Source organism: Streptomyces sp. NPDC038213, from assembly GCF_055600495.1.
Map to the genome: position 1 here is coordinate 57219 of NZ_JBVJYM010000024.1, position 54754 is coordinate 111972.

Annotated in this window: 48 protein-coding genes, 7 tRNA genes and 1 pseudogene (2 of these 56 only partly in view); 19 read left to right on the top strand and 37 right to left on the bottom strand. The window is 74.3% G+C overall.

Going from position 1 to position 54754, the window contains the following annotated elements; translation table 11 throughout:
- Together ACZ7JZ_RS26640 and ACZ7JZ_RS26645 are read left to right on the top strand one after the other, a co-directional pair.
- Positions 1 to 2142, top strand: partial view of an elongation factor G-like protein EF-G2 gene (locus ACZ7JZ_RS26640; protein ID WP_470943486.1) — the 3' portion only. 66 nt of this gene lie to the left of the window's left edge; 2142 of the gene's 2208 nt are visible here — the last part of the coding sequence; its start codon lies beyond the left edge, outside the window; its stop codon occupies positions 2140 to 2142.
- Positions 2143 to 2320: 178 nt separating this feature from the next.
- Positions 2321 to 3976 (top strand): hypothetical protein, encoded by a 1656-nt coding sequence (locus tag ACZ7JZ_RS26645; protein WP_470943488.1) that lies wholly within the window; start codon positions 2321 to 2323, stop codon positions 3974 to 3976.
- A 50-nt stretch (positions 3977 to 4026) separates the two neighbouring features.
- Here ACZ7JZ_RS26645 and ACZ7JZ_RS26650 read toward each other — a convergent pair whose 3' ends face one another.
- The 4 genes from ACZ7JZ_RS26650 to ACZ7JZ_RS26665 form a co-directional block, all read right to left on the bottom strand.
- Positions 4027 to 4587, bottom strand: coding sequence for an HIT family protein (locus tag ACZ7JZ_RS26650; protein ID WP_470943489.1), 561 nt, complete (start codon positions 4585 to 4587; stop codon positions 4027 to 4029).
- 84 nt (positions 4588 to 4671) lie between these two features.
- Positions 4672 to 6648, bottom strand: coding sequence for a threonine--tRNA ligase (gene thrS / locus ACZ7JZ_RS26655; RefSeq protein WP_470943491.1), 1977 nt, complete (start codon positions 6646 to 6648; stop codon positions 4672 to 4674).
- Positions 6649 to 6739: 91 nt separating this feature from the next.
- The gene (locus tag ACZ7JZ_RS26660) at positions 6740 to 8032 is read right to left on the bottom strand and encodes a hypothetical protein (protein WP_470943493.1); all 1293 of its coding nucleotides are present in this window, start codon (positions 8030 to 8032) and stop codon (positions 6740 to 6742) included.
- Positions 8033 to 8055: 23 nt separating this feature from the next.
- Entirely contained in the window at positions 8056 to 8616 is a 561-nt protein-coding gene (locus ACZ7JZ_RS26665; RefSeq protein WP_470943495.1) for a DUF4365 domain-containing protein, read from the bottom strand.
- Positions 8617 to 8808: 192 nt separating this feature from the next.
- Here ACZ7JZ_RS26665 and ACZ7JZ_RS26670 point away from each other — a divergent pair, with 192 nt between their 5' ends.
- Positions 8809 to 9534 carry an exonuclease domain-containing protein gene (locus ACZ7JZ_RS26670; RefSeq protein WP_470943497.1) on the top strand — a complete coding sequence of 242 codons (726 nt, stop codon included), beginning with the start codon at positions 8809 to 8811 and terminating at the stop codon, positions 9532 to 9534.
- A 55-nt stretch (positions 9535 to 9589) separates the two neighbouring features.
- Here the strand turns inward: ACZ7JZ_RS26670 and ACZ7JZ_RS26675 are convergent.
- A tRNA-Val gene (locus tag ACZ7JZ_RS26675) sits at positions 9590 to 9661 on the bottom strand.
- Between the two features lie 38 nt (positions 9662 to 9699).
- The gene (locus tag ACZ7JZ_RS26680) at positions 9700 to 10158 is read right to left on the bottom strand and encodes an SRPBCC family protein (RefSeq protein ID WP_470943499.1); all 459 of its coding nucleotides are present in this window, start codon (positions 10156 to 10158) and stop codon (positions 9700 to 9702) included.
- 109 nt (positions 10159 to 10267) lie between these two features.
- On the opposite strand from ACZ7JZ_RS26680, the gene ACZ7JZ_RS26685 reads away from it, so the two are divergent.
- On the top strand, positions 10268 to 12817 hold the full coding sequence (locus tag ACZ7JZ_RS26685; protein ID WP_470943501.1) for an SCO7613 C-terminal domain-containing membrane protein: 2550 nt from the start codon (positions 10268 to 10270) through the stop codon (positions 12815 to 12817).
- A 68-nt stretch (positions 12818 to 12885) separates the two neighbouring features.
- Here ACZ7JZ_RS26685 and ACZ7JZ_RS26690 read toward each other — a convergent pair.
- Positions 12886 to 12957: transfer RNA gene (locus ACZ7JZ_RS26690), tRNA-Val, on the bottom strand.
- Between the two features lie 54 nt (positions 12958 to 13011).
- A complete protein-coding gene (locus tag ACZ7JZ_RS26695) occupies positions 13012 to 13482 on the bottom strand; it encodes a TIGR02611 family protein (protein ID WP_470943502.1) in 471 nt (156 codons plus the stop codon).
- 177 nt (positions 13483 to 13659) lie between these two features.
- On the opposite strand from ACZ7JZ_RS26695, the gene ACZ7JZ_RS26700 reads away from it, so the two are divergent.
- Both ACZ7JZ_RS26700 and ACZ7JZ_RS26705 read left to right on the top strand, forming a co-directional pair.
- The gene (locus tag ACZ7JZ_RS26700) at positions 13660 to 14073 is read left to right on the top strand and encodes an SsgA family sporulation/cell division regulator (protein WP_004002642.1); all 414 of its coding nucleotides are present in this window, start codon (positions 13660 to 13662) and stop codon (positions 14071 to 14073) included.
- A 196-nt stretch (positions 14074 to 14269) separates the two neighbouring features.
- Positions 14270 to 14827, top strand: a complete 558-nt coding sequence (locus tag ACZ7JZ_RS26705) for a CGNR zinc finger domain-containing protein (protein ID WP_470943504.1) — start codon at positions 14270 to 14272, stop codon at positions 14825 to 14827.
- A 50-nt stretch (positions 14828 to 14877) separates the two neighbouring features.
- Here the strand turns inward: ACZ7JZ_RS26705 and ACZ7JZ_RS26710 are convergent, their stop codons facing one another.
- Both ACZ7JZ_RS26710 and ACZ7JZ_RS26715 read right to left on the bottom strand, forming a co-directional pair.
- Positions 14878 to 15129 (bottom strand): hypothetical protein, encoded by a 252-nt coding sequence (locus ACZ7JZ_RS26710; protein ID WP_470943566.1) that lies wholly within the window; start codon positions 15127 to 15129, stop codon positions 14878 to 14880.
- 68 nt (positions 15130 to 15197) lie between these two features.
- Positions 15198 to 15671: a hypothetical protein gene (locus tag ACZ7JZ_RS26715; protein ID WP_470943505.1), complete on the bottom strand. Its 474-nt coding sequence runs from the start codon at positions 15669 to 15671 to the stop codon at positions 15198 to 15200.
- A gap of 219 nt (positions 15672 to 15890) precedes the next feature.
- Between ACZ7JZ_RS26715 and ACZ7JZ_RS26720 the strand changes: the two genes are divergently transcribed.
- Positions 15891 to 16409, top strand: a complete 519-nt coding sequence (locus ACZ7JZ_RS26720) for a DsbA family protein (protein WP_470943506.1) — start codon at positions 15891 to 15893, stop codon at positions 16407 to 16409.
- Positions 16410 to 16560: 151 nt separating this feature from the next.
- Here the strand turns inward: ACZ7JZ_RS26720 and ACZ7JZ_RS26725 are convergent, their stop codons facing one another.
- From ACZ7JZ_RS26725 to ACZ7JZ_RS26735, 3 genes are all read right to left on the bottom strand, one after another.
- Positions 16561 to 17400 carry a GNAT family N-acetyltransferase gene (locus ACZ7JZ_RS26725; RefSeq protein ID WP_470943508.1) on the bottom strand — a complete coding sequence of 280 codons (840 nt, stop codon included), beginning with the start codon at positions 17398 to 17400 and terminating at the stop codon, positions 16561 to 16563.
- A gap of 81 nt (positions 17401 to 17481) precedes the next feature.
- Complete coding sequence (locus tag ACZ7JZ_RS26730) at positions 17482 to 18303, bottom strand: aminotransferase class IV (RefSeq protein ID WP_470943510.1); 822 nt, start codon at positions 18301 to 18303, stop codon at positions 17482 to 17484.
- Positions 18300 to 19358 carry a chorismate-binding protein gene (locus tag ACZ7JZ_RS26735; RefSeq protein WP_470943511.1) on the bottom strand — a complete coding sequence of 353 codons (1059 nt, stop codon included), beginning with the start codon at positions 19356 to 19358 and terminating at the stop codon, positions 18300 to 18302. Before ACZ7JZ_RS26735 ends, ACZ7JZ_RS26730 begins: the two co-directional genes overlap by 4 nt.
- A gap of 178 nt (positions 19359 to 19536) precedes the next feature.
- Between ACZ7JZ_RS26735 and ACZ7JZ_RS26740 the strand changes: the two genes are divergently transcribed.
- The 5 genes from ACZ7JZ_RS26740 (at position 19537) to ACZ7JZ_RS26760 (ending at position 20001) form a co-directional block, all read left to right on the top strand.
- Positions 19537 to 19609: transfer RNA gene (locus ACZ7JZ_RS26740), tRNA-Gly, on the top strand.
- Positions 19610 to 19648: 39 nt separating this feature from the next.
- A tRNA-Cys gene (locus ACZ7JZ_RS26745) sits at positions 19649 to 19722 on the top strand.
- 1 nt (position 19723) lies between these two features.
- Positions 19724 to 19795 (top strand) — tRNA-Val (locus tag ACZ7JZ_RS26750).
- 19 nt (positions 19796 to 19814) lie between these two features.
- Positions 19815 to 19886, top strand: a tRNA-Val gene (locus ACZ7JZ_RS26755).
- Between the two features lie 43 nt (positions 19887 to 19929).
- Positions 19930 to 20001 (top strand) — tRNA-Val (locus ACZ7JZ_RS26760).
- A gap of 189 nt (positions 20002 to 20190) precedes the next feature.
- Here the strand turns inward: ACZ7JZ_RS26760 and ACZ7JZ_RS26765 are convergent.
- The 3 genes from ACZ7JZ_RS26765 to ACZ7JZ_RS26775 form a co-directional block, all read right to left on the bottom strand.
- Positions 20191 to 20466 carry a TFIIB-type zinc ribbon-containing protein gene (locus tag ACZ7JZ_RS26765; RefSeq protein WP_470943513.1) on the bottom strand — a complete coding sequence of 92 codons (276 nt, stop codon included), beginning with the start codon at positions 20464 to 20466 and terminating at the stop codon, positions 20191 to 20193.
- Positions 20467 to 20535: 69 nt separating this feature from the next.
- Positions 20536 to 21498, bottom strand: coding sequence for an aminoglycoside phosphotransferase family protein (locus ACZ7JZ_RS26770; protein ID WP_470943515.1), 963 nt, complete (start codon positions 21496 to 21498; stop codon positions 20536 to 20538).
- 345 nt (positions 21499 to 21843) lie between these two features.
- Positions 21844 to 22023 (bottom strand): hypothetical protein, encoded by a 180-nt coding sequence (locus ACZ7JZ_RS26775; protein ID WP_470943562.1) that lies wholly within the window; start codon positions 22021 to 22023, stop codon positions 21844 to 21846.
- Between the two features lie 625 nt (positions 22024 to 22648).
- Between ACZ7JZ_RS26775 and ACZ7JZ_RS26780 the strand changes: the two genes are divergently transcribed.
- Positions 22649 to 23944, top strand: coding sequence for a serine/threonine-protein kinase (locus ACZ7JZ_RS26780; RefSeq protein ID WP_470943563.1), 1296 nt, complete (start codon positions 22649 to 22651; stop codon positions 23942 to 23944).
- 97 nt (positions 23945 to 24041) lie between these two features.
- Here the strand turns inward: ACZ7JZ_RS26780 and ACZ7JZ_RS26785 are convergent, their stop codons facing one another.
- The 9 genes and pseudogenes from ACZ7JZ_RS26785 to ACZ7JZ_RS26825 all read right to left on the bottom strand — a co-directional run.
- On the bottom strand, positions 24042 to 24860 hold the full coding sequence (locus ACZ7JZ_RS26785; RefSeq protein ID WP_470943516.1) for a TrmH family RNA methyltransferase: 819 nt from the start codon (positions 24858 to 24860) through the stop codon (positions 24042 to 24044).
- 129 nt (positions 24861 to 24989) lie between these two features.
- The gene (cobA, locus tag ACZ7JZ_RS26790; RefSeq protein ID WP_470943517.1) at positions 24990 to 26219 is read right to left on the bottom strand and encodes a uroporphyrinogen-III C-methyltransferase; all 1230 of its coding nucleotides are present in this window, start codon (positions 26217 to 26219) and stop codon (positions 24990 to 24992) included.
- 1082 nt (positions 26220 to 27301) lie between these two features.
- Positions 27302 to 30535 (bottom strand): nicotinate-nucleotide--dimethylbenzimidazole phosphoribosyltransferase, encoded by a 3234-nt coding sequence (gene cobT / locus ACZ7JZ_RS26795; protein ID WP_470943519.1) that lies wholly within the window; start codon positions 30533 to 30535, stop codon positions 27302 to 27304.
- A 479-nt stretch (positions 30536 to 31014) separates the two neighbouring features.
- Positions 31015 to 32271: a precorrin-6y C5,15-methyltransferase (decarboxylating) subunit CbiE gene (gene cbiE, locus ACZ7JZ_RS26800; RefSeq protein ID WP_470943520.1), complete on the bottom strand. Its 1257-nt coding sequence runs from the start codon at positions 32269 to 32271 to the stop codon at positions 31015 to 31017.
- 169 nt (positions 32272 to 32440) lie between these two features.
- Positions 32441 to 33079: a GNAT family N-acetyltransferase gene (locus ACZ7JZ_RS26805; protein WP_470943522.1), complete on the bottom strand. Its 639-nt coding sequence runs from the start codon at positions 33077 to 33079 to the stop codon at positions 32441 to 32443.
- 171 nt (positions 33080 to 33250) lie between these two features.
- Positions 33251 to 34117, bottom strand: a complete 867-nt coding sequence (locus ACZ7JZ_RS26810) for a MetQ/NlpA family ABC transporter substrate-binding protein (RefSeq protein ID WP_470943524.1) — start codon at positions 34115 to 34117, stop codon at positions 33251 to 33253.
- A 123-nt stretch (positions 34118 to 34240) separates the two neighbouring features.
- Positions 34241 to 34909: a methionine ABC transporter permease gene (locus tag ACZ7JZ_RS26815; RefSeq protein WP_470943525.1), complete on the bottom strand. Its 669-nt coding sequence runs from the start codon at positions 34907 to 34909 to the stop codon at positions 34241 to 34243.
- Entirely contained in the window at positions 34906 to 36006 is a 1101-nt protein-coding gene (locus tag ACZ7JZ_RS26820; RefSeq protein ID WP_470943527.1) for a methionine ABC transporter ATP-binding protein, read from the bottom strand. The genes ACZ7JZ_RS26815 and ACZ7JZ_RS26820 overlap by 4 nt, the downstream gene beginning before the upstream one ends.
- Before the next feature lie 528 nt (positions 36007 to 36534).
- Positions 36535 to 36687: pseudogene (locus ACZ7JZ_RS26825) on the bottom strand (HAD family hydrolase); the annotation flags it as partial.
- Between the two features lie 68 nt (positions 36688 to 36755).
- On the opposite strand from ACZ7JZ_RS26825, the gene ACZ7JZ_RS26830 reads away from it, so the two are divergent.
- Both ACZ7JZ_RS26830 and ACZ7JZ_RS26835 read left to right on the top strand, forming a co-directional pair.
- Positions 36756 to 37124: a hypothetical protein gene (locus ACZ7JZ_RS26830; RefSeq protein ID WP_470943529.1), complete on the top strand. Its 369-nt coding sequence runs from the start codon at positions 36756 to 36758 to the stop codon at positions 37122 to 37124.
- On the top strand, positions 37117 to 37566 hold the full coding sequence (locus tag ACZ7JZ_RS26835) for a hypothetical protein (RefSeq protein ID WP_470943530.1): 450 nt from the start codon (positions 37117 to 37119) through the stop codon (positions 37564 to 37566). The genes ACZ7JZ_RS26830 and ACZ7JZ_RS26835 overlap by 8 nt, the downstream gene beginning before the upstream one ends.
- Before the next feature lie 40 nt (positions 37567 to 37606).
- Here ACZ7JZ_RS26835 and ACZ7JZ_RS26840 read toward each other — a convergent pair whose 3' ends face one another.
- The 3 genes from ACZ7JZ_RS26840 to ACZ7JZ_RS26850 form a co-directional block, all read right to left on the bottom strand.
- The gene (locus tag ACZ7JZ_RS26840) at positions 37607 to 38104 is read right to left on the bottom strand and encodes a GNAT family N-acetyltransferase (protein WP_470943532.1); all 498 of its coding nucleotides are present in this window, start codon (positions 38102 to 38104) and stop codon (positions 37607 to 37609) included.
- A 37-nt stretch (positions 38105 to 38141) separates the two neighbouring features.
- Positions 38142 to 38675 carry a sigma-70 family RNA polymerase sigma factor gene (locus ACZ7JZ_RS26845; RefSeq protein WP_470943533.1) on the bottom strand — a complete coding sequence of 178 codons (534 nt, stop codon included), beginning with the start codon at positions 38673 to 38675 and terminating at the stop codon, positions 38142 to 38144.
- Between the two features lie 126 nt (positions 38676 to 38801).
- Positions 38802 to 39977: a glycerophosphodiester phosphodiesterase gene (locus ACZ7JZ_RS26850; RefSeq protein ID WP_470943535.1), complete on the bottom strand. Its 1176-nt coding sequence runs from the start codon at positions 39975 to 39977 to the stop codon at positions 38802 to 38804.
- 293 nt (positions 39978 to 40270) lie between these two features.
- Here ACZ7JZ_RS26850 and ACZ7JZ_RS26855 point away from each other — a divergent pair, with 293 nt between their 5' ends.
- The gene (locus ACZ7JZ_RS26855; protein ID WP_470943565.1) at positions 40271 to 40903 is read left to right on the top strand and encodes a lysophospholipid acyltransferase family protein; all 633 of its coding nucleotides are present in this window, start codon (positions 40271 to 40273) and stop codon (positions 40901 to 40903) included.
- Between the two features lie 31 nt (positions 40904 to 40934).
- Here ACZ7JZ_RS26855 and ACZ7JZ_RS26860 read toward each other — a convergent pair whose 3' ends face one another.
- The 7 genes from ACZ7JZ_RS26860 to ACZ7JZ_RS26890 all read right to left on the bottom strand — a co-directional run bounded on the left by ACZ7JZ_RS26860 (position 40935) and on the right by ACZ7JZ_RS26890 (position 50014).
- On the bottom strand, positions 40935 to 42524 hold the full coding sequence (locus ACZ7JZ_RS26860) for a membrane-associated oxidoreductase (protein ID WP_470943537.1): 1590 nt from the start codon (positions 42522 to 42524) through the stop codon (positions 40935 to 40937).
- Positions 42525 to 42627: 103 nt separating this feature from the next.
- On the bottom strand, positions 42628 to 44172 hold the full coding sequence (locus ACZ7JZ_RS26865) for an MFS transporter (protein ID WP_470943539.1): 1545 nt from the start codon (positions 44170 to 44172) through the stop codon (positions 42628 to 42630).
- The gene (locus ACZ7JZ_RS26870; protein WP_470943540.1) at positions 44169 to 44720 is read right to left on the bottom strand and encodes a TetR/AcrR family transcriptional regulator; all 552 of its coding nucleotides are present in this window, start codon (positions 44718 to 44720) and stop codon (positions 44169 to 44171) included. Before ACZ7JZ_RS26870 ends, ACZ7JZ_RS26865 begins: the two co-directional genes overlap by 4 nt.
- Before the next feature lie 289 nt (positions 44721 to 45009).
- On the bottom strand, positions 45010 to 46338 hold the full coding sequence (locus ACZ7JZ_RS26875; protein ID WP_470943542.1) for an MFS transporter: 1329 nt from the start codon (positions 46336 to 46338) through the stop codon (positions 45010 to 45012).
- A complete protein-coding gene (locus ACZ7JZ_RS26880; RefSeq protein ID WP_470943543.1) occupies positions 46335 to 47066 on the bottom strand; it encodes an ArsR/SmtB family transcription factor in 732 nt (243 codons plus the stop codon). Before ACZ7JZ_RS26880 ends, ACZ7JZ_RS26875 begins: the two co-directional genes overlap by 4 nt.
- A gap of 157 nt (positions 47067 to 47223) precedes the next feature.
- Entirely contained in the window at positions 47224 to 48651 is a 1428-nt protein-coding gene (gene argH, locus ACZ7JZ_RS26885; protein ID WP_470943545.1) for an argininosuccinate lyase, read from the bottom strand.
- 169 nt (positions 48652 to 48820) lie between these two features.
- Positions 48821 to 50014 (bottom strand): argininosuccinate synthase, encoded by a 1194-nt coding sequence (locus tag ACZ7JZ_RS26890; protein WP_470943546.1) that lies wholly within the window; start codon positions 50012 to 50014, stop codon positions 48821 to 48823.
- A 189-nt stretch (positions 50015 to 50203) separates the two neighbouring features.
- Here ACZ7JZ_RS26890 and ACZ7JZ_RS26895 point away from each other — a divergent pair, with 189 nt between their 5' ends.
- The 3 genes from ACZ7JZ_RS26895 to ACZ7JZ_RS26905 all read left to right on the top strand — a co-directional run bounded on the left by ACZ7JZ_RS26895 (position 50204) and on the right by ACZ7JZ_RS26905 (position 53423).
- Positions 50204 to 51781, top strand: coding sequence for a HEAT repeat domain-containing protein (locus tag ACZ7JZ_RS26895; RefSeq protein ID WP_470943548.1), 1578 nt, complete (start codon positions 50204 to 50206; stop codon positions 51779 to 51781).
- A gap of 340 nt (positions 51782 to 52121) precedes the next feature.
- Positions 52122 to 52703 carry a pyridoxamine 5'-phosphate oxidase family protein gene (locus tag ACZ7JZ_RS26900; protein WP_470943550.1) on the top strand — a complete coding sequence of 194 codons (582 nt, stop codon included), beginning with the start codon at positions 52122 to 52124 and terminating at the stop codon, positions 52701 to 52703.
- A gap of 3 nt (positions 52704 to 52706) precedes the next feature.
- Positions 52707 to 53423, top strand: a complete 717-nt coding sequence (locus tag ACZ7JZ_RS26905) for a L,D-transpeptidase family protein (protein WP_470943552.1) — start codon at positions 52707 to 52709, stop codon at positions 53421 to 53423.
- Here the strand turns inward: ACZ7JZ_RS26905 and ACZ7JZ_RS26910 are convergent.
- Both ACZ7JZ_RS26910 and ACZ7JZ_RS26915 read right to left on the bottom strand, forming a co-directional pair.
- Positions 53417 to 54379, bottom strand: a complete 963-nt coding sequence (locus ACZ7JZ_RS26910; RefSeq protein WP_470943554.1) for a hypothetical protein — start codon at positions 54377 to 54379, stop codon at positions 53417 to 53419. The genes ACZ7JZ_RS26905 and ACZ7JZ_RS26910 overlap by 7 nt on opposite strands.
- Before the next feature lie 123 nt (positions 54380 to 54502).
- On the bottom strand, positions 54503 to 54754 hold the 3' portion of the coding sequence (locus ACZ7JZ_RS26915) for an arginine repressor (RefSeq protein ID WP_470943556.1). 285 nt of this gene lie beyond the right edge of the window; the window shows 252 of its 537 coding nt (coding positions 286-537); the start codon falls outside the window, past its right edge; its stop codon occupies positions 54503 to 54505.

Consider the following 54754-nt stretch of genomic DNA (forward strand, 5'->3'; position numbering starts at 1 on the left):
CGGCCCGCGGCCATCAGGAACGTGGTGCTGGTCGGCCACAGCGGTTCCGGCAAGACCACCCTGGCCGAGGCCCTCGCGCTGACGGCGGGGGCGGTCAACCGGGCCGGCCGGGTCGAGGACGGCGGCACCGTCTCGGACTACGACGAGATCGAGCACCGCCAGCAGCGCTCCGTACAGCTCTCCCTGATCCCCGTCGCCTGGGACGGGATCAAGATCAATATCCTGGACACCCCCGGATACGCCGACTTCGTCGGAGAACTCAGGGCCGGTCTGCGCGCAGCGGACGCGGCCCTTTTCGTGGTCTCGGCCGCCGACGGCGTGGACGGCGCCACGCGGATGGTCTGGGAGGAGTGCCAGGCCGTCGGGATGCCCCGCGCGATCGTCGTCACCCACCTGGAGGCCTCCCGGGCCGACTACACCCAGATGACGGCCGTCTGCGGGGAGGTCTTCGGCGCGGACGACCCCGACGCGGTCGTCCCCCTCTACCTGCCGCTGTACGGTCCGCCCGGCCCCGACGGGCACGCCCCCGTGACCGGCCTGCTCGGGCTGCTCTCGCAGCGGGTCTACGACTACGCCTCCGGCACCCGCGCCGAGCGCGCCCCCGACCCGGACGAGCTCGCCCTGATCTCCGGGGCCCGGGCCCGCCTCATCGAGGGGATCATCGCCGAGAGCGAGGACGAGGGCCTCATGGACCGCTACCTCGGCGGCGAGGACATCGACCTCGACACCCTCGTCGGCGATCTGGAGCGGGCCGTGGCCCGCGGCACCTTCCACCCGGTCCTGATGGCCGCCCCGGCCGCCGAGGGGGCCCGCCAGGGCCTCGGCACCGTCGAGCTCCTCGAACTGGTCACCGGCGGCTTCCCCACCCCCCTGGAACGCGCCCCCGTGGCCGTCACCACCCCCGGGGGCGCCGAGCGCCCGGCCGTGACCTGCGACCCGGGCGGGCCGCTCCTCGCCGAGGTGGTCAAGACCTCCTCGGACCCCTACGTGGGCCGGGTCTCCCTCGTCCGCGTGTTCTCGGGCACCCTGCGGCCCGACGCGACCGTGCACGTGAGCGGCCACGGCCTCGCCGACCGCGGGCACGAGGACCACGACGTGGACGAGCGCATCGGCGCCCTCACCGCCCCCTTCGGCAAACAGCAGCGCCCCCTGGGCGGGTGCATCGCCGGGGACCTCGCCTGCGTGGCGAAGCTCACCCGCGCGGAGACGGGAGACACCCTCTCCGCCAAGGAGGCGCCGCTGCTCATGGAGCCCTGGGACATGCCGGACCCGCTGCTGCCCCTCGCCATCGAGGCGCACAGCAAGGCCGACGAGGACAAGCTCTCCCAGGGCCTGGCCCGCCTGGTGGCCGAGGACCCGACCATGCGGCTGGAGCAGAACCCGCACACCCGCCAGGTCGTCCTGTGGTGCCTGGGCGAGGCGCACCGCGACGTGGCCCTGGAGCGCCTGCGCCACCGGTACGGCGTCCAGGTCGACGCCGTACCGCACCGGGTGAGCCTGCGCGAGACCTTCGGCGGGCGGGCCGCCGGCCGCGGGCGGCACGTGAAGCAGTCCGGCGGCCACGGGCAGTTCGCGATCTGCGAGATCGAGGTGGAGCCGCTGCCCGCCGGCAGCGGGATCGAGTTCGTCGACAAGGTCGTCGGCGGCGCGGTCCCCCGCCAGTTCATCCCCTCGGTGGAGAAGGGCGTGCGGGCGCAGGCGGCCCGCGGGCTGACCGCGGGCCATCCGCTGGTCGACGTGCGCATCACCCTCCTCGACGGCAAGTCCCACTCGGTGGACTCCTCCGACGCCGCCTTCCAGACCGCGGGCGCGCTCGCCCTGCGGGAGGCCGCCGCGCAGGCCCGGATCGAGCTCCTCGAACCGGTCGCCGAGCTGGCCGTGCTCGTGCCCGACGCGTACGTGGGCCCGGTCATGAGCGACCTGTCGGGGCGGCGCGGCCGGGTGGTCGGCACCGACCAGGCCGCCTCCGGCCGCACGCTGGTGCGCGCCGAGGTCCCGGAGACCGAGATCGACCGGTACGCCGTGGAGCTGCGGTCGGTGACCCACGGCACCGGCCGGTTCAGCCGTACGTACGCCCGACACGAGCCGATGCCCGCGCAGTTGGCCGACAAGGTGCGCGAACAGGCCGGAAAGGGTGCGTAGTTGATGTTCGGCTGACGTTCACTGGAGAGGGCCGCCCGCTCAACACGGCTGCTGCGGGCGGCATTTCCCCGTCCCCTGACGGGGGGTGCACATCCCGGATAGGCTTCGTCACGAAGTGTGCCGGGTGGGGCTACGGGGAACAGGCCGCAAGAGTCGGCGCGGGCGATGGGGGCAGGCGATGACGGACGTCGGATTCGATTTCGGTCCGGGGGCACAGGTGCCCCTGTCGGGGGCGGGCGGCCAGACCGCCGCGACCAACGCCCTCGCGTCCGCCGCCTACCGGGACAGCCCGGCCGAGGAGATCCTCAAGGCCGACAACGAATGGCACACCTCCGAGGTGAAGAAGGGCCGCATGTCCCTCTTCGCCCCCAACCTGGGCGAGGCCTTCTGCGCCGCCGTCGAGGCCCGGATGCTGGGCGCGGGCCGCAAGCCGCTGATCCAGTCCTTCGGCGCCGAGCCGCAGACCGTCGTGGAGCACTGCCTGGCCGCCTCCCGGCTGCGCAAGGTCCGCGACCGCCGGCTGCGGGTGATCACCCTGGTCTGCGGGGTGCTCTTCCTGCCCGGACTGCTGCTGTGGCTGGGCCTGTTCCAGCTCCGCAAGACCCTCTCCGGCTCTTCGGACAAGCGCGCCTCCTGGCTGGGCACGGTCCTGCTGGTGGGCGTCGGCATAGCGGTGGCCGCGCTGATGTTCCGGCTGCCTTTCACCGGTTTCTGGGGCCTGTACCTGCGTGGGATGGTCCTCGCCCCCGTGGTCGGCTGGCTGCTCGCCCGCCGGCTCTGCGAGCGCACGGCAGCCGACATGCGCGCCCGCTGGGACGGGCTGCTCTCCGGCGGCGGGGTCGGCGCCAAGATCCCCGAGGCCGTCCCCTCCAGCCCCAACGAGACCGCCGCCGAGGAGCTGCGCCAGCAGCTGGCCCGGCTGACCGCCGAGGACCGCAGCAACTCCGTCTTCTACGCCGGCCCCAAGGGCATCCTCGGCATGGGCACCCGCTGGGGCAGCTGGCAGCTCGCGGAGGAGCTCGTGCCCGCCGACCCCGGCCGGGACATCAACCCGTTCCGCAGCTGGGACGTCATCCGGGCCGTGGAGAAGCAGCTGACGGAGCTGAACCGCGGCCCCCTGCACACCGGCGGCTTCCCCACCCCCTCCGTCAAGCACTGGATCGTCTCCCCGGTCGGCGAGGGCGCCAAGGAGGTCGCCCGCCCAACGGGGGACGGGGTGCACGCGTACCAGATCACGGGGCAGGAGGTCACCCGGATCTGCAACGAGCAGCAGTTCAACGCCGGCAACCGGCACTACCTCGGCGTGCAGTTCGCCCTCTGGGACGGGCAGCTGGTCATCACCATGCTGGTCACCGTGACCGTCCTCTACCAGACCCTCCGGGTGGAGGTCACGGGCCATGCGCTGGGCCCCGTACACGGCCTCTTCACCACCAAGTCCGCGCCCAAGACCGAGACCGTCGCCAAGACCGTCCGCTTCTGGGAGACCGTCGAGAACACCCTCCCGCTGGTGGACACCAACGAGGTCGTACGGCTCATGGTCCGGGCCCCGCTGACCTGGTACCCGCCGCTGCTGCAGTACCTCGGCGGCAAGCTGGTCCTGCCCGAGCCCTTCGGGGTGCGGCACGTCTGGGCCGGACAGCCCTGGCGGCACCGCTTCATGGCGGACGACGCGCTGCGCGCCGCCACGCCCGTGCTGCGCGCGGTGCACACGGCCGCGATGCGGGTCCTGGCGGAGAACGGCGTGGACACCGAGCGCTTCAGCAACCGCTCGATGATCGTCAGCGGCATCGTCCAGGACGCGTCCCCGCGCAAGGCGGACCTGTACGACGCGTAGGACTCCGCCCAGTGGCGGACGGGCCGGCCGGACCGGCCCCGCCCGGCCCGTCAGCCGGTGGGCCAGGCCTCCGCGAGCATCTCGCGGGTGTCGGCGAGCAGCTGCGGCAGCACCCGCGTGTGCCCGACGACCGGCATGAAGTTGGAGTCCCCGCCCCACCGCGGCACCACGTGCTGGTGCAGGTGGGCGGCGATGCCGGCGCCGGCGGCCGTGCCCTGGTTGAGGCCGATGTTGAAGCCGTGCGCCCCGGAGGCCTTGCGCAGGGCGACCATGGCCCGCTTGGTGAGGTCGGCCAGCTCGGCGGTCTCGGGGCCGTCGAGCTCGGTGTAGTCGGCCACGTGCCGGTACGGGACGACCAGCAGGTGGCCGCCGTTGTACGGGTACAGGTTGAGCACGGCGAAGACGTGCCTGCCGCGGGCGACGACCAGCCCGTCCTGGTCCGACATCTCCGGGATCCCGCAGAACGGGCAGCCGTCGCCGGCCTCCGGGCCGGTGGGCTTGTTCTCCCCCTGGATGTACGCCATCCGGTGGGGGGTCCACAGGCGCTGGAACGCGTCCCGCGTCCCGACTCCGTTCTGCTGCTCCGGTTCAGTCGTCATGTGAAGCAGCATATGACCTCGTCGGCGGGCATGCGGAAGGCCCCTGGGAAGTGATCGCCTCCCAGGGGCCCGGCCCGCACTGCGGCGGGGAGCAGGTCAGACCTGCACGCGGCGCTCGACCACGTCGGCGAGCTTCGCCAGCGCGTCGGCGCGCGGGATGCCGTTCTCCTGCGAGCCGTCGCGGTAGCGGAAGGAGACGGTGCCCGCGGCCATGTCCTCGTCACCGACGATGACCATGAAGGGGACCTTCAGCTTCTGGTTGTTGCGGATCTTCTTCTGCATCCGGTCGGAGGAGGCGTCGACGTCGACCCGCAGGCCCTTCTTCTTCGCCTCGGCGGCGAACTCCTGGAGGTACTCGACGTGCGCGTCGCCGATCGGGATGCCGACGGCCTGCACGGGGGCCAGCCACGGGGGCATGGCGCCGGCGTAGTGCTCCAGCAGGACGGCGAAGAACCGCTCGATGGACCCGAACAGCGCGCGGTGGATCATGACGGGGCGCTGGCGGGAGCCGTCGGCCGAGGTGTACTCCAGGTCGAAGCGCTCGGGCAGGTTGAAGTCCAGCTGCACGGTGGACATCTGCCAGGTGCGGCCGATGGCGTCGCGGCACTGGACGGAGATCTTCGGGCCGTAGAAGGCCGCGCCGCCCGGGTCGGGGGTCAGCGGGAGGCCCTGCTTCTCGGCGACCTGCTGGAGGACGGCGGTGGCCTCCTCCCAGACCTCGTCCGAGCCGACGAACTTCTCCGGGTCCTTGGTGGACAGCTCCAGGTAGAAGTCGGTCAGGCCGTAGTCGCGCAGCAGGTTGAGCACGAAGGTGAGGGTGCGGTCGAGCTCCTCGGCCATCTGCTCGCGGGTGCAGTAGATGTGCGCGTCGTCCTGGGTGAAGCCGCGGGCCCGGGTGAGGCCGTGGACCACGCCGGACTTCTCGTACCGGTACACGGTGCCGAACTCGAACAGGCGCAGCGGCAGCTCGCGGTAGGAGCGCCCGCGGGCGTCGAAGATCAGGTTGTGCATCGGGCAGTTCATGGGCTTGAGGTAGTAGTCGGTACCACCGTCGAGCTGCATGGGGGGGTACATGCCCTCCGCGTACCAGTCCAGGTGGCCGCTCTTCTCGAAGAGGGCGCCCTTGGTGGCGTGCGGGGAGTAGACGAACTCGTAGCCTTCCTCCTCGTGCCGGCGGCGCGAGTAGTCCTCCATGACCCGGCGGATGATGCCGCCGCGGGGGTGGAAGACGGCGAGGCCGGAGCCGATCTCGTCCGGGACGGAGAAGAGGTCGAGCTCGTTGCCGAGCTTGCGGTGGTCGCGCTTCTCGGCCTCGGCGAGGAAGTCGAGGTGGGCCTTCAGCTCCTCCTTCGAGGGCCAGGCGGTGCCGTAGATGCGCTGGAGCATCGGGTTCTTCTCGCTGCCGCGCCAGTAGGCGGCGGCGTTGCGCATGAGCTTGAAGGCCGGGATGTTGCGGGTGGTGGGCAGGTGGGGACCGCGGCAGAGGTCCTTCCAGCACAGGTCGCCGGTCTTCGCGTCGAGGTTGTCGTAGATGGTCAGCTCGGCGCCGCCCACCTCGACGCTCGCCCCGTCGTCGGTGGAGGCCGAGCCCTTGATGCCGATGAGCTCCAGCTTGTACGGCTCGTCGGCGAGCTCCTCGCGGGCGGCCTCGTCGGTGACCACACGGCGGGAGAAGCGCTGGCCGCGCTTCTGGATCTCCTGCATCTTCTTCTCGATGACCTTGAGGTCCTCGGGAGTGAAGGGCTTGGCGACGTCGAAGTCGTAGTAGAAGCCGTCGCGGACCGGCGGGCCGATGCCGAGCTTGGCCTCGGGGAAGAGCTCCTGCACGGCCTGGGCCATCACGTGCGCGGTGGAGTGGCGCAGGATGTCGAGGCCGTCCGGGGAGGAGATCTCGACGGGCTCGACGGTCTCGCCGTCGCGGAGCACGTACTCGAGGTCCTTGAGCTCGCCGGCCACGCGGGCGGCGATCACGGTGCGCTCGCCGGGGAAGAGGTCCGCCGCAGTAGTGCCCGTGGTCACCACGCGCTCTTCCCGCTCGGAATCGCGTTGGATGATCACACGGACGTCTGACACCGGTCTCTCCTGACTCAGGGGTGCGGCAGCGGTCACTGCGCGCGCCTGAATCGTACCGAGCCCACCCCGCAGCCCGCGAAACGGTTAAGGATCACTCCGCTTCCGGGTCCCGGCCGCCCTCGGGTCCGCAGGCCTCCTCGAAGAAGTCGAGGTTCTCCTGGAGCGATTTGAGCAGCCGCTCCCGCTCCACCTCGTCGAGCCGTACGGGCGCCACGCCGCTGACCTCGGTCAGCCGCCGGAACCCGCCGTGCCGCTGGAGCCGGCCCGTGAGCCGGATCGGCAGCCCGACCAGGTGGGCGTGGCCCGCGATCGCGTAGGCCTCCTCGTCGAGGACGGTGCGGACGTACGGGACCTCGGCCCCGGCCAGCACCCGGACCCGTACGGTCCCCCCGCCGCGCGGCGCGGAGCGGCGCATCCGCACCACCGTGCCGGCGATGCGGACCGTGACGGCGGGTTCGAGGCGGGTGTAGCGGGCGGCGGCCTCGCGCAGGGCGGGCAGGTCCCCGGGGGAGAACGCGACGGGCTCGGGCCGGGCGGCGCAGCCGGCGGGGGCGCCGGCTGCGGGCGACCAGGCGAGGGCGACCCCGGCGCCCTCGGTGCCGCGGACCAGGGCGATCAGGGCCTCGGCGAGCTCGCGGCTGACCCCGGCGGGGACGGCGGCGTCGAAGGCCTCCATGCCGCCGGTGGCGCGCTGGTAGTCGACGGCCTCGCGGGCGGCGTGCAGGGCGTGGTGGAGGCGGGTGGCGGTGCCGCGGCCGCCGTCGAGGGGGACGAAGGCGGTGAGGCGGCGGCCGCCGGGGGCGGGGCCGACGAGGACCCCGTCGAGGGTGCGGGCGGCCTGGGCGCGGTGCCGGGCCCCGTGGTAGCCGGCCGGGGCGCGGTCGGCGAGGGCGGCGGCGAGGAGCAGGCGGCGGGCGGCGGCGCGCAGCTGCTCCTGGGCGGGCCAGGCGGATTCGGCGGGCAGGCCCTCGGGCAGGTCGCGCCACCAGCGGACCTCGTCGCTGGGGACGGTGAGCCCGTAGAGGATCTCGCGGGCGGAGGGCAGGGCGCTGCGGGAGAGGGCGGCGAGGGCCTCCTCCAGGAGGTCGGCGCTGTCGGGGAAGCCGGCGTCCTCGGGGACGAGGAGGCTGGTGCCGCCGGGTCCGGCCGCGGTGGTGCCGGGCGGGGTCCAGCGGCCGTAGCGTCCGGCGGCGCCGCCGCGGCGGCGCCAGCCGTGCCGGTGCAGGAGGGCGCCGAGGACGGCGGGGTCGGCGGCCGCGGGCGCCGGGGCGGGTCCGGCGGGGTCGGCGAACTGCGGGGGCAGGACCCCGGGGCGGAATCCGCGGTCCCCCTGGGGGCCGGGCAGGCCGCGGGGGCCGCCGCGGGGCTCGTGGGGCTGCTGCATGGGGATGTTCCCTCCGGCCGGCATCATGGCCTCCCTCCCGCCCCGACCCGCGCCATGATCGCGCACAGGGCCCGGTCGTCGAAGATCCTCGTGGTGGGGATCCGTACGGTGGTCCGCCGCCGGCCGGTCACGGGGTGTCCGGCCAGGTTGGTCCAGTAGCAGCAGTGGCGCAGGTCGAGCCGGTCCGGTCCGGCGAGCAGCCAGTCGGCGCGCTCGCGGGGGACGATCATCACGACGAGGATCTTGTGGACGGCGACGGGGGTGCGCGCCAGTTTCACCAGGTGGTCGTTGTCGAGGGTGAAGGGGAAGGTGGGCCCGGGCGGGCCGGGGGCGGTCTGGTAGGTGGCCTTGAGCTGCACCTTGATCGTGACCTCGTCGTCGACGGTGTGCTCGGGGGCCCCGTGGCTGACGTGCCAGTCGATGCCGTTGTCGGGGAAGGGCTGGGACAGGGAGCACCCGGCGGCGGCGGCGACCGCGTGCAGGTATCCCACCTGGAGGGTCTCCATGCAGGCGGTGGTGGCGAGTGTGCCGCGCAGCGGTTCGGTCCGCTCGGGCACGCCCTCTTCGGGCTGTACGAGCGCCATGGCTCCCCGTGGTCCTTCGGGCTCGTGGTGACGGGCGCTCAGCTGCGCTGGCCCCCAGGGGTGTTGTCTCCGCAGCGGACGGGCCGCAAACGGCGTACGGGGCAAACGGCACGGGTATCACGGTCTCGGGCGGGGCCGGCCTGATCGCCGGGCGGTTCGGCCTTCTGCCTTTCGGGGACGAGGAGTTCGGACATGACGCGCTGGTACGAGGGGCCGCTGGCCGCCTTTGACACGGAAACCACCGGAGTCGACGTCGAGGAGGACCGCATCGTGTCCGCCGCGATCGTCGTGCAGGAGTGCGCGGGCGGGCGGATCCGGTCCACCCGCTGGCTGGTCAATCCCGGGATCCCGGTGCCCGCCGGGGCCACGGAGGTGCACGGCCTGACCGACGAGCACCTCCAGCGGCACGGCCGCTGGCCGGCGCCGGTGGTCGAGGAGATAGCCCGGGCGCTCGGGGAGCAGGCCGCGGCGGGCCGGCCGGTGGTGGTGATGAACGCCCCGTTCGATCTGACGCTGCTGGACCGGGAGTTGCGGCGGCACCGGGCCTCGTCGCTGGCCCGGTACCTCGACAACAGGCCGCTGACGGTGCTGGATCCGCGGGTGCTGGACAAGCACCTGGACCGGTACCGCAAGGGCCGCCGCACGCTGACCGACCTGTGCGGGCAGTACGGGGTCGCGCTGGACGGGGCGCACGACGCGGCGGCGGACGCGGTGGCCTCGATGGAGGTGGTGCGGGCGGTGGGCCGGCGGTTCTCGGCGCGGCTGGAGCGGCTGAGCCCGGCCGAGCTGCACACCCTCCAGGCGGTGTGGCACGCGGCGCAGGCGCGCGGGCTCCAGGCGTGGTTCGCGCGCAACGGCTCGGAGGAGGCGGTGGATCCGCACTGGCCGGTGCGCCCGGAGCTGACCCAGGCGGCCTGAGGGGGTACGGGTACGAAAAAGCCGGTCCGTCAGCTGACGGACCGGCTTCTCCCGGTGGGCGATACTGGGATCGAACCAGTGACCCCTTCGGTGTGAACGAAGTGCTCTCCCGCTGAGCTAATCGCCCGGGAACGCACTGAACCATACAGGTGCGGCGGGGTTCGTTCAAACCGCTTCCGGCCGGGCGGCGAGGAGGGCGGCGAGCCCCCTGCACCCGGAGCGCATCATCAGCGCGTGGTTGAGCCGGAACAGGGGCCTCCCGGGGACCGCGAGGAGCCGCATCAGCGGCTTGCGGACGTGCACCTCCTGTTCGTACACGGCGCGGGTGCCGGCGCCGTCCGGTGCGAGGGTCCAGCGGGCCCAGCCGTCGAGGTCCCCGGTCATGCGCACTTCCAGCACCCCGGCCGCGGGCTCGTTGCGGGCCTCGGTGAGGGTGACGCGGAGCGAGTACGGGAGGAGGGACCGGAAGCGGGCGGTGCCGCTGCGGGCGCCGAGGGGGGCGACGCGGCGCACCTGGGGCCACCAGCCGGGGTAGCCGTGGGCGTCGGCGAGGACGGCGAACACCCGGGCGGGCGGCGCGGGCAGGCTCCAGACGCTGCGGAAGCGGTAGCGGCTCCAGTCCATGCCCCCAGTGTGGACCGCCCGCGGTGCGTACGGGGCGCCCTGCGTACTCACCGCGATCTGAGTACGTACGCCCATGTCCCCGCCGGGTGGCGGGCGCCACACTCCGGGTATGGAGAACGTCCCGCCGCCGGCCCAGGAGCTGGCCATGCTCGATCGCGAGCTCTTCCGACTCGATGCCCGCAGGGCCCAGTTGCTGGCCCGCCGGGCCTGGCTGCTGAGTGTGCTGCAGCCGGTGGCCGGGGCGTCTGCCCCGTTCCCGCAGTGGTCGCCGCCGCCCGGCGCGGGCGGTCCGGCCGGCCCCGACGGCTCCTCCGGGCCGAGCGCTCAGAACGTGCTGCTCGTACTGGGCGCCGTCCTGCTGGCCGTCGCGGCGCTGGCCTTCACCCTGGTCAGCTGGGGCTCGATGGGTATCGGCGGGCGTTCGGCGGTGCTGGGCGCGGTGACGGCGGCTGCGCTGGCGGCCCCGGTGGTGCTGGTGCGCCGCGGGCTGGGCGCTACGGCGGAGTCGGTGGCCGGGCTGGCACTGGCGCTGACCGTGCTGGACGCGTACGCCGTGTACCGGGTCGCGGTGCCGGGGGCGGACGCGGTGGCGTACGCGGCGGTGGCGGCCGGGGTGCTGGCCGCGGTGTGGACGGCGTACGGCCTGCTGGTCTGCCGGGGGCTGCGGCTGCCGGTGCCCGCGGCGGTGCTCGCGGCGCAGCTTCCGCTGCCGCTGTGGGCGGCGGCCTCGGGTGCGGACGTGCGGACGGCCGCCTGGGCCTTCCTGGCGACCGCTGCGGCGGATGCGGCGCTCGCCCTGTCGGGGCGGGGCGCGCAGGCCGTGCGGGCCCTGGCCGGGGTGTGCGGGGCCGGTGCGGGGGCCTGGGCCCTGCTGGCCGGTGTGGGGCTGTCCGCCGCGGCGGGTTCGGCGGGTGCCGCCGTGGCGCCGGGTGCGCTGCTGCTGGCGGTGGCCGCGCTGGCCGCCGGGGCGGCACGGGCGGCGCGGGGCGAGGCGCTCTCGCAGGTCGGGACGGCGCTGGCGGGTACGGCGGGGCTGACGGCGGTGGCCGCCGTGGGCGGGGTGCTGCGGCCGGCGCTGCCGGAGGGCTGGCTGCCGTTCGCGTACCTGGTGTGCGCGGTGCCGCTGCTGGCCGTGCTGCGCACGGGGCTCGCGGACCGGCTGCGGTGGGGGCTGGGCGGCTCGGGGGCGCTGGTGGCGACGGTGTGCGGGCTGCTGGCGCTGCCGGCGGTGGCGGCGGTGCTGACGGCCCCGCTGCGGGTGCTGCCGCAGGTGTGGCAGGGGGCTCCCGGGGGGCCGGCCGGCGACTGGCCCGGTTTCGGTTCGGCGCCGTTCGTGCTGGCGGCGGTGGCGGTGCTCGCGGCCGGCCTGTACCGGGTGGTCGGGCGGACCGGGGTGGCGGTGGCGGCCGGGCTGCTGGGCTGGGGCGCGGCCTTCGTCCTGCCCTCGGTGCTGCCCCTGGGCCACGGTCCGGTCCTCGCCGGCCAGGTGCTGGTGACGGCGGCCGCGGGAGCGGTGGCGGTACGGCCGGCCCTCCTGACGGCCCTGGCCCGGGGCGGTTCCCAGCCCTCCCGCACGACTCAGACCACCTCCGGCACGGCTCAGACGGCGCAGACGGCCGAGGCTGCCGAGGCGACTGCCCGCGCCGCTTCCACGGCTTCCGCTCCCGCCGCCGCAAAGGCCTCCCGTCCGGGCTCCGTGGCCGCCCTGGTCGCCGCCGGGTGCGCGCTGGCCGGCGCGGCGAGCACGGTGGTGCTGGCGCTCGCGGACCGTACGGGGACCTTCGCGGTGCTCGGCGCCTTCGCGGCGCTGGCGGCGGCCGCGGCCCGCGACCCCAGGGGCGCCGGTCCGGTGCGCGGCGGTGCGGCCGCCCTGGCGGCGGCCTGCGCGGCGGGGCTGCTGGCGGCCCTCGGGGCGGCGCTGGGACTGGCGCCGCACCGTACGGCGCTGCTGGTGCTGGCGGTCCCCGCGGCGGCGGCCCTGATCGCGGCCGCCCTGCCCGCCCGTCCGGTGCGGGTGCCGCTGGAGGCCGCCGGTGCGGCCGCGGGGCTGGCGGCGGTGGGCCTGGCGGTCGGGGACCCGTCCTCCCTGGCCCTGGTGCTGGCCCTCGCGGGCGTGGTGTGCGCGGGTACGGCCGTCCGGGCCGACCGCAGGGCGGCGGGCTATCCGGCGGCGGTGCTGTTCGTCCTGGCCTCCTGGGTGCGCCTGGCCGAGTCCGGGGTGGCCGTGCCGGAGGCGTACACGCTGCCGGTGACGGTCACGGCGCTGGCGGTGGGCCTGCTGCGGCGCCGCCGCGACCCGCAGGCCTCCTCCTGGACGGCGTACGGCCCGGGGCTGGCGGCGACGCTCCTGCCGAGCCTCGCGGCGGCCTGGGGGGACGCGCACTGGCTCCGCCCGCTGCTGCTGGGGCTGGGCGCCCTGGCGGTGACGCTGGCGGGGGCGCGGTACCGGCTGCAGGCGCCGCTGCTGCTCGGCGGCGGGGTGCTGGTCCTGGTCGCCCTGCACGAGCTGGCGCCGTACGCGGTCCAGGTCGTCGGCGCGCTCCCGAGGTGGCTGCCGCCGGCCCTGGCGGGGCTGCTGCTGCTCGCGGTGGGCGCGACGTACGAGAAGCGGCTGCGGGACGCACGGCGGGTCCGGGAGGCGCTGGGGCGGATGGGCTGAGCCCCGTACGGGCCCGGAACATGCCGAAGGCCCGGAGACGGAATCCGTCTCCGGGCCTTCGGGCCGGGTGGGCGATACTGGGATCGAACCAGTGACCCCTTCGGTGTGAACGAAGTGCTCTCCCGCTGAGCTAATCGCCCGGGCACATCGAGAACATTACCCCATGTCAGCGGGTGCCCGGCACCACCCGCCGGTCAGATGCAGGTGCTGTTCCAGGGCAGCACCATGCCGCACTTCCACAGGTAGAGCCCGAGCAGCGCGCCGGTGATCACCAGGCCCACGGACGTCAGGATGATGTTGCGGCGCCGGACCTTCGGGTCGAGCGCCTTCTGGGCCGCCTCGGTGACCTTGCGCTTGGTCCAGCGCAGCACCAGCTGGGCCCACACGAACTCGGTGGCCCAGATCGCCATGCCCGCGAAGATCACGAGCCAGCCCGGTCCGGGCAGCACGAGCATCAGCGCGCCCGCGACCACCACGGCCAGGCCGACGACGAAGACGCCGACCTGCCAGCTGAGGTGGAGCGTGCGCCGCGCCTTGACGAACTCGGGCGCGCGCGAGCCGAGCGGCTGCTCCGCGGGCCTGTCCGGACCCGCCTTCTCCTCCGCTCCCGCGGCCGCCGCCGGCGCCGCTTCCACGGACCTGTCCTCGTCACTCCCCGTATTCATGGGAGCCAATTTACCGGAGGCCCAAGCACACGCGAACGATCTCCGGGATCCGCCGTACGAGGTACCTGAAGACCCGCAAAACGGTCAGAGGGGTTTACAACGGCACCGTAGGTGGCATGTCGATTTCGCCGACGTGCGAATCCCCGAGCGCACACTGAGCGAAAGGCCCTGGCGCTTATGAACACCACGGTCAGCTGCGAGCTGCACCTGCGCCTCGTTGTGTCGAGCGAGTCTTCCCTGCCCGTTCCGGCGGGCCTGCGGTATGACACGGCCGATCCCTACGCCGTGCACGCCACCTTCCACACCGGCGCCGAGGAGACGGTCGAGTGGGTCTTCGCCCGCGACCTGCTCGCGGAGGGCCTGCACCGGCCCACCGGCACCGGAGACGTCCGAGTCTGGCCGTCCCGCAGTCACGGTCAGGGCGTGGTGTGCATCGCCCTGAGCTCACCGGAGGGAGAAGCCCTGCTCGAAGCACCCGCAAGAGCGCTGGAGTCGTTCCTCAAGAGGACCGACGCCGCCGTCCCACCAGGCACTGAGCACCGCCACTTCGACCTCGACCAAGAGCTCTCCCACATCCTGGCGGAAAGCTGAGCCAGGCCGGGACCGGCCCGGCACCGTCCGACTCGGGGCGACGGTGCGGACCGGACAACCACATACGTCAGTGCCGGCGCTGTCCCCGCGGGAGCCACCCGCGGGGACGGCGCCGGTGCGCTTTCGGGCGGAGCCGCTAGAGTCGGCCAGCAATCGGCGGGCACCGGCCCCGCAGCAGGCCCAGGGAGCGAGAACCGTGCAGATCCCCCACGACACCCGTCGGGCGCTCGACGTCGTCGTCGATCTGGTGAACACCGCCCCCGACGAGGAGCAGCCCGACGGGCTGGCCGACCTCGGGGCGCTGCGCGATTTCGTGCGGGAGCACGAGATCAGCGATGTGGGCGAGCTGGGCGCGCGCGACCTGGCGGGGGTCAGGGCCGTGCGGAACCGTTTCGGCCAGATCTTCGCCGCGAAGAACGACCGGGCGGCGGCGGGGGTGATCAACGAGCTCGTCGCGGCGGCCGGGACCACCCCCCGCCTGACGGACCACGACGGCTACGACCTGCACGTGCACTACTTCGCCCCCGGCGCCTCGGTGGGCGACCACATCGCCGCGGACTGCGGGATGGCCCTGGCCTTCCTCGTGGTCTCCAAGGAGCGGGAGCGGCTGCGGCGCTGCGAGGCCCCCGACTGCCGGCGCGCGTTCGTGGACCTGTCCCGCAACCGCTCGCGCCGCTACTGCGACAGCCGCACCTGCGGCAACCGCCTGCACGTCGCGGCCTACCGGGCCCGCCGCAAGGAGGCCGGCGAGTAGACCGCCCGACCCCTCCCGGCCGCCCCCGCGCCCGGCGCAGGGGCGCGGGGTCAGAGCAGGAACAGGTCGTGCACGGCCGCCATCAGCAGCAGGGCCGCGATCACCCCGAGGAAGATCATCAGCGGCGGCTGGGAGAGCGCGAAGAGACAGCCCTGCGGTTCGGGCACCGGGGCCGCCGGTTCCCTGAACTCCACGAGCTCGACCAGGTCGGCGAGGTCGCCGAACTGCACGAACTCGACTGCGGGGACCGGCGCGGTCACGGACGCGGTGGCGGGGGTCTCGCCCCGGGAACTCTCTGGCATCTCGGGGCGATGATGGCCCAGCGGAAGGGCCCCTTGGGCCCAACACGCGACTATTCACCGGGAGTTCGTCATATCCCGTGCTTTTTGAGAATCGCTTCTATGTCGGAGAAGTCGTCCGCCGGGGTGGGCCGGCCGCCGCTCGCGTCCCGGGGCGGCTGGGCCGCCGGGCGGCCGCCGCCCAGTGAGGGCGCGGAGGCCGCGGGGGCCACGGCGTCCCGGCCGCTCCCGCGGGCGCCCTTGCGGCCGCGGAGCCTGCCGCCGCCGGCCCCCTCGGCCCCGGAGCCCGCCCTGCGGCGCTCGACGGTCCTGGTGGTCAGGAAGAGCAGCCAGGCCAGCCCCAGCACGCCGAAGCCCATCCAGACGGTGGGCCGGAAGGCGATCCCCGCGGCCCATTCGACCACCCCGGTGAGCACCAGTCCGAGCGGGACGAGGGCGTAGGCGGCGATCCTGGTCGCGGCCAGGAACCGCCTGCGGTAGGCCGTCACCGCGGCGATGCCCAGGCCTGCCGCGGCCGCCGCGGAACATAGGGTCTCGGCGATCATGCGGTCCTCCACGTCCGGCGGGCCCCGGACCGGGCCCGGGGTTCTGTCCCTCCATCGTGCACCGGCCGCCCCCGCCCGGGCCACGCCCCGGCGGCCCCGGGGGCGGATCTCCGGGAGATCTCCGGGGCGCCCTCCTCCGCAGGTCGGGGCCGCCCGGGTGCGGTACGGGCCGCCCGGCCCGGATTGGGAGCCCGGCCCGGCGGCTGGAAGACTGGGCCCATGAGCGATTCCCAGCCCGCCGCCGCCTCCGGACCCGTCGTCCTGGACGTGTGGTGCGAACTCCAGTGCCCCGACTGCCGAAGCGCCCTGGAGGACCTGCGGGCGCTGCGGGCCCGCTACGGCGACCGCATCGACATCCGGCTGCGCCATTTCCCGCTGGAGAAGCACAAGCACTCCTTCGCCGCGGCCCAGGCCGCCGAGGAGGCCTTCGAGCAGGGCCGGGGCTGGGACTACGCGGAGGCCGTGCTGGCCCGCGCGGAGGAGCTGGGCGAGCGCGGCGAGGCCGTGCTGATCGAGGTGGCGAAGGAACTGGGCCTGGACTCCGAGGAGTTCGACACCGCACTGATCGACGGCCGGCACATCCTGATCGTGGACGCCGACCAGGCCGAGGGCAAGGCGATCAAGGTCACCGGTACGCCGACGTACGTGATCGGCGACGAGCGCCTCGACGGCGGCCAGAGCCAGGACGGGCTGCGCGCCCGGATCGAGGAGGCGGCGGACCGCCTGCTGGGCTCCTGAGCCCGGGGCCAAGAGGCCCCAGTGAGCTCTGCCGCCTCCCGGCGGTGCACGAGCCCCCGGGAACCGGCGGCGGGGGCCGTGCCCGTGCGGGCGCGGCCCCCGCCGCCGTACCCGGGGCCGGGAGCGGTCGCGGCCGGGGCCGGGCCCCGGCTCAGACGAGCTGTTTGCCGTAGTTGTACTGGGTGGGCCGGTACCCCAGGGACTCGTACAGCCCCAGCGCCGGGGCGTTGTCCGCGAACACGTGCAGGCCCAGCACGTCCGAGCCCGCCGCCAGGGACACCTCCTCGGCGAGCAGCATCAGCGACCGGCCGTGCCCCCGGCCCCGCTGCCCCTCCCGTACCTGCACGTCGAAGACGTACGTGCCGGGCCGCCCGGGCAGCACCTCGGTCTCGGACACCCACACGTGCCCGGCGGGCTCCCCGTCCGCCTCCAGCACGTGGATCCGCACACCGGGGGTGCCGAGCCCCTGCGGCAGCAGCCGGGCGTGGTCGGCGCGGGACTTGGCGAGCGCAGCCTCGGGGGTCATCCCGCGGTCCTGCCACTCCCGGGCATAGCCCTCCACCGCGCCGCGCTGCCATTCCCCGAACTCGTCCGCGGTCATGGGACGGCCCGTGGTGCCCCCGGGCAGGGGGCGCGGGCCGGGTGCGAGCTCCTTTAGCATGTTGCGGCCGAGCTCGCGGTAGCCGAGGGCGGCGGCCAGCCGGTTGCCGGCCGTGCTCCCGGCGGGTACGGAGACCCGGGCCCGGGTGCAGCGCCACGAGCGCAGCACCTCCTCGGCCGCGAGTGCGGCCACGGCTCCGCGGCCGCGCCCGCGGTCGGGCCCGTCGATCCGCAGGTCGCGGATCTCGCCCACGGTGGGCCCGAAGGGGGTGTCGGTGCCGATCTCGAGGCTGCCGACGTGCCGGCTGTTGACGCAGACCTCGTACGCGCGGACCCGCGCGCCGTCGCTGCTCTGCTGGAGCGGCCCGGTCGGCCGCAGGGTGGTGGTCACCAGTCGTGTTGTACCTGCCCTGCGGCCGCACGTCACGGGCGTTGCGGCCGGACCGCCGGAAATCCCCGTACGAACGCTGCCCTACGGATCCAGGTCGTCGCCGGCGCGCTCGTCGAAGATGCGCATGGCCTTCGCGGTGACCGGGCCGGGGGCGGCGGCGGGTTCGCGGCCGTCGATCCGGTGGACGGCCTGCACATCGCGCAGCGTGGAGGTCAGGAAGACCTCCTCGGCCTGCTCCAGCACGTCGAGCGGGAGGTCGGTCTCCTGGGCCCCGGTCCATTCGGCGACCAGCGCGCGGGTGATGCCCGCGAGGCAGCCGGAGGCGACGGGCGGGGTGTGCAGCTGCCCGTCGAGGACGACGAACACGTTGGAGCCGGTGCCCTCGCAGAGCTGTCCCACGGTGTTGGCGAACAGGGCCTCGGAGGCCCCGGCAGCGTGCGCGCGGGCCAGGGCGACCACGTTCTCGGCGTACGAGGTGGTCTTCAGTCCGGCGACGGCGCTGCGCTCGTTGCGGACCCAGGGCACGGTGACCACGGCCGTGCTGTCGGGGCGCCGGGAGGTCTCGCCGAGGGCGACGACCAGGGTGGGTCCGGCCTCGCCGCGGTCGGAGCCGAGCGGGGAGAGCCCTCCGGTGTACGTGATGCGCAGCCGGCCCAGGGCCATGGGGTTGGCCTCCAGGACGGCGGCGCAGCCGGCCCGCACCTCGTCGAGGTCGGGGTCGGGCAGGCCGAGTCCCCGCGCGGAGCGGGTCAGCCGGTCGAGGTGGCGGGTGAGGGCGAAGGCCCTGCCGTCCACCGCCTTGAGTGTTTCGAAGACGCCGTCGCCCACGGTCAGCCCGTGGTCGAAGACGGACACCTTGGCGCTGTCCGTGTCGCGCAGCTCTCCGTCGAGCCAGATCCTCACCGTACGGTCCCTCCACTCGCCTGGTACGCCCCCGACGCTACAGCGAGCAGCCGGGCGGCCTTGAGCTCGGTCTCGGCCCATTCGCGTTCCGGATCCGAGCCCCAGGTGATCCCGGCGCCGGTGCCGAAGCGCAGGCGGGGGCCGCCGGGGGCCTCCCGGTCGATCCAGAAGGTGCGGATGCCCACGGCGAGCTCGCCGGTGCCGCGGTCGGCGTCCACCCAGCCGATGCCCCCGCAGTAGGGGCCGCGGGGGGAGGTTTCGAGGGCTTCGATGATCCGCAGGGCGGAGGACTTGGGGGCGCCGGTGACGGATCCGGGCGGGAAGGCCGCGGCGAGGAGTGCGGGCCAGCCCGTTCCGTCGGCGAGCTCGCCGCGGACGGTGGAGACCAGGTGGACGAGGCCGGGGTGCTCCTCCAGCGCGCACAGCTCGGGGACCGTGACGGATCCGGTGGCGCAGACGCGGCCGAGGTCGTTGCGGACCAGGTCCACGATCATGACGTTCTCGGCGTGGTCCTTGGGGAGGAGGTCGGCGGCCGTGCGGCCGGTGCCCTTGATGGGTCCGGACTCCACGGTGCGGCCCGCGCGGCGCAGGAAGAGCTCCGGCGAGGCGGTGGCGATCTCCACTCCGTGCGCCGGCAGGCGGATCGTTCCTGCAAAGGGCGCCGGATTGCCGCGGGCGAGGAGGGCCGTCAGGGCGTCGACGTCCGCCGCGGCCGGGTCGGGCAGCGGCGCGGACAGCACGCGGCAGAGGTTGGCCTGGTACACCTCCCCCGCCGCGATGTGCTCCCGGATGCGGCGTACGCCGGAGACGTACGCGTCCCGGTCCAGGGAGGAGGTCCAGGCGGAGGCGGCGGGCCCGGTCCACGCCCCGGGTACGGGGGCGGGTACGGGTTCGGGCCGTACGTCTCCGAAGCGGGCGCAGACCAGTCGGCCCTCGAAGTCCGCCGAGACGGCCCAGAAGCCGGTGGACTCCAGGGCGCTCGGATCGCTGGTCACGTCGCGCAGGTCGGTCGCGAGGAGGCCGCCGAAGCGGGCCATGGGTGGCAGGTCGTGCACGGCTGTGAGTCTAGGGCGGCCCGCGCTCCGGCGCCGGTGAGGTACCCGCCGCGTGACCCGTGGTGAGCGAACGGCAGCACGCTGCGGAAACGCGTTTTTGAGCTGGCCCGGGAATCCGCTAGAGTTCAACACGTCGCCGGGGAGCGAGGGAAAAAACCCCAAAGCAACACGGCGACATGCGGACGTGGCTCAGTTGGTAGAGCATCACCTTGCCAAGGTGAGGGTCGCGAGTTCGAATCTCGTCGTCCGCTCGAAGTGGGGGATCTTCCCGAGAACCCCTGCGGCTCCATGGTGGAGTGGCCGAGAGGCGAGGCAACGGCCTGCAAAGCCGTCTACACGGGTTCAAATCCCGTCTCCACCTCCAAGGACGATTAGCTCAGCGGGAGAGCGCTTCCCTGACACGGAAGAGGTCACTGGTTCAATCCCAGTATCGTCCACTGGATCTTCGGATCCCCCGCGCGATTAGCTCAGCGGGAGAGCGCTTCCCTGACACGGAAGAGGTCACTGGTTCAATCCCAGTATCGCGCACGCAGCACGCCTGACCTGCGATCTTCGGATATCGGTCCATCCCGCGCGATTAGCTCAGCGGGAGAGCGCTTCCCTGACACGGAAGAGGTCACTGGTTCAATCCCAGTATCGCGCACAGCCCGGAAGCCCCGGCCGTCTCGACGGTCGGGGCTTCTGCGTGTGCGGGTTCCGCGTGCGGGACGGGGTCCCGAGTTCCGGGGGCGGGGGTACGGCGGCCGGGTGGGGCGCCGTACCCCCGCCCTCGGGGCGCAAGGCTTGGGCCTTGGGCCTTGGGCCTCGGGGCTTGGAGCGTGGGGCTTGCGGCTCAGGAGGAGAAGAGCATCCGGCCGAAGCCGCGCTGGTGGCCGTGGTGACCGTGGTGGCCGTGGTGCTGCGGGGCGCCCCAGGCGGGGGCGGGAGCGGCCGGGTACGCCGGCGGGGCCGGGGGCGGCGGGACCTGGCCGTACTGGCCCTCCAGGCGGGTCAGGGCCTCCAGCTCGCCGTAGTCCAGGAATATGCCGCGGCAACCGCTGCACTGCTCGATCTGAACACCGTTGCGGTTGTAGGTGTGCATCACCGCGTGGCACTTCGGACACTGCATGATCGGCTCAACTCCTCGCCGTCGGGCTTCGTACCACCGGAATGCATGCCCGGTGGCGTGAACTTCACCCTACGACGGGGGGTGCTGTTCCAACTCCGGCGGGAGTGTGCCGATTCGGGCACAACTCTGCACCATGAGCCGCTCCACGTCGTCCAGGTCCCGCCGCTCGGCCAGGCACTTCGCCACCGCCAGCGCCCCGGTCTGGACGGTCAACGCCCGCGCGGCCACGTCCAGTCCGGGCCAGGGGTCGCTGCCCGCGGGCCCGGCCGCGGTGCCGCCCGCGGCCCGGTACGCGCTCAGGAACCGCTCCCACACCTCCGTGCCGAGCACCCCCGCCGCGTACCAGGCGGCCGGACGGGCCAGGTCCCAGGCCGGGGTGCCGAGACCGAGGTCGTCCACGTCGATCAGCAGCCAGGGGCCGTCGGGGGCCGGATGGCGCACGAGCTGGCCGAGGTGGAGGTCGCCGTGGCACAGCACGGACGCGGCGGGCGCGGGCGCCTCGCCGCGGGCCCACGCCGGCAGCCGGGCCGCAGCGGCCCGTACCGCCCCGGCGTCGGGGTGGGGGCCGCCCGCGGCCATCCGGGCCAGGGCCCGGGCCACCTTCGCCGGGCCGCGCATCGGGGGGACCGGGCCGGGGAGGGCGGTGGTGGGGACCAGGTGCAGGCGGGCCAGCAGCCGAGCGGCGTCCTCCCAGGGCGCCGCCTCGGGGCGCTCGGGGTCCACGGGCTGGCCGTGCGGCCAGGCCGAGACGGGGCGGCCGCGCAGCCGGGTGGTGAGCGCCCCGCCGGACGGCTCCAGGGCCACGGGCGGCAGCAGGATCCCGCCGAGCGGCGGGGCCGCGGCGATCTCGATGCGCACGTCGAGGGCGGCGTGGTCGGAGTCGGGGGCGTGCGCTTTGACGACCACGGCGCCGGTGCGCACGACGGTGCCGTCGGGGCGGTCGGCGAGCAGGATGTGCTGCCGGGGCACGCCGGCCCGCTGCGCCGGGCCGTGGCCGGCCAGGGCGGCCAGTTCCGCGGCGAAGCGGTTCATGTGTTCCCCCAGGTCGTCGGGCCTGCAGGGATCGTACGCGGCGGGCGGCCGGGCGGGGGCTCAGCAGCCGCCCCGGCTTCGGCCAGGCGGATGGCGGGGCCACTCCGGCGGGGGGGATGGGGGGTGGGAGGGGGGGTTCTGGTGGGGGGTGGTTTCGGGTTGGAGGTGGGCGCGGGTCGGGTGGGGGTGGCTTCGGTGGCCGTAGGTATGCCAAAGGGTGCTGCCCGTACGACTCCCCAGTCGTACGGGCAGCACCCTTTCACTGCCGTCCGCCGTACCCCCGTCCCCACGGGGTTCTCGGTCGATGTCCCGGTCCGGGCCGCTCTCCCGGACCCGGGGCGCCGCTCAGCGCCCCAGCATCACACCCACGGACGACGCCTGTGTGACCACCGCTTCCCAGCCGCCGAAGACGACCACCAGGAGGGTGGCGAGGGGGAGGACCATGGCCGCTGCCACCAGGGGGTGGCGGGTGCCGGTCTTGCCGCTCTGCGTGCGGACGATCGTCCGGCCTGCCATGTGCGCCATGTTCCTCTCCCTCTCGCTCTCGTTGCTCTTGTTGTTCTGGTTGTTCTGGTTGTTCTGGTTGTTCTGGTTTTCGTTGAGGCTGGTCTGCAGCGGCGGGTGTCTGACCTCGGGGGACGAGTACGTCACCCGCCGCTTGGTTTCAACATTAGGGGCGCGGGAGGCACCGGTCCTCATGCCCTCGTACCCATTGCCGGGCCTCCGGGAGGATGACGAGGGTCCACCGGGCGTACTCCCCTGGGTGGAGACGGCACCCCCCACCTGGGGGACTTCCCGGAGGGGACGACCCCCGGGGGTGACTTCGCTCACTTCCGGCACCTCTCCGCTCACCCTCCGTCCTGTCCCCGGATCCCGCCCGGGCGCCCGAGCGCTCGTACGCACGTCCGGGGCGCCCGGCGTCGGGCGCGAGCCCTCCCGGGCGCCGGTTTTCCGCCAACACCCTTGCTCCAGTGGATCTTTGAGTACGGGCAGGCCGAGGGGACCGGGGAGCCAGCCCGCTTCTGAACAACCCTCAAGTGTCGCGCCCCGTACTGACAATCGAATATCCCGCCGAGGGCGCGGCCTCTGAGCACACATGGCGGATCGTCCGTAAGCTGTGCCACGTCAACAGGACGACCGGGCACACGGGGTGGACATGGCGATGATGCGGCTCCGGCGCGAGGACCCGCGTGTCGTCGGATCGTTCAGGCTGCACCGGCGGCTCGGTGCCGGCGGCATGGGCGTGGTCTACCTGGGCTCGGACCGGCGCGGCCAGCGGGTCGCCCTGAAGGTCATCCGGCCCGACCTGGCCGAGGACCAGGAGTTCCGCTCGCGGTTCGCGCGCGAGGTGTCCGCGGCGCAGCGGATCCGCGGCGGCTGCACGGCCCGGCTGGTGGCCGCCGACCTGCAGGCCGAGCGCCCCTGGTTCGCCACCCAGTACGTACCCGGCCCCTCCCTGCACGACAAGGTCGCCGAGGAGGGCGCGCTGTCGGCCGCCCAGATCGCCGCGGTCGGTGCCGCCCTGTCGGAGGGCCTGGTCGCCGTACACGAGGCGGGGGTGGTCCACCGGGACCTCAAGCCCTCGAACATCCTCCTCTCCCCCAAGGGCCCCCGGATCATCGACTTCGGCATCGCCTGGGCCACCGGGGCGAGCACCCTCACGCACGTGGGCACGGCGGTCGGCTCCCCCGGCTTCCTCGCGCCCGAGCAGGTCCGCGGCGCGGCCGTGACCCCCGCCACCGACGTCTTCGCCCTCGGCGCCACCCTCGCCTACGCGGCCATCGCCGACTCCCCCTTCGGACACGGGAGTTCGGAGGTCATGCTGTACCGCGTCGTACACGAGGAGCCCCAGCTCCACGGGGTGCCCGACTCCCTCGCCCCGCTCGTCCGGGCCTGCCTGGCCAAGGACCCCGAGGAGCGCCCGAGCACCCTGCAGCTGTCCATGCGGCTCAAGGAGATCGCGGCCCGCGAGGCCCAGGGGCTGCCGGAGACCCGGCCGCCCGCCCCGCGCGGCGAGCCGGAGCGGCCCGCCGGGCGGCTCGCGGACCAGTACGCGCAGCAGCGCACGGAGCGCCGCGCCGCGGGGACCCCGGTGGCCCGGCCCTCGCAGTCCCGGCCGTCCCAGTCCCGGCCCTCGCAGGCGCGCGGTACGCAGGGCCGGCCCGGAGGGCCCGGGGGCTCGGGGGGTCCTTCGGCGGCCGGGCAGGGCGGGCAGCACGGGCAGGGCGGTGGCGGGCAGCGGCCGGCCGGTTCGCGGCCGCCCGGGCCGCGGCGCGGCCCGACGGGGACGGCGGCCCGTACGAACGGCCGGCCCGGGCCGCGCACCACCGGCACGGGGCGGCGGCCGGTGGGCCCCGACCGGCGGCTGCTGCGGCAGCGGCTGATCGTGTTCGTGGTGGTCACGCTGATCGTGGCCTTGGGGATCGCGGCGGCGCAGCAGCTCTGAGGGGTCCGGCGGGGTTGGGGGTTGGGGGCCGCCTGGCGGGCTGCGCGGGCTTGGGTCCTGGTACGGCTGAGGGCTCAGTAGGTGTGCCGGTTTGAGGTCAGGTGGTGGGGCGGCCCGTTGCCACCGCGTAGAACGCCACCGCTGCGGCCGCGCCCACGTTCAGCGAGTCCACCCCGTGCGCCATGGGGATGCGTACCCACTCGTCTGCCGCGCGCAGGGCCTGCGTGGACAGGCCGTCGCCCTCCGCGCCCAGCATCAGGGCCACCCGGTCCAGGGTGTGCGGGGCCGCCTCGTCGATGGAGGAGGCCTTCTCGTGCGGGGTGAGCGCGAGCAGCTTGTACCCGGCCTCGCGGACCGACTCCAGGCCCTTGGGCCAGGTGTCCAGGCGGGCGTACGGCACCGAGAACACCGCGCCCATCGAGACCTTGACCGAGCGCCGGTAGAGCGGGTCGGCGCAGTCCGGGGAGAGCAGGACGGCGTCCATGCCCAGGGCTGCGGCGCTGCGGAAGATCGCGCCGATGTTGGTGTGGTCGTTGACCGACTCCATGATCACGACCCGGCGGGCGCTCGCGAGGAGGTCCTCCGCGGTCGGCAGCGGCTTGCGCTGCATGGAGGCGAGGGCACCGCGGTGCACGTGGTAGCCGGTGACGCGCTCGGCGAGCTCGGGGCTCACCGCGTACACGGGGGCCGGGAGCTCGTCGATGACGTCCTTCATGACGTCCACCCACTTCGCGGACAGGAGCATCGAGCGCATCTCGTACCCGGCGCTCTTGGCGCGTCTGATGACCTTCTCGCCCTCGGCGATGAACAGGCCCTCCGCGGGCTCGCGGCGGCGCCGCAGCTCGACGTCCGTCAGGCCCGTGTAGTCGCGCAGGCGGGGGTCGTCCGGGTCTTCGATGGTGATGAGATCAGCCACAGGGTGATACTGCCTTGTCCTCGGTGCGGTGCCAACGGCGGGAGCGAGATCGGGGGTTGGGGGGGTGGGGAGGATGGGGGTGAGCTGAGGGCGGGGGTGGAGCGGGGGCGGCCACGCCGCCCCCCGGGATTACGGGTTGATCGGGGGGATGCCGACCTTCACTACGTCCCCGATGACGATCACGGCCGGCGGGCGCACGTCCTGCGCGCGAACCGTTTCGCCCACGTCCGCGAGCGTCGCGTCGACCCGGCGCTGGGCGGCCGTCGTACCCTCCTGGATCACGGCGACGGGGGTGTCGGGCGCCTTGCCGTGCGCCACGAGCGTCGCGGCGATGGCGCCGATCTTGTCCACGCCCATCAGGATCACCAGCGTGCCGGTGAGCTTGGCGAGGGCCGCCCAGTCCACGAGCGAGCGGGGGTCCTCGGGAGCCACGTGCCCGCTGACGACCGTGAACTCGTGCGCCACCCCGCGGTGCGTGACGGGGATACCGGCCGCGGAAGGCACGGAGATCGAGCTGGAGATGCCGGGCACCACCGTGCAGGGGATGCCGACCTCGGCGAGCGCCTGCGCCTCCTCCATGCCGCGGCCGAAGACGTACGGGTCCCCGCCCTTGAGGCGGACCACGGCCTTGCCCGCCTTGGCGTGCTCGATCAGCGCGTTGTTGATGGCCTCCTGGGCCATGAAGCGGCCGTACGGGATCTTCGCCGCGTCGATGACCTCGACGTGCGGCGGGAGCTCGTCCAGCAGGTCGCGGGGGCCGAGGCGGTCGGCGATGACCACGTCCGCCTCGGCGAGGAGGCGGCGGCCGCGGACGGTGATCAGGTCCGGGTCGCCGGGGCCGCCGCCGACCAGGGCCACGCCCGGGGTGTGCGGGCGGGCGCGGTGGGCGGGGGCGCTGAGCGAGCCGTCGCGCAGGCCCTCGACGATGGCGTCGCGGACGGAGGCGGAGCGGCGGGGGTCGTGGCCGGTGAGCACGGCGACGGTGACGCCCTCGCTGCGGCCGGTGGCGGGGGTCCAGGCGGTGGCCGCCTCGGCGTCGTCACTGCGGACGCACCAGATGCGGCGGCGCTCCGCCTCGGCGGAGGCGAGGTCGTTGGCGGCGCGGTCGCGGGTGGCTACGAGGACGTACCAGGCCTCGGCGAGGTCGCCCTCCTCGTAGCGGCGCCGCTCCCAGCGGATCTCGCCGGTCTCCGCCATCACGTCCACGGAGGGGGTGGCGGACGGAGAGATCAGCACCACGTCGGCACCGGCCGCGACCAGGGCGGGCAGACGGCGCTGGGCGACCTGGCCCCCGCCGATGACGACGACGCGGCGGCCGGCGAGGCGGAGGCCAACGGGGTAGGCGTGGTGTTCGGCCATTCGGGCTGTCTCCTCGTGCGGGGTCCTACGGGGGTCGTGCGGTGGTTCTGCGGGGGTTCTGCGGCGTCGTCGGCGCAGGTCGCGAGCCCAACGTTAACGGCCGGTCGCCCCGGCTGCGGTCCCGGGCCCACCCATGGGGCGGGGGCGGGGGGGTGGTGGGGGGCTGGGAGGGGGTGGGGAGGGGGTGCAAGGGGTGGGGAGGGGGGTGGTGGGGGTGGATACCGAGGGAACGTGCGGGTTGGCGGCTTCTCCGTGCGGGGTCTTCTCCCCCGCCTCCGGGTTCCGGCTGACCGGTCTTTGCCCACCGCCCCCAGCGCGGGCCGGGGTACGGGGATCAGTCCGTACGGGCTTGTAAAGGCGGACGGTGTCGTGGCGCGGGATCGGGGCACGCCGGGGGGCCTGTTTCGACCCAGGGTCTCCCGGCCCGGCGGGTCTCTGGGGCGACCGGGGCCGTCCAGCCTCGCCGGGGGGTCCGCCCGACCCCAACCAACCGGCCTCGTCAGGGGGTCCCGACCCGGGCCATCCAGCCTCGCCGGGGGGCCCAACGCGGGCCATCCAGCCTTGCCAGGGGGTCGCAACGCGGGCCATCCAGCCTCGCGAGGGGGCCCACCCGACCCCGACCCCCAGCCTCGCCAGGGGGTCCCACCCGACCCCGACCCTCCAGCCTCGCCGGCGTTTGAGGCGCGGGGTCTGGGGCGGAGCCCCAGTTTCGGGAAGGGGCGGGTAGGGACACGGGCTGATCGGGATAGCTCAGGCAGACCCCGTTCCGCTGGGCGGAAGGACCACAAGCCGCAGCGGATCGCTACACAGCCGCGGCCGTCTCAGCGGCCTCCGGGCCGGCCGGGGCTGGGCATACGCCGCCGGCGACCGCTACGCGCTCCGGCCGCCAGGCGGCAGCCGGGCCGTCCGGGGCCGATGCACGCGGCAGATCGCTACACGGCAGGGCGAGCCAAGCGGCCGCAGGCCGTCCTCCGGTGCCCGTAGGCCCAACCGGGGGTGGCGGAAACAGGGGGCGGGGTGTAGGCGGTCCGGGGGGTGTGCCGGGGGACGGGTCCCGGGGTGGGGACCCGTCCTGGCAGCGGCTACTTTTCCGTGACGCCTGCCGAGTCGAAGGTGGCGACCTCGTGCATGGCCCGGGCGGCGCTCTGGACCAGCGGCAGGGCCAGCAGGGCACCGGTGCCCTCGCCGAGGCGCAGGTCCAGGTCGACCAGCGGGCGCAGGCCCAGCTTGTTCAGGGCCGCGACGTGGCCCGGCTCGGCACTGCGGTGGCCTGCGATGCACGCGGACAGGGACTCCGGCGCGATCGCACGGGCCACCAGGGCCGCCGCGCCGGCGCTGACGCCGTCGAGGATGACCGGCGTACGCAGGGACGCGCCGCCGAGGAGGAGGCCGACGATCGCCGCGTGCTCCAGGCCGCCGATGGCCGCGAGGACGCCGATGGGGTCCGACGGGTCCGGCTGGTGGAGTTCCAGGGCGCGGCGGACGACCTCGACCTTGCGGGCGTGGGTCTCGTCGTTGATGCCGGTGCCGCGGCCCGTGACCTCCGCCGGGTCGGTGTCCGTGAACACCGAGATCAGGGCGGCCGACACCGTGGTGTTGGCGATGCCCATCTCGCCCGTGAGGAGCGCCTTGTTGCCCGCCGCGACCAGGTCGCGGGCGGTTTCGATGCCGACCTCGATCGCTGCGACGGCCTCTTCGCGGGTCATCGCCGGACCGGTGGTCATATCGGCGGTGCCGGGGCGCACCTTGCGGGGCAGCAGGCCGGGGGTGGCGGGCAGGTCGCCCGCGACGCCTACGTCGATCACGCAGACCTCGGCGCCGACCTGGTTCGCGAAGGCGTTGCATACGGCTCCGCCGCCGAGGAAGTTGGCGACCATCTGCGAGGTCACCTCCTGCGGCCAGGGGGTGACGCCCTGCGCGTGGACCCCGTGGTCGCCCGCGAAGATCGCCACGGCGGCCGGCTCGGGGATCGGGGGCGGGCAGATCCGGGAGAGGCCGCTGAGCTGCGCGGAGATGATCTCCAGCATGCCGAGGGCACCGGCGGGCTTGGTCATGCGCTTCTGGCGCTCCCAGGCCTCGCCGAGCGCCTTGGCGTCGAGCGGGCGGATGCCGGCGACGGTCTCCGAGAGGAGGTCGTGCGGGTCCTCGCCGGGCAGGGCGCGGCGGCCGTACGTCTCCTCGTGGACCACCCAGGACAGCGGCCTGCGCTTGGACCAGCCCGCCTGCATGAGCTCGGGCTCCTCCGGGAACTCGTCGACGTACCCGACGCACAGGTACGCGACGACCTCCAGGTGCTCGGGCAGGCCGAGGGCCCGGACCATCTCGCGCTCGTCGAAGAAGCTGACCCAGCCGACGCCGAGGCCCTCGGCGCGGGCGGCGAGCCACAGGTTCTCGACGGCGAGGGCCGAGGAGTACGGGGCCATCTGCGGCTGGGTGTGCCGGCCGAGGGTGTGGCGGCCGCCCCGGGTCGGGTCGGCGGTGACCACGATGTTCACCGGGGTGTCGAGGATGGCCTCGATCTTCATTTCCTTGAACTGCTTGGCGCGCCCCTTGGGCAGCGACTTGGCGTAGGCCTCGCGCTGCCGGGTGGCCAGCTCGTGCATGGTCCGGCGGGTGTCCGCGGAGCGGATGACCACGAAGTCCCAGGGCTGGGAGTGGCCGACGCTGGGCGCGGTGTGGGCGGCCTCCAGGACGCGCAGCAGGACCTCGTGCGGGATCGGGTCGGTACGGAAGCCGTTGCGGATGTCGCGGCGCTCGCGCATGACGCGCAGAACCGCCTCGCGCTCGGCGTCCTCGTAGCCGGGGGCGGGAGGGGCGGGGGCCTCTGCTTCCTCCGGTTCCGGGGCGGGGGCCACCTCGTGCTCCGCCTGCGGGGCGGGGGCCACGTCGTGTTCCGGCTGCTGGGTGGGGACCACCTCGTGCTCCGGCTGCGGGGCGGGAGCCGCCTCGTGCTCCGGCTCCGGGGCGGGGGCTACCTCGTCCTCCGGCTGCGGGGCAGGGAGGGCCTCCGCTGCGGCCTGCTCGGCCTGAGGTGCCTGCTCGACAGGGGTGGGGAGGGCTTCCGCTACGGCCGGTTCGGCAGGGGCGGGCGCCTCTGCGGGCGGGAGCTCTGCCGCGGGGGGCTGGACAGCTTCCGCGGGGGGCTGGACTGCTTCCGCGGGGAGGGGCTGCTCCGGGTGTTCGGCAGGCTCGGGCTGCTGGGGCGCGGCCGTCGGCTGCTCGGGGGTGGGGGCGGGTTCCGGGGCCGCCTCGGCCGCGGGCTCGGTGGCAGCGGGCGGGGCCGGTTCCGGGGTTGCGGACGGTTCGGCGGCCTCGGGGTGCTCGGGCTGCGGGGCCGGGAGGGGGGCCTGTGCCGTGTTCGGGGCCTCGGCTGCGGGCTCGGGCGCGGGTTCGGCGGGGGTGGGGAGCGGCTCCGGCTCGGGGGTCGGGGCGGCCTCGGGCACGACCGTTTCTGCGGGCTGCGGCTCCGCCTCGGCGGTAACCGGGACGGCCGGGGGGACCAGCGGGACCTGGGTCAGCACCTCGTGCTCGACGGGCTCCGCGGGCAGGGGTGCCGCGGTGGCGGGCTCGGCGCCCCAGGGGGTGCCGGCCTGCGGCGGGATCTCGGACAGCGGGGGGACGGCGGGGACGGCCGACTCCGGGCGCGGTACGTCGAGGTACTCGGGGCCGGCGGTGGGCGGGCCGCTCTGGCGCATCGGTACGGGCGTGGCCTGCGGGGGCGTCATCTGGACCAGCGGTACGGCCGGGCCGGCCGGTACGGGCTGGGGTGCGGCGGCGGGTGCGGCCGGGCCGCGGTCGGCGAGGGAGCGTACGACTCCGCCGGTCGCGTCGGGCACCGCCGGGCCCATGTGCAGCGGGCGGCGGGACGGGGCGGGCGGGACGGGCGCGGTCGCGCCGGCTGCCCGTACGGCGCCCAGGTCCACGGCGCCCGAGTCGCGGCCGCCGGTCTCGTGCGCCTCCGGCGCGGCGAACTCGGGGGTCGCGAACGCCGGGGCCTCGAACGCGGGGGGCTCGAACGCGGGGGGCTCGGCTGCGGGGGCGGGGGTGTCGGCCGTCGCGGGGATGCCTGCCGCGGGGGTTTCGGGCGCCGGGAAGGCCGGGGAGGCGAACTCCGGGGCGGGCGGGAACTCCTGTGCGTAGGCGTCCTGCGGGAACGGTGCCGGGGGCACCAGCTGCGGATCGCTCCAGGAGCCCTGCGCGCTCGGCATGAGCAGCAGGTCCTCGTCCTCGGCAGCCTCCGCCGGGTGCAGGCCGGCGGCCGGGTCGGTGAAGGAGGCGTAGGCACCCGGGGCGGGGGCGCCCGGCTGATCCACCATGCCTGCGTTCTCCGGGAGACCCTCCGGAACCTGGCCGGTGTCAGTCATGCGTACCCCTCGCCCATCGGTTGTGCGTCGTCGATCAGCTCGCCGGGCGACCGCTCGCGGCACCCCCAGCGCCCCCCGTGAAGAACGAGCGCGGGTGCCGCGCGGCACGAACGCCCGCCGACAACAAGCATTGTCGCGTTCGTTCGCCGCCATGACAGCCATAACCGCCACGGCCCGCTGTGGACTGCGCCACGTCGCGCGTCCTCCGGGTCCCGCCGTACCGCTCGGCACTCCCCGGGGGGTGCCGCGTCCGGATATCGGAGGGTTCCCGCCGGCTTGGCCGGGAGCGGAACACCGAGGTCCGGGGCGGTACAACGATCGGCCAGCCTACCCCGCGTGTCGGGATGTCAGGCCCGGGGGGCGGCGGGAGGGTCCGGCCCGGTGGGAAGGGCGCGGGCGGGCCGCCCCTTCCGGGTCCGGGAAGGGGCCGTTCAGGAGCGCTCGGCGGAGAGGAGGAAGACGACGGAGCGTTCGCGTTCGGCCCAGTCCCGGGGGTCGAGGCCCACGGACTGGAGGAGGGCGCACTCGACGGCGTACCCGCCCTCGGTCAGGGCGCGGCCCACGGCCTCGGCCTCGTCGCGGGTGGAGGCGTGGGTGACGATGCGCTCGGGGCGGCGGTCGGTGCAGGCCGTGACCACGGGGACGCCGCCGCCGCCGATGCGGACCACGTCCGGCTCGGGGAGGCTGTCGAGCACGTGCGGGGCGCGGCCGTGGACGGTCTGGATCTGGAGGCCGCGGGTGCGGGCGAGGGCGGCGACACGGGTGCAGGCGCCGGGGTCGGCGTCGATGGCGATGACGGCGGCCCCGAAGGAGGCGGCGTCGGTGGCGAAGGCCCCGCCGCCGGTGCCGATGTCCCAGACGAGGTCGCCGGTGCGCGGTCCGAGCCGGGCGAGCTGGAGGGCGCGGAGCTGGGAGCCTTCGCCCTCGGGGGCGGCCGGGGCCGGGTCGGGGCCTTCGGTGCGGGCGGCGGGCCGGGCCCAGCCGCGCTCCCCCGCGGAGCCGGGGAGGGCGCCGGCGAGCCAGCCTCCGTCGGGGCCGGTGGTGCCGGGGCCGCTGGCGGCTGCCGCTGCGCCTTCCACGGTGCCGCCGCCTCCGATGGCGATGACGACGTTGGGGTCGCGCCAGGTGTGGTCGGCGGCCTTGTCGGAGGTGAGGACGGTGACCTGCTCGCGGGCGGTGCCGAGTTCCTCGCAGATGACGAAGGTGCGGTGGATTCCGTCGAGGAGCAGGGCGAGTTCGGCGGGGCCGGCGCCCGGGGAGGTGAGGACGGCGACCTTGGGGTGGGCGCGGCAGACGTTGACGGCGCGGCGCAGGGTGCGGGGGTGGGCGACGACCACGCGGGCGTCGTCCCAGGGCATTCCGGCGCGGGCGAAGGCTGCGGCCACGGAGGACACGGCCGGGACCACTTCGACCTCGAGGCCGTGCTCGGGGGCGCGCAGGGTGCGTACGACGCCGAAGAAGCCGGGGTCGCCGTCGGCGAGGACGACCGCGCTGCCGCGGTGTCCGGCGATCCGGCCGGCGGCGAGGCCGAGGCTGCCGAGGCGGACGCGTTCGGCGGCCGGGGGGATCTCGGGGAGTTCGAGGTGGTGGGCGGCGCCGGCGACCAGGGTGGCCGCGGACAGGGCGGACCGGGCGGCCGCGGTCAGCGGCGAACCGTCCCAGCCGATCACCGTGACCCGGTCGGCCATCTTCTCGGTCTCCTGGGGCTGGGCGGCGGGGGGTCCCGCGCGGGGCGGGGGTGCGGCTGCGTGCGCGGGTGTGCGTACCTGTACGTGTACGGAGCGTGCACGGTGAGACTACCTGGTGGTAGCCGTCCGGTCCGGACCAGGCGGTCGGGTGTCCGCGGATCGGGGCGGATCAGCTCCAGTCGGTGTAGCCGCCGTAGCCGGAGGCGTCGGCGAGGGCTCCGTCGAGTCCGTCGAGGTCCTCGGGGAGCAGGCTCCAGACGATCAGGTCGGTGCGGGAGTCCGCCCACCTCCCGTCGGGCATCTGGGTGCGCACTATCCACGCGTTGCGCAGGACCCCTTCGCTGATGCAACCGATCTTCTGGGCTACCTGCTGGGAGGCGGTGTTGTCGGCGGCGGTGCGCAGTTCGAGGCGCTCGAACTTCTGGTCGCGGAAGAGCCACTGGGCGACGGCGAGCACGGACTCGCAGGCGTAGCCCTCGCCGCGGGCCCAGGGGGCGGTGACGTATCCGACCTCGGTGGTGAGGGTCCGCCAGTTGGTGTTCTTGAGGTGGACCACGCCGACGAGGCGCTGGGTCAGGAACTCGGTGACGGCGAAGACGATGCCGCGGCCCTCGGTGCGTTCAGCGAGGGAGTGGTGCAGGGCCCAGGCGCGGGCCTCGGAGACGGTGTACGGGGCGGGCACCGAGGTCCAGGCGGTGACGAGCTCGTCGTTCATCATCTCGGTGAGCGCCGTGACGTCCGCCTCCTCGAAGGGGCGCAACACCAGCCGGTCCGTGCTGATGGAGACGTCCGGGAAGGTGGTAGTCATGCGCAGCTCCATGCCGAGGGACCGGATTCCGGGCCCTTTCAGGGCCTTTGACGGCCAGTGAGACGGGCCTTCTTGCACAGGATGCAGCATCGGCCCGGGAATGTGCATGGCCGGGCCCCGCACCCCCGGCTCGGGAGGTGCGGGGCCCGGCCGTCCGCGGCTGACCGGTGATCAGGCGGCGGGCTTGCCGAAGGCGGGGATGACCGAGCCCTCGTACTTGTCCTCGATGAACTTCTTGACCTCGGGCGAGTTCAGGAGCGTGGCGAGCTTCTGGACGCGCGGGTCGTTCTCGTTGCCCTTCTTGACCGCGAGGAAGTTGGCGTACGGGTTGCCCTCGGCCTTCTCCAGCGCGATGGCGTCCTTGGCGGGCTTGAGGTTCGCCTCGAGGGCGTAGTTGCCGTTGATGACGGCGGCGTCGACGTCGTTCAGGGCGCGGGGGACCGTGGCGGCCTCCAGCTCCTTGAACTCCAGGCCCTTCTTGTCGGTGATGTCGGAGAGCTTGGCGCTCGTGCCGACGCCGTCCTTGAGGGTGATCAGGCCGTTGGAGGCGAGCAGCTGGAGCGCGCGGCCCTCGTTGGTGGTGTCGTTGGGGACGGCGATGGTCTGGCCGGCCTTGATGTCCTTGAGGGACTTGACCTTCTTGGAGTAGAGGCCGAGGGGCTCGAGGTGCACGTCGACGACCGGGACGATGGTCGTGCCGTTCTTGGCGTTGAAGTCGTCCAGGTAGGGCTTGTGCTGGAAGTAGTTGGCGTCGACCTGGCCCTGCTGGGTGGCGGTGTTCGGCAGGACGTAGTCCGTGAACTCCTTGACCTCCAGGTTGAGTCCGGCCTTCTTCGCCAGGTTGTCCTTGACGTAGTTGAGGATGTCGGCGTGCGGGCTCGGGGAGGCCGCGACGACGAGGGGCTTGGACTCGGCGGCTGCTCCGGTGGCGTCGGACTTGGTGGAGCCCGGGTCGGAGGAGGTGCCGCAGGCGGTGAGGCCCAGGGTGAGGGCGGCGGCGACTGCGGCGGAAGCGGTGAGCTTGGTGTTCTTGCGCACGAAGAGTGCCTCTTTCTCGGTGGTGCGGAGACGCCCGAGCACAACGAGTGCGGGCTGTTTGCGGAGGGGAAGTCTGGGGGTGGAGCGGGGCGTCCCGGCCCGGCCGCGGGTGCGGCCGTGGGCTCAGGCTGTCCGGCCGCGCCGGGCGAGCAGGCGTACCGCGCCGTCGCCGATGAGCTGGATCACCGTGACGATGGCGATCAGGACCACGACGGTGGCGATCATGAACCCGGTCTCGAAGCGCTGGAAGCCGTACGTGATGGCCTTGGAGCCGAGGCCTTCGCCGCCGACGGCGCCGGCCATGGCGGAGTAGCCGACGAGGGTGATCACGGTGGTGGTGACGCCGGCGACCAGGGAGGGCAGGGACTGCGGGAGCAGGACCTTCCACACCAGGGTCGGGATGCCGCCGCCCATGGACTGGACGGCTTCGACGAGCCCGTGGTCGACCTCGCGGATCGCGGTCTCGACGAGACGGGCGAAGAAGGGGATGGCGCCGATGGCCAGCGGGACGATCATGGCGGTGGGGCCGATGAAGGTGCCGACGACGGCGGTGGTCACCGGGATCAGGAAGATCAGCAGGATGATGAACGGCAGCGAGCGGCCGATGTTCACGATCACGCCGATGACCTTGTTGAGGGGACGATTCTGCAGCAGTCCCCCCTTGTCGGTGAGGACGAGCAGGATGCCGAGCGGCAGTCCGCCGAGGACCGTGACCACGGTGGACCACAGGACCATGTAGAGGGTGTCGTAGCTGCCCTGGGTGAGCAGGGGCTGCATCTCGGACCAGGTCACTTGGCACCTTCCTTGACCAGTTCGGCCGGCTCGGCGGCAGCGGCGGCGCCGCGGGACTGCGCATCGCGGGCGCCGGGGGCGTCCGGACCGTCCAGCACGTCCAGCACGTCGACTTGTAGCCCCTGCTCGCGCAGGAAGCCGACGGGTACGACGTTGTCCTCGTACCGGCCAGGGAGCTCGATGCGCATCCGGCCGATCTGGCGGCCGCCGACGGTGTCCATCGCGGCGCCGAGGATCGAGATGTCGATGTTGTACGTACGGGAGAGCTGGGAGATGACGGGCCGGCCGGCGGAGTCCCCGTGGAAGGTGACGTCCACGACCGTGCTGCCCGGTCCGGTGGCGGAGCCGCTGACCGGGAAGAGTTCGCCCGCGAGCTCGGAGCCGGGGGTGGCGAGCAGTTCGGCGACGGTGCCGGACTCGATGATCCGGCCCTGCTTCATGAGGGCGGCGGAGTCGCAGACCGTCTTGACCACGTCCATCTCGTGCGTGATCAGCAGCACGGTCAGGCCGAGCTGGCGGTTGAGGTCGCGCAGCAGCTGGAGGATCGAGCGGGTGGTCTCGGGGTCGAGGGCGCTGGTGGCCTCGTCGGAGAGGAGCACCTTCGGGTCGCCGGCCAGGGCGCGGGCGATGCCGACGCGCTGCTTCTGGCCGCCGGAGAGCTGTCCGGGGTAGGCCTTGGCCTTGTCGGAGAGCCCGACGAGGTCGAGGAGTTCGAGGGCCTTGCGGGAACGCTCGCGGCGGGTGGCGCCGAGGATCTCCAGGGGGAGCTCGATATTGGCCTGGACGGTCCGGGAGGACAGCAGGTTGAAGTGCTGGAAGACCATGCCGATGCGGCTGCGGGCCTCGCGCAGCTCCTTGCCCGCGCGGTTTCCGCGGGCGGCGAGGGCGGTGAGGTCGGTGCCGTCGACGGTGACCGTGCCGGTGGTGGGGCGCTCCAGCAGGTTCACGCAGCGGATGAGGGAGGACTTGCCCGCGCCGCTCTGGCCGATGACCCCGTAGACCTCGCCCTCGCGGACGTGCAGGTCGACGCCGTCCAGGGCGGTGACCTCGCGGCCACGGGAGTGGTAGACCTTGGTCAGGCCCGATGTGGTGATCACAGGAATTCCGTCGCTGTCGAGTGCGCGGCGCAGCGTGCCGGGCACGGGGCATTCATCTGGGGACGCGATACGGGCTGAACCGGGATAAATCCGCAGCGGTGTGCATGGATCCGGAAGGGTCCGGGCGCACCGCGGTCCAGTGCATGCGGGGGGCTGGAGCGGATCCGCGATGGCGGTCGGCTCGCCGGGTCTCGCTTCGGGGCGCGAGGCTCAGGAGGGGGCCCTCAGAAGGCGCACATTCGACACAGACAACGAGCACCGGGCGTCATGGTCGCCTCGGTCGCAGGGGTGCGGTTGCTCGTCGTGGTCATGTGCCCCAGTAAAGCAGAGCGTCCGCCGGACCGATCAACGCTGTCCGAATACCGGACAGATTCCTGCCGCATACCGGACACTGCGGGTCACTCCGGCGCCCCTGTCCCGACCCGCAGTCCATCGGCCCTGACCTGCACGGACACCTCCGAGAGGTCCCCCGCGACCCGGTCCGCCACGAGCTCCCCGGCGGGGTGCGTTGTGGTCAAGGCCACGGTCCGCATCCCGGCCGTGCAGCCCGACCCGGTCGAAGTGCGCCGCGGTCAGCCCGCACGCGCCCGCCCGGCGGGTCCAGCAGCGCCGGACGGGCTCCGTCGAGGAGACGAGGGTGCCGTCGTTGTCGAAGAGGAGGGCCTGCGCGTGGAGGGTCACGCCCTCCAGGAAAGCCCGCGGACGGGGCTGAGCGCATCGGGTCTTTCGGCCCGTAATACCCTCGCAGCATGCTCGACGCCCTGACGGTCACGATCGCAGTGGCCGCCCTCGCCCTCGCCGCCTGGTGCGGCCATGCCGCGTACCGCGACCAGCCGACCAAGGACTGGCACTTCATCGGGATGGCCGTGGTGAGCGTGCTCGCGCTCGCCCAGCTCGTCGTGGGTCTGGTCCAGCTGGCCCGGGGCGAGAAGCCCCAGGAGGGCGGGGTGATCTTCGTGGCCTACCTGTTCGGCGCGTTCGCCGCGGTCCCGGCCGCCGGGATGCTCTCGCTCTCCGAGCGCACCAAGTGGGGCTCGGTGACGGTCGCCGCCGGGGCCGTGGTCCTCGCCGTGCTGGAAGTGCGGCTCTACGACATCTGGAGCGGTGCCGGTGCCTGAGACGGAGCACACGAAGCAGGCGGAGCCCGCCGGACCCGCCGCGACGGACGCCGGGGCCCGCAAGCGGCTGGTGTCCGGACCCGGCCTGCTGCTGGTCTGGCTGTACGGGGTGATCACCGTGGGCGCGGTCTCGCGCTCGCTGTACCAGATCTCCACCGAGTTCGACCGGGCCCCGCTGCCGTACGCCCTGTCCGCCGTGGCCGCGCTCGTGTACGCGTTCATCACGTACTCGCTGGTGCGCGGCGGGGAGAGGGCCCGCCGGGCGGCGCTGCTGTGCTGCGCCGCCGAGCTGGCCGGCGTCCTGGCGGTGGGGACCTGGACCCTGGTGCGGCCCGAGGCCTTCCCGGACGCGACGGTGTGGTCGGACTTCGGGATGGGCTACCTCTTCATCCCCGTGATCCTGCCGGTCACCGGCATGCTCTGGCTGCGCGCCCGGCGCTGACGGCCGGGCGCGGCCGGAGGGACTGCGGTGTGCAGCGCGGTTACGCGCTGACGACGTAGGAGGAGGCCTCCTTCTCCAGGACGATGAGGCGGATGCCGTCGGCGCCCGTGCGGTCGGCGACGCGCGCGTACCCGGCCTTGCGGTACAGCCGCAGGTTGCCCTCGCTGCGCTCGCCGGTGAAGAGCTGGAAGCGGCTGGTGCCGCCGCGGCCCTCGAGGGCCTCCTCGACGGCGCGCAGCAGGCGGGCGCCGAGTCCGTGCCCCTGGAGGCGCGGGTGGACGCAGAGCTTGCCGATGCGGCCGGTGCCGCTGCCGTCCGGGGTGCCGCGGACCGTGCCGACCACCTCGTCGCCGAGCCGGGCCACCAGCACGCAGTCCGTCTCCAGCTCCTCCTTGACGGAGTCGAGGGACTGGACGAGCGGCTCGATGCGGTAGTTGCCGTAGAGCTCCGCCTCGCTCTGGAAACAGAGGTACTGGAGTCTGAAGATCTGCTCGGCGTCCGCGGCGTCCGCCGCAGAGATGGTCACGCTCATGCCCATGTGCGCATGCCTCCCGCTCACCTGGTAGCCCGTCGGTCTACCGCTCCTTTCCCCGCAGTTCAGGAGCTGCAACCTCTGCCGCCAGCATTCTGCGCAGACATCCCAGGCAACGGGAACGTACTGGCCCCAAACTTCCTTGTGAGATACCCAACTCTCCTGCGATTTCACGGTAGGTGAGGTCACGGGGGGACAGAAGTGCAGACAACAGTTCGGGGCAGCGCCCCGGCAGACGGGCGACGGCCGAACGGAGGGCCCGCTGCGCCTCCCCGTCGAGCGCGGCCCGCTCGGGGCAGCTGCCGTCCGCGCGGTCCGCTCCCCCGGTGTGCGGCCCGGCCTCCGGCCCGGGGTACGGGACCTCCCGGCGGGCCCGGCGGCGGGCCCTGCGGGCCTCGGCGCGGACCGCCCGGCTGAGCCAGCGGGCCGCCTCCGGGGGGCGGTCGGCGCCCGCGTCGCGCTCCAGCAGCCGGACCCAGACGGCCTGTTCGAGGTCGGCGGGGTCGATGCCCGCGGCAGGTGCCTCGGCCCGGGCCTCGGCGGCGAGCAGCGGGCCCAGTTCGCTCAACACGTCCATGCCGGGCGGGACGCGGACGGGCGGCCGACGGTTTCCGCACCGGCCGCCGCTCACCCGTACGGGCTATTCCGCCGGCCCCCCGGCCGCGGCGGGCCGGGGGTGGGCAACGTCAGCGGTCCGCGAAAGTCAGCGGTCCGTGAAGTCGGCGGCGGCGAGCAGCCCGGTGTCCGGCTGGTCGGTGAAGATCCCGTCGATGCCCTGCTCGAAGTAGCGGCGCAGCGCCCCGAAGACGTCCCCGTACGCGGCCGGGTCGGTGCCCCTGCGGTACTCGGCCGGCAGGAAGGCGTTCTCGCTGCGCGCGGTGTACGGGTGCAGGACCAGGCCCCGGGCGTGGGCGTCGCGCACCAGCGTGGTCGGGGTGCCGAGGCGGCCCTCCGCATCGCGCGGGATGACCAGGTCGAGGGTCGGGCCGATGCCCTGGGCGAAGCCGGCGATCCAGCGCAGCCCCTCCGGCTTGACCAGGTCGGCGACCGTCCGCGGGTCCCCGGCCTGCTCGAAGTCCCAGGGCCGGGTGTGGGCGGCGGACAGCAGTACCACCTTCGGTGCGGCGACCAGGCGGGCGAGGCGCTGGATGCTGGAGGGCTCGAAGGACTGGAGGAAGACGGCGGCGTCGCGCCCGTCGCGGTCGTAGCGGCGCAGCAGGCGGGCGAGGGGCTCCTCCAGGCCGAGGCCGAGGGAGCGGAAGTACGTGGGGTGCTTGGTCTCCACGTGCAGCCAGATCTCGCGGCCGCGGCGGCGGCCCTCGCGGCGGGCCCAGCGCAGCACCTCCTCGAAGGTGGGCACGGCCCAGCGGCCGTCGTAGGGCGTGTTGCGCTGGCGGACGGCCGGGATGCGCTCCTTGGCCCGGAGGGTCTTGAGCTCGGCGAGGGTGAAGTCCTCGGTGAACCAGCCGGTGGTGGCGACCCCGTCCACGGTCTTGGTGGTGCGGCGGCCGGCGAACTCGGGGTGGTCGGCGACGTCGGTCGTCCCGCCGATCTCGTTCTCGTGCCGGCAGACGAGGTGGCCGTCCTTCGTCGGCACCAGATCCTGCTCGATCACGTGTGCGCCCATGTCGAGGGCCAGCTCGTACGAGCCGATCGTGTGCTCGGGGCGGTAGCCGCTGGCGCCGCGGTGGGCGATCACGGTCGGCACCGGCAGGGAGCGGTAGCCGCGCCCGCCGTGCCCGGCGGGGGAGATCCGGCCGGACACCGCCTCCCGGCCGGCGGCGGCCGCCTGCCCCGCCCCCAGTACCGCCGCGCCGCCGCCCGCGGCGAGCACCGCCGCGCCCAGCACGGTCCGGCGTGCTGCCCCACCCTGCGTCATGAGTGCTCCTCGTCCCTGATCCGTTCCGGCGCGGCCGGGGTGACCCGCCGGTCCTGGTGGCGCGATGGTAGGCAGCCGTGTCTTAAGGAAGGGCGAGGGCGGCCGGAACATGGCGGAAACGCGCGTCAACACCGCGTATCCACTGCGTGAACCCGATGTGCGATCAGGAGCGACCCGCGAGTATCGTCCTCACCTGCACCGACGCCGTCCGTGGGTGCTGCACGAACCGCTTACGACGCCGGAGGGCTCCGTTGTTCCGTACCAGGCTCATCAAGGCCACTGTCGGACCGGTCATGCGCATGATGTTCCGCACCCGCGTGGAGGGCGTGGAGAACATCCCGGGCAGCGGGGCGGTGATCCTGGCGGGCAACCACCTCACCTTCATCGACTCGATGATCCTGCCGCTGGTCTGCGACCGGACGGTGCACTTCATCGGCAAGGACGAGTACGTCACGGGCAAGGGGCTCAAGGGCCGCCTGATGGCCTGGTTCTTCACCGGCTCCGGCATGATCCCCGTGGACCGCGACGGGGCGAACGGCGGGGTGGCGGCCCTGATGACCGGCCGCCGGGTGCTGGAGGAGGGCAAGATCTTCGGGATCTACCCGGAGGGCACCCGCTCCCCCGACGGCCGCCTGTACCGCGGGCGCACGGGCATCGCCCGGCTGACCCTGATGACGGGTGCCCCGGTGGTGCCGTTCGCGATGATCGGTACGGACAAGCTCCAGCCCGGCGGCAAGGGGATGCCCCGCCCGGGCCGGGTCACGGTCCGCTTCGGCGCGCCGATGGAGTTCTCCCGGTACGAGGGCATGGACCGGGACCGCTACGTGCTGCGGGCGGTCACGGACTCGGTGATGGCCGAGGTCATGCGGCTCTCCGGCCAGGAGTACGTGGACATGTACGCGACCAAGGCCAAGGAGGCCGCGTAACGGCTCCGGGGCCGGCGCGGGCTGCGGCCGGCTACTGCCGGCTCAGGGACCGCGTCAGACCCGCCGCGATGGTGGTGGCGAGGGTCCAGCCGGTGACGATGAGCAGGTACGAGAGCCACTGCTGCCAGCCGCGCGGGGCGAAGGCCGCCTCCTGGCCGAAGCCGATGATCGGCAGCAGCAGGTCCATCGTGTAGAAGACGGCGTTGAACGGCGGGGCCTCGTCGGGTTTCAGCGGCGGCGGGGACTCCACGAGGAAGGCCGCCGATCCGGTCAGGAGCAGGGCCAGCAGCCAGCCGACGGCCCGCATCTGGCGGAATCCGTAGCCGACGGTGAGGTCCTGGAGCACGCCCCAGGCGCGGGCGTGCCGGGGCAGGGTCCCGCGGTGCCGGCGCAGTTTGGCGAGCTGGACGGTGCGGGCGGCCGCCTCGTCCCCGGCGGTGCGGTACGCGGCGGCCAGCTGCTCGTACACGTAGGGGGCGTAGCCGCCCGCCTCGCGCTCCAGGAGGCGCAGCCGCTCGGCGGCGGGCAGGTGCGGGATCAGCGTGCGGTAGGTGAGCCCGTCGAGGCGGACCCGCTCGGGCCAGATCCCGGGGTCGGCGTTCAGGGTCTCGCACTGGGTGCGGCGCATGCTGACCCCGCCCTGGATGCGGGCGCAGTCGATCATGCGGATCTCGCCCACGGCGGCGCCGCTGAGCCGCAGGGCCATGGCGCCGGGGGCGCTGAGGCGGGCGTAGCCGAGGTGGAGCTTGCCGGGGATCCGGGAGCCGGAGAGGTTGACGGCGCCCTCGGTGCGGATGTGCTTGGCGCGCAGGTCGGTGCCGACGGAGACGGTCTCGGCGTGCAGGGCCGAGCCGCCGGGGGCCCGCAGGTCGCAGGCGTCGAGGTTGACCAGTCCGGCGACGGTGGTGCCGTTGATGCGGATGCCGCCGTGGACGGTCATGCCGTAGGCGATCATGTCGGTGCCGACGGTGGCGTGGTTGAACTGGAGCAGGGCCTCGGTGGCGTCGGGTTCGAGCTCGTCGGGCTCCCGGCCCGGCTCGGGTCCGCGCCCGGGCGCTGCCGGTACGGGGGCCGCGGAGGGCGTCCCCGCCTCAGGACCGGGGGCGCGCTGGGGCGGAACGGCGGGCGGGGGCGGGGTGCCGAGGACGGCCTCCTGGATGAAGAACCCGCCGCCGACCTGGGCGCCGGCGAGCCGGACCGGGCCGCTGATCCGGCAGCGGGAGAGCCGCAGGACCAGTTCGATGCGGAGGTTCGCGGCCGTGAGTCCGGGCAGCACCGAGCCGCTGAGCACGAGGGCGGGCAGCTGGGCCCCGTACAGCAGGGGCTTGCGCTCGAACCAGCAGTCGCGCAGCCGCATCGGGTGGTCGGTGCTGCCGTACTTGAAGTCGAGTTTGCCGGTGATGCGGGCACCCCAGACGCGGATGCCGGCCACCTGGCCGTCCTCGGTGGGGCCGTCCAGCAGCAGGGACCGCAGTACCGCGGCGCGGATCGTGCGCTCCGGGCCCCACGAGGCGCCCCCGGCGGCGTCCTCGCCGGGGTCGGTGCGGAAGTCGACGGCCTCGCCCCGCGAGAACGCCTCCCGGACGCGGCGCTCCGCGAGCGTAAGATCGTTCGTCTCCATCGCCGGGATGGTCGCCCGGGTCCGGACGGGCTGTCAACTCGCTTCCGCGGTAAGCCGCTTGTCGCGGGCAGGGGGCCACCGCGCGCGGCGGCGGCCCCCGGGGTCAGTGCTCGATGCCGTCGGCCAGCTTCTGGCCGCGCAGCAGGAACCAGGCCGCGGCAGCGGTCGCGAGGAGTACGGCGGCGCCCACGCCCGAGGCCAGCCGCAGGCCCTCCACGAACGCGTCCTGCGCGGCGCCGACCATCGCCTGCCCGGTCTGCGGGTCCAGGACCTTGGCCGCCTCGACGGCCCCGCCGAGGGACTCGTGCGCGGCGTCGGCGACCTGGGCCGGGACCCCGGCCGGGACGGTGAAGCCCTGGTAGGCGCCGGTGACGATGGAGCCGAGCAGGGCGATGCCGAGGGCGGCGCCGAGCTCGTACGCCGTCTCGGAGACGGCCGAGGCCGAACCGGCCTGCTCCTTGGGCACGCTGGAGAGGATCACGTCGGCGGTCACGGTGAAGGAGAAGCCCGCGCCGAGGCCGACGACGAGCAGGGCCGCGCCGAGCAGCGGGTAGCCGGTCTCCTGGTGGACCAGGGTGACCACGCCGAGCGCGAGGCCGATGGCCGCGAGGCCGCCGGTCACCACGGCGCGTACCGAGTACTTGCGGGCGTACCTGCCCGCGACCAGGCCGGTGACCACCGCGCCGACGGCGGCGGGCAGTTCGGCGAGGCCGGCCTCGAAGGGCTCGCGGCCCTGCACCAGCTGGAGGAACTGGGAGAGGAAGAAGACCAGTCCGGACAGGCCGAACACGGTCAGCAGGTCGGCCAGTACGGCGCCGGAGAAGCCGCGGTGCTTGAACAGCCGCATGTCGAGCAGCGGGGCGCTCAGACCGAACTGGCGGCGTACGAAGGCGTACAGGCAGGCCGCGCCGAGGACGGCGGCGGCCGCCACGTCCCAGGACGGGCCGTGGGTGGCGACTTCCTTGATGGCGTAGACCAGGCCGATGATGCCGACGAGGGAGAGGCCGACGCTCGGCAGGTCCCAGGGGCCGGCGACCGGGTTCTTCGACTCGGGCAGCAGCTTGATGCCGACGACCACGAGCACGGCCATCACGGGCAGGTTGATGAGGAAGACCGAGCCCCAGTAGAAGTGCTGGAGCAGGAACCCGCCGACGACGGGGCCGACGGCCGCACCGGCGGAGGCGGTGGCGCCCCAGATGCCGATGGCGAGGCTGCGCTCCTTGGGGTCGTGGAAGATGTTGCGAATCAGCGCGAGCGTGGACGGCATCAGCGTGGCACCGGCCACACCGAGCAGGGCGCGGGCCGCGATCATCATTTCGGGGCTGGTCGCGTACGCGTTGAGCACGGACACGGCGCCGAAGGCCGTGGCACCGATCAGCAGGAGCTTCTTGCGGCCGATGCGGTCGCCGAGGGAGCCCATGGAGACGAGCAGACCGGCGATGACGAAGGAGTAGATGTCGCCGATCCACAGCAGCTGCGTACCGGAGGGCTTGAGGTCCTCGCTGAGGGAGGGGGTGGCGAGTCCGAGCACGGTCGCGTCGACCGCGACCAGCAGGACGGCCAGTACGAGCACGGAGAGCGCCAGCCAGCGCCCCGGGCTCTTCACCTCCGTCCCCTGCTGTCCTACTGCCTGCTTGGTGCTGCTCATTGCTCCACACTCCGTCTGGCGCCGCCGAGCAACAGCTCGACGATCATGTACTGGAAGTCCTTGGCCGCGACCCTGCCGTCCATGACGGACCAGGCGCCGCTGCCCAGGAGGCCGTAGAGGGCCTCCGTGAGCCAGGCCGGGCTGAGATCGATCCGGAAGTCGCCCTCCTGCTGTCCGCGGCGGAACAGCGCGCCGACGCGGCTGTCGAGCCGGGCCCACCCCTCGTTGACCTGGTCGCCCTCGAAGAGCTGGTTCTCGGTCACGAGGAAGGCCAGCAGCTGGGCCTCCGGCTGCGCCTCGGCGACGAGGCGGCGCAGGGCGTCGGGGGCCGGGCCCTCGTCGAGGCGCGCCCGGTCCAGGGCGTTCCCGAAGGACCGGATGCCGAGCTCTTCGAGGGCGCGGACGAGGGCGTCGCGGCCGGCGAAGTGCCGGTGGAGGGTGGCCCGGCCGATGCCTGCGGCGCGGGCCACCTCGTCCATCGTCGCGGTCGATTTGCGGGAGAGCAGGGCTGCGGCGGAGCGCAGCACCTGGTCACGATCCATGGCCATGAGACAACCATACCCCAAATGAGACACTCACGTCTCACCCGAGACCCCAACGTCCCAACCCTCCCCGACACCGGAGCCCAGCCCCGGGCCCCGCGTCTCAAGCGCCGGCGGGGCTGAGGGGTCGGGGCTTCGCCCCGGGCCCCGTTTCCGTGCGCTCCGCGCACGGTGCGCTCAAACGCCGCGCGGGCTGGAATTTGCCGCACCTGAGCTGGACTCGTGCAGCAGCACCGTCCAACCGGCCATCAGCCAAATCCAGCCCCGCCGGCGCTTGAGGCGCGGGCACGGGAGGTTAGGCGGGGCGGGGAGAGCGGGGGAGCCAGAGGAGGGTGGTTGTGAGGAGGAGGGTGGTGGCCAGGAGCCAGGGGAGGGGGCCCGGCGGGAGGGCGCCGGCGGCCAGGCCGGTCAGGGCACCGGCCAGCTGGAGGGCCAGCGACTGCACCGACAGCGCCGTCGCCCGGCCCGAATTCGGTACGCGCCGGTGCAGCAGCTCGTTCTCGCTGGGGCCGGCCGCCCCGAGGCCCAGGTACACGAGCCCGTACCCCAGCGCGGCCGCCGCCACGCCCGCCCCGGATCCGGTGGACACCGTCAGGCACAGGAGCAGCAGCCCGCCCCCGCTCGCGCCGAGCGACACCAGGACGGCCCGCTCGCTGCTGCCCGCCAGCCGGGCCACGGCGGGGGCCAGCCCCGCTCCGGCCGCCGAGCACACGAACCCCGCACAGGCCAGTCCGGCGAAGAGGAGCGCTCCGGACTCCGAGCTGCCGGTGAGGGCGGCCACCCGGCCGGGGGTGAGCAGTTCGAGGGTGGCGAGCGCGCCGCCGACGGCGGCGGCGCTGAGGAGGATGCGGCGCACCAGCCGGTCGCGGCCGCCCAGGCGCAGCCCGTCCGCCACCGTGGCCGGTACGCCGCCCAGCACCCCGCGCAGCGAGGCCGGTGCCCGCGGGGGCTCGGGCAGGGCGCTCAGCACGTAGGCCACGAAGGCTGTTTCCACCAGCGCCCCCAGGAGGAGCGGCAGGGCGAGCGGGATCACCAGTCCGCCGGTGGCCCCGGCCAGCCGCTCCCCGGCGCCGGGGCCGAGGGCCCGTCCGGCCAGCCAGGGCAGGGCGCCGCCGACGAGGGTGCCCGCGGCGAGGGCGGCGGACACGGCGGCGGTGCCGCGGGCCAGTCCGGTGCGCAGGTCGGCGTCGGGGCCCGAGTGCGCCTGGACGGTGTCCACGTACCAGGCTTCGGCCGGTCCGCTGGACAGGGCGCGGGCGGCGCCCATGAGGGCGGTGCCGAGGCCGAGGAGCCAGAGGGAGGAGCCGAGGCCTATGAGGGTCAGGGCGCCGAGGTTGAGCAGGCCCGCGGCGGCCAGGACGGTCCGGCGGCCGACGACGTCGGACAGGCCGCCCGTGGGCAGTTCGAGGACGGCGGCGGTCAGGGAGTGGACGGCGACGAGGCCCGTGACGGCGGGCAGGCTCAGGCCGCGCTCCGTGAGGAGGAGGACGAGGGGGGCGATGGTCAGGCCGATGGGCAGCCAGAACAGGGCGCAGGCGGCGGCGTAGCGGCGGCGGGCGGAGGCCGGGTCCGGCAGGGGGGCGGCGCCCTTGCCCGCGCGGGCGCCGAGCTGGTCGGTGCTCACGACACCTGCCCTGAGGGGGAGGTGGAGGGGGAGGAGGCCGGGGCGGGGGCGGCGGAGGGGGTCTGTTCGGGGGCCAGGGGGAGGCCTGCGGCCAGGAACATGACGTGGGTGGCGCGCGGGTCGGCCTCGTCGCGGGCGGCGAGCTCGGCGACCTTGTGCTCGACGGCCCCCCACAGCTCGGTCAGGGACTGCGGGGTGAGCCGGGGCATCAGGTCGGTGATGCCGGACGGTTCGGTCCACTCGGGGCCGAGCCGGCCGGCGGCCATGTCGGCCTCGTGCTGGGCCAGGGAGGCCTGGAGGTGCTCGACCTGGGCCCTGCGGGCGACCGTGACCCAGGCCTGGGCGGCCGGGGAGGCGGCCATGGCCTCGTTGCTCCACGAGGTGACGGCGTGCACGGCGCGCCAGCGGCGCTCGCGGCCGTCGCGGTTCTCGGCCCCGGCGACGAAGGAGTACTTGGCCAGGACGCGCAGGTGGTAGCTGGTGGAGGCGGAGGACTCCCCCGTCCGGACGGCGAGCTCGCTCGCCGTGGCCGGGCCGTCCTTGCGCAGCATGCCCAGCAGGCGGATGCGCAGCGGGTGCGTGAGGGCCTTGAGGGCCGCCGTGTCCTGCGCGGGGTCGAGCACCCGCTGGTCCTGGCGCGGCTCGTCCCGCCGCCCGCCCCCCTGCCTGCCCGCTCGCTCGACCGGCTGCTTGCCCCGCTGCTCGTCCTGCTGCTCGTCCCTGGCCATGGCGTGAGCGTACGGGCCGGGAGCCGGTCTGCAAAAGGATTTTTGCAAAAAAGATTTGGGAGAAGTGGCGCAGGGTGCACGAAGGGGCGGCCGGCTGCTGCCGACCGCCCCTCACTGCGTTCACGCGCCCCGCGACCGGCCGCCGCGGTACCCGCGGCTACCGCTTGTGGGCCGCCCACGCGTGCTGGATGACCAGGTCCGCCTTGACCTCGGCGAGCTGGACCGCGACCGCGCTCGGCGCGGTGCCGCCGCGGCCGTTGCGGGAGGCCAGGGCGCCGGGCACGTTGAGCACCGTACGGACCTCGGGGGTCAGGTGCTCGGAGATCTTCGCGAACTGCTCGTCGGTGAGCTGGTCCAGCTCCTTGCCCTCGGCCTCGGCGGCCTTGACGCACTCCCCCGCGACCTCGTGCGCCACCCGGAAGGGCACGCCCTGCTTGACCAGCCACTCCGCGATGTCGGTGGCGAGCGAGAACCCGGCCGGGGCCAGCTCCTCCATGCGCTCCCGGTTCACCGTGAGCGTGGCCATCATGCCCGTGAAGGCGGGCAGCAGGACCTCCAGCGTGTCGCAGGAGTCGAAGACCGGCTCCTTGTCCTCCTGGAGGTCCCGGTTGTACGCCAGCGGAAGGGCCTTGAGGGTGGCCAGCAGGCCGGTCAGGTTGCCGATGAGGCGGCCGGACTTGCCGCGGGCGAGCTCTGCGATGTCCGGGTTCTTCTTCTGCGGCATGATCGACGAGCCGGTCGAGAAGGCGTCGTGCAGGGTCACGAAGGAGAACTCCTTCGTGTTCCAGATGATGACCTCCTCGGCGATCCGGGAGAGGTTGATGCCGATCATCGCCGTGATGAAGGCGAACTCGGCCACGAAGTCGCGCGAGGCCGTGCCGTCGATGGAGTTGCCGACCGAGCCCCGCTCGAAGCCCAGGTCCGCGGCGACCGCCTGCGGGTCCAGCCCCAGCGAGGAGCCCGCGAGGGCGCCGGAGCCGTACGGGGAGACGGCCGTGCGCGTGTCCCACTGCCGCAGCCGCTCCGCGTCCCGGGACAGGGACTGGACGTGCGCGAGCACGTGGTGGGCGAAGAGCACCGGCTGGGCGTGCTGGAGGTGGGTGCGGCCCGGCATCGCCACGTCCGCGTGCGCCTCGGCGAGGCCGACCAGCGCGTCCTGGAGCTCGGCGATCAGCCCGCCGACGATCCGGGCGTGGTCGCGCAGGTACATCCGGAAGAGCGTGGCGACCTGGTCGTTGCGGGAGCGGCCGGCGCGCAGCTTGCCGCCGAGGTCGGGTCCGAGCCGCTCCAGCAGGCCCCGCTCCAGGGCGGTGTGCACGTCCTCGTCGGCGATGGTGCCGGTGAAGGAGCCCGAGGCCACGTCGGCCTCCAGCGCGTCGAGCCCGGCGGTCATGCGCTCCAGCTCTTCGGCGGTGAGCAGCCCGGCCTTGTGGAGGACGCGCGCGTGGGCGCGGGAGCCGGCGATGTCGTACGGCGCCAGCCGCCAGTCGAAGTGGACCGACGCGGACAGCTTCGCGAGGGCCTCGGCGGGACCGTCGGCGAAGCGGCCGCCCCAGAGCCGGACGTCACCGTTGTTGCTGCTCACTGCTGTGCTCCTCAAGGCTGCTGCATGGTTTCGGATACGCAACCGCCTCCCCGCCGCGGAGGTAACGGGGAGGCGGCCGGTGTCGCCGTACGCCGCGCCCCGGCCGACCCGGGGTGCGCTCACGGGCGCCCGGGGGGACCGGGGGCGGCGTGCGGTGGGGACTTCGGGGTCAGGCCAGGTCGCGCTTGGCCGCGATCTTCGAGGAGAGGCCGAAGATCTCGATGAAGCCCTGGGCCTTCGACTGGTCGAAGGTGTCGCCGGTGTCGTACGTCGCCAGGTTGAAGTCGTAGAGGGACTCGTCGGACTTCCGGCCGGTGACCACGGCGCGGCCGCCGTGCAGGGTCATCCGGATGTCGCCGGTGACGTGCTGGTTGGCCTCGTTGATGAAGCCGTCCAGGGCGCGCTTGAGCGGGGAGAACCACAGGCCGTCGTAGACCATCTCGCCCCAGCGCTGCTCCACCTGCCGCTTGTAGCGGGCCAGCTCGCGCTCGACGGTGACGTTCTCGAGCTCCTGGTGGGCCGTGATCAGCGCGATTGCGCCGGGCGCCTCGTACACCTCGCGGGACTTGATGCCGACGAGGCGGTCCTCGACCATGTCGATCCGGCCGATGCCCTGGGCGCCGGCGCGCTCGTTGAGCTGCTGGATGGCCTGCAGGACGGTGACGGGCCTGCCGTCGACGGCGACCGGGACGCCCTCCTTGAAGGAGATGACGACCTCGTCGGCCTCGCGCGGGGTGGCGGGGTTCGACGTGTACTCGTAGATGTCCTCGATCGGCGCGTTCCAGATGTCCTCCAGGAAGCCCGTCTCGACGGCGCGCCCGAAGACGTTCTGGTCGATGGAGTACGGGGACTTCTTGGTGGTCGCGATCGGGAGCTGCTTGGCCTCGCAGAAGGCGATCGCCTTGTCGCGGGTCATCGCGTAGTCGCGGACCGGGGCGATGCACTTGAGGTCGGGGCCGAGGGCGGCGATGCCGGCCTCGAAGCGGACCTGGTCGTTGCCCTTGCCCGTGCAGCCGTGGGCCACGATCGAGGCGTTGTGCTTCTTCGCGGCGGCGACGAGGTGCTTGACGATCGTCGGCCGGGAGAGCGCGGAGACCAGCGGGTACCGGTCCATGTAGAGGGCGTTGGCCTTGATCGCCGGGAGGCAGTACTCGTTGGCGAACTCGTCCTTGGCGTCGGCGACCTCGGCCTCCACGGCACCGCAGGCGAGCGCGCGCTTGCGGATGACGTCCAGGTCCTCGCCGCCCTGGCCGACGTCCACGGCAACGGCGATGACCTCGGCGCCCGTCTCCTCGGCGATCCAGCCGATGGCGACGGAGGTGTCCAGGCCGCCCGAGTAGGCGAGTACGACGCGCTCGGTCACGGGATTTCTCCTTACGGTGCATTCACTGACTGGCATAACTATGCACTACTCCGTATGTTTCGTCAACGCTCACCGAAAATCCCAGGTCAGAGGCCGGTCGAACTCCTAGGCTGGGGCGCAATCGAGGAGCGGGGGTCCGCGGACATGGGCGCGTGGGACGCAGAACGGGGCCGGGCGGCGGCGCGCCGGATGACCGAGGGGGCCCACCCCTCCGACGTGCTGGACTACTGGGACCCCGGGTTCTGGGTGGTCTTCGACCAGGGCGTGCGGGACGTGTGCCGGTACGGGGGCACCCCGGAGGACCGGGACTCCTGGCGGCGGCTGGCGGCGGCCCGGCAGGAGACCGCCCTGTGCCACCCCGACGGGCGGGTCCGCGAGGCCGCGCTCGCCGCCGCGCAGGGATCGGCGGCCCGCACCTGCCTGGTCGTACTCCGCTGCGCCGACTGGGTCCCGGCCGTACGGGACCGCGCCCGCGCGCTGCTCTCCCGGTCGCTGGAGGAGGCGCCCGAGCACACCCTGCGGCTGCTCACGCCGCTGGTGCTGCGGCTGGCCCGGCGGGCCGAGGGGGTCTGGGCCCGCGAGCGGTTCGGGGAGGCGCTGGAGACCTGTGCGCCGGAGACGGTCGTACGGATGCTGGACGCGCGGGACCCGGCGGCGCGGCGGCTGGCCGCGACGGTCGCCGTCCGCCGCCGGCTGCTCGGCGCCCTCGCCGCCGCCCGGCGCGCGGCGGCCACGGCCGATCCGGCGCTCCAGCGCATACTGGCCGACCACGCCGACCACGCCCTCGCCGCGTCCCGAAGCGGGGGTGACCCGGGCGGGAGCGGAGCGGCCGGGGGCTGCGCGGGCGGAGGCGGCGCGGACGGGAGCGGGTCAGACGGGAGCGGCTCGGACGGAGGCGGCACGGACGTCGCCGCTGAGGTGGCGGCCGTCCTGCTCGGGTCGCGGAGCGCGCCCGTACGCGCGGCCGGGGTGACCGCCCTGCACCGGTCCGGCGGGCGGGCCGGGGACCCGGCGGCCTGGCTCGGCGACCGGTCCGCGCTGGTACGGGCCTGCGCCCGGTGGGGCGTGCGCCGGGACGGCCGGGATCCGCACGCCCTCTACCGGGCGCTGTGCGCCGACCCCGCGACCGCGGCGCCGGGCGCGCTGCTGGGCCTGGCCGAATGCGGGGTGCGCGGGGACGGGCCGCTGCTCACCTCCTTCCTCCCCCACCCCGACCCGCGCCTGAGGGCGCACGCCGTCGCCGGGCTGCGGCTGCTCGGCCTGGTCCGGTTCCCGCAGGTCCTGCCGCTGCTGGACGATCCGGCGCCCGGCGTGGTGCGCGAGGCGACGCTGGCCCTGCTGCCCTGGGCCGGGCGGCTGGCTACGGACGGGCTGGTGGCGCGTACGGCCCCGGGGAACCCCGGGCGGCTGCGGCGGGACGCGTTCCGGCTGCTGCTGGCGCAGGGCGGGCTGCCCGCGGTGCGCACGGCCGTGGGGCTGCTGGAGGACCCGGACCCGCGGCTGCGGGACCGGGCGGTCACGACGGTGCACCGGACGGACTGGTGGGTGCTCCTGCACCCGGCCGACGGGCCCGGCCGGCCGTCGGGGGCCACGGGAGGCGATGCGGCAGGCGGTACGGGGAGCACCGAGGCAAGCGGTACGGCGGACTCACCGGGGGCGCGGGCCGCAGAGCTGTCCGAGCTGCTGGAGCGGTGCGGATCGGTGCTGCCGCCCCACCGGCTGGACCGCTGGCAGCACCTCCTGGGACTCGGCGGCCCGCGGCCCTGACCCGGCCGGGGCCCCGCCGTACCCGGCGCCCGGCGCACCCGGACCGTGGCGCAGGCGTACCGCGGCGCCCCGCTGCCGGACGGAAGCGGATGCTCCGCTCTGGGCCCGCCGACCGGGCCGGGTCGGCGTAGGGCCCGGACGCGGGGGCGGGAGACCCCCGCGCAAGGGCGGCTTCGCGGCGGGACCTGCCCTCGGCCCCGGCACTGCGCGGCCCTCCCGCACGCGGGCCGGGGGCGGTGTGGAGCCCGTCGGGGTACCGGGTGTCCCGCGGTCCCCCGGCGCGCAGACCCGGGCGGGGTCCCCGCCCGGGCTTCCGGGCTGACAGGCGGATAATCCGGCCATGGGAAGAATCTACGAACGCATAGACGGCCGGCTGCGTGAATTCATCGAGGCGCAGCCGGTGTTCTTCACCGCGACCGCCCCGCTCTCCGAGGACGGGCACGTCAACCTGTCCCCCAAGGGCCGCGCCGGCACCCTCGTCGTGATCGACGAGCAGACACTCGCCTACCTGGACTTCGGCGGCAGCGGCGCCGAGACCATCGCGCACCTGCGCGAGAACGGCCGGATCACCCTGATGTGGTGCGCCTTCTCCGGTCCGCCGAACATCGTGCGCGTGCACGGCGAGGGCGAGGCGGTGTTCCGCGACGACCCGCGCTGGGGCGGCCTGATCGCGCTGTTCGGGGCGGCCGACGGGCCCGCCGCCCGCGCGGTGGTCCTCGTCCGGGCCCACCGGATCTCGGACACCTGCGGGTACGCCGTGCCCTTCATGGACTACCGGGAGGAGCGCACCCTCCACGCGGAGTACTTCGGCCGCAAGACCGACGAGGAGTTCGCGGCGTACTGCGAGAAGAAGGAGACCGTCGGGACCAGCCTGGACGGCCTGCCCGCGCTGCCGCTGCCGCTGCCGCCGCGTACCGTCTGACGGATGAGAACCGCGCTCCTCCTCGGCCCACTGCTCGTCAGCACCCTGCTGGTGACCGCCGGTTCACCGCCCGCCGGGCCGGCCGCCGCCGAGGTCCCCCTGCCCGCCCGGATGGCCGATACCGGCGGGGGCAGCCAGCTGATCACGGCCGTGGCCCCCGCCGCGGGCTCCACCACCGGCCTGGTGACCTGGTGGGACCTGCGGGCCGGCCGCTGGTTCCGGTCCGGGTCCGCCGCGGCCCGGTTCGGTTCGGGCGGGCTGGTCGAGGGGACCGCACGGGTCCAGGGCACGGGGACCACCCCGGCGGGCCTGTACGGGCTGCCGTACGCCTTCGGAACCGAGGCCGCGCCCGCGGGGACCCGCTACCGGTACCGCCCCGTGCGCCCGGACTCCTGGTGGTGCCAGGACAACGCCTCGACGCGCTACAACCGCTGGGTGGAGCCCCTGCCCGCGGACTGCGCCCCCGGGGAGGCCGAGCACCTCCGGGCGTACGGGACCCAGTACGCGCACGCGCTCGTCGTGGACTTCAACTACGCCGAACAGGTGCGGGGACGCGGGGCGGGCATCTTCCTGCACGTCAACGGCAAGGGGGCCACGGCCGGCTGCGTCTCCGTCCCGAAGGAGGCCATGCGCCGCATCCTGCGCTGGGCCGATCCCCGCCGGCGCCCGCACCTCGCGGTGGGCACCGGTGCGGGGCCGCTGGACGTCACGCGCTACTGACCCCGTCCGCCCCGGGGCCTGCGGCGCCGCGGCGGGCGCGGGGCGCGGGCCGGCCGGGGCCCGGAGGTCCGCGGGGCGCCGGGCCCGCGGGCCGGTGCGGGCTCCCGGAGCGGGGTGGGCCCGCCGGGCTGTCCCGGCTGCCGGGGGCGGGGGATGCGCGGCGGGTGCAGGCGGGGCTTGCGGCCCGGGAAGCGGGTGCGGACCACGGGGGCCGCGGTCAGGTCCACCCGCGCGCGCTGTGCCTCGTCCAGGGCGGCGAGCGCCGGGTGCACCCGGCTCCGGCAGTGGGCGCGCAGCCGGTCCTTCTCGGCGGGGAACGGCAGCCGCTTCCAGAGCCTGTCGGCGGCGGCCAGCGCCAGCAGGCACAGCGCGGTGCCCGCGGCCGCGGCCCACTGCCCGCCGGTCCTCGGCAGGGTGTTCAGGAGGGCGACCACCGCGAACGCCGCGGTCACCCCGACGGCGCAGAGCACCGGGAAGACCAGGCAGCAGCCCGCGGCGCCGCGTATCCGGCCCGGTTGGCGCGGCCGCCCCGGCAGCAGCCGCTCCTGCTCCTGGAGGAAGGCCCTGCACTCCTGGCGGAACGTGCTGTCGAAGGCCTCGATGCGGCTGAGCTGCGTACCCGCGGGGTGCCTGGCGCGCACGGAGGCCAGCAGGGCGGCCAGCACCGGATGCAGGCCCGCGGGCACCGCCTCCGCAGGTAGTCCGGCCGGGTCGTCGAGCCGCAGCACCCCCGCCTTGTCCACGCGGACCAGGCCGGCGAGCAGCAGCTCCGCCGTCGCGGCCCGCGGGAGCTCGCCGCGCTCCTGCGCGGCGAAGTAGGCGTCGACTCCGGCGGCGGCGACCCGCGCGTCGGTCCGGCGCAGCCCCAGCACCCGCAGCAGGTGCCGGGCGCCGAGTCCGCCGTACACGACCGCGGTGGCGGCCAGGACGAGCAGCAGCAGCTTGACGAGGTTCATGCCCGAAGGCTAGGCCGCACGGGCGGCGAGGTCCTCCGGATAACGGCCCCGCCCCGCCCGGGAGTTGGCCGGGCGGGGCCGGGACGGGCGGTGGGCTGCGGCCCCCGGCGGCGGGGGCCGGGCTCAGCCCTCCTTCTGCGCCAGGCGCAGCAGGTGGTCGGCGAGGGCCTGGCCGCCCTGCGGGTCGCGGCTGATGAGCATCAGGGTGTCGTCGCCCGCGATCGTGCCCAGGATCGCGTGCAGTTCGGCCTGGTCGATGGCCGAGGCCAGGAACTGGGCCGCGCCCGGCGGGGTGCGCAGGACCACGAGGTTGGCGGAGGCCTCGGCGGAGATGAGCAGTTCGCCGGAGAGCCGGCGCATCCGCTCCTCCTTGGC

Excerpts from the sequence above, each read along its gene's own strand:
- ACZ7JZ_RS26645 (WP_470943488.1), top strand. The coding sequence starts at position 2,321 with ATGACGGACGTCGGATTCGATTTCGGTCCGGGGGCACAGGTGCCCCTG.
- ACZ7JZ_RS26650 (WP_470943489.1), bottom strand. The coding sequence starts at position 4,587 with ATGCTGCTTCACATGACGACTGAACCGGAGCAGCAGAACGGAGTCGGG.
- ACZ7JZ_RS26660 (WP_470943493.1), bottom strand. The coding sequence starts at position 8,032 with ATGCAGCAGCCCCACGAGCCCCGCGGCGGCCCCCGCGGCCTGCCCGGC.
- ACZ7JZ_RS26665 (WP_470943495.1), bottom strand. The coding sequence starts at position 8,616 with ATGGCGCTCGTACAGCCCGAAGAGGGCGTGCCCGAGCGGACCGAACCG.
- ACZ7JZ_RS26670 (WP_470943497.1), top strand. The coding sequence starts at position 8,809 with ATGACGCGCTGGTACGAGGGGCCGCTGGCCGCCTTTGACACGGAAACC.
- ACZ7JZ_RS26680 (WP_470943499.1), bottom strand. The coding sequence starts at position 10,158 with ATGGACTGGAGCCGCTACCGCTTCCGCAGCGTCTGGAGCCTGCCCGCG.
- ACZ7JZ_RS26685 (WP_470943501.1), top strand. The coding sequence starts at position 10,268 with ATGGAGAACGTCCCGCCGCCGGCCCAGGAGCTGGCCATGCTCGATCGC.
- ACZ7JZ_RS26695 (WP_470943502.1), bottom strand. The coding sequence starts at position 13,482 with ATGAATACGGGGAGTGACGAGGACAGGTCCGTGGAAGCGGCGCCGGCG.
- ACZ7JZ_RS26700 (WP_004002642.1), top strand. The coding sequence starts at position 13,660 with ATGAACACCACGGTCAGCTGCGAGCTGCACCTGCGCCTCGTTGTGTCG.
- ACZ7JZ_RS26710 (WP_470943566.1), bottom strand. The coding sequence starts at position 15,129 with ATGCCAGAGAGTTCCCGGGGCGAGACCCCCGCCACCGCGTCCGTGACC.
- ACZ7JZ_RS26715 (WP_470943505.1), bottom strand. The coding sequence starts at position 15,671 with ATGATCGCCGAGACCCTATGTTCCGCGGCGGCCGCGGCAGGCCTGGGC.
- ACZ7JZ_RS26720 (WP_470943506.1), top strand. The coding sequence starts at position 15,891 with ATGAGCGATTCCCAGCCCGCCGCCGCCTCCGGACCCGTCGTCCTGGAC.
- ACZ7JZ_RS26765 (WP_470943513.1), bottom strand. The coding sequence starts at position 20,466 with ATGCAGTGTCCGAAGTGCCACGCGGTGATGCACACCTACAACCGCAAC.
- ACZ7JZ_RS26770 (WP_470943515.1), bottom strand. The coding sequence starts at position 21,498 with ATGAACCGCTTCGCCGCGGAACTGGCCGCCCTGGCCGGCCACGGCCCG.
- ACZ7JZ_RS26775 (WP_470943562.1), bottom strand. The coding sequence starts at position 22,023 with ATGGCGCACATGGCAGGCCGGACGATCGTCCGCACGCAGAGCGGCAAG.
- cobA (WP_470943517.1), bottom strand. The coding sequence starts at position 26,219 with ATGGCCGAACACCACGCCTACCCCGTTGGCCTCCGCCTCGCCGGCCGC.
- cobT (WP_470943519.1), bottom strand. The coding sequence starts at position 30,535 with ATGGTGGATCAGCCGGGCGCCCCCGCCCCGGGTGCCTACGCCTCCTTC.
- cbiE (WP_470943520.1), bottom strand. The coding sequence starts at position 32,271 with ATGGCCGACCGGGTCACGGTGATCGGCTGGGACGGTTCGCCGCTGACC.
- ACZ7JZ_RS26805 (WP_470943522.1), bottom strand. The coding sequence starts at position 33,079 with ATGACTACCACCTTCCCGGACGTCTCCATCAGCACGGACCGGCTGGTG.
- ACZ7JZ_RS26830 (WP_470943529.1), top strand. The coding sequence starts at position 36,756 with ATGCTCGACGCCCTGACGGTCACGATCGCAGTGGCCGCCCTCGCCCTC.
- ACZ7JZ_RS26840 (WP_470943532.1), bottom strand. The coding sequence starts at position 38,104 with ATGGGCATGAGCGTGACCATCTCTGCGGCGGACGCCGCGGACGCCGAG.
- ACZ7JZ_RS26845 (WP_470943533.1), bottom strand. The coding sequence starts at position 38,675 with ATGGACGTGTTGAGCGAACTGGGCCCGCTGCTCGCCGCCGAGGCCCGG.
- ACZ7JZ_RS26850 (WP_470943535.1), bottom strand. The coding sequence starts at position 39,977 with ATGACGCAGGGTGGGGCAGCACGCCGGACCGTGCTGGGCGCGGCGGTG.
- ACZ7JZ_RS26855 (WP_470943565.1), top strand. The coding sequence starts at position 40,271 with ATGCGCATGATGTTCCGCACCCGCGTGGAGGGCGTGGAGAACATCCCG.
- ACZ7JZ_RS26860 (WP_470943537.1), bottom strand. The coding sequence starts at position 42,524 with ATGGAGACGAACGATCTTACGCTCGCGGAGCGCCGCGTCCGGGAGGCG.
- ACZ7JZ_RS26865 (WP_470943539.1), bottom strand. The coding sequence starts at position 44,172 with ATGAGCAGCACCAAGCAGGCAGTAGGACAGCAGGGGACGGAGGTGAAG.
- ACZ7JZ_RS26870 (WP_470943540.1), bottom strand. The coding sequence starts at position 44,720 with ATGGCCATGGATCGTGACCAGGTGCTGCGCTCCGCCGCAGCCCTGCTC.
- ACZ7JZ_RS26880 (WP_470943543.1), bottom strand. The coding sequence starts at position 47,066 with ATGGCCAGGGACGAGCAGCAGGACGAGCAGCGGGGCAAGCAGCCGGTC.
- ACZ7JZ_RS26895 (WP_470943548.1), top strand. The coding sequence starts at position 50,204 with ATGACCGAGGGGGCCCACCCCTCCGACGTGCTGGACTACTGGGACCCC.
- ACZ7JZ_RS26900 (WP_470943550.1), top strand. The coding sequence starts at position 52,122 with ATGGGAAGAATCTACGAACGCATAGACGGCCGGCTGCGTGAATTCATC.
- ACZ7JZ_RS26905 (WP_470943552.1), top strand. The coding sequence starts at position 52,707 with ATGAGAACCGCGCTCCTCCTCGGCCCACTGCTCGTCAGCACCCTGCTG.
- ACZ7JZ_RS26910 (WP_470943554.1), bottom strand. The coding sequence starts at position 54,379 with ATGAACCTCGTCAAGCTGCTGCTGCTCGTCCTGGCCGCCACCGCGGTC.